The sequence below is a fragment of the Marinobacterium sp. xm-g-59 genome (assembly GCF_013283315.1).
In the GTDB taxonomy this organism is placed as follows: Bacteria; Pseudomonadota; Gammaproteobacteria; order Pseudomonadales; family Balneatricaceae; genus Marinobacterium_E.
In genome coordinates this window covers 1-57,671 of sequence record NZ_WBYR01000001.1, presented here as the reverse complement: position 1 = coordinate 57,671, position 57,671 = coordinate 1, and the positions used below count along the sequence as shown (strand labels likewise).

Annotated in this window: 53 protein-coding genes and 4 tRNA genes; 24 read left to right on the top strand and 33 right to left on the bottom strand. The window is 48.2% G+C overall.

Annotation, left to right across the window (positions count from 1 at the left end; translation table 11 throughout):
• Positions 1-40 precede the first annotated feature (40 nt).
• The 5 genes from XMG59_RS00285 to kdsA all read left to right on the top strand — a co-directional run bounded on the left by XMG59_RS00285 (position 41) and on the right by kdsA (position 4,564).
• Positions 41-499, top strand: coding sequence for an Lrp/AsnC family transcriptional regulator (locus XMG59_RS00285; protein ID WP_173481004.1), 459 nt, complete (start codon positions 41-43; stop codon positions 497-499).
• A gap of 47 nt (positions 500-546) precedes the next feature.
• Positions 547-1,509 carry an MBL fold metallo-hydrolase gene (locus XMG59_RS00280; RefSeq protein ID WP_173481005.1) on the top strand — a complete coding sequence of 321 codons (963 nt, stop codon included), beginning with the start codon at positions 547-549 and terminating at the stop codon, positions 1,507-1,509.
• Positions 1,506-3,239, top strand: coding sequence for a DEAD/DEAH box helicase (locus tag XMG59_RS00275; protein ID WP_173481006.1), 1,734 nt, complete (start codon positions 1,506-1,508; stop codon positions 3,237-3,239). The genes XMG59_RS00280 and XMG59_RS00275 overlap by 4 nt, the downstream gene beginning before the upstream one ends.
• Positions 3,240-3,314: 75 nt before the next feature.
• On the top strand, positions 3,315-3,521 hold the full coding sequence (locus XMG59_RS00270) for a DUF2788 domain-containing protein (protein WP_173481007.1): 207 nt from the start codon (positions 3,315-3,317) through the stop codon (positions 3,519-3,521).
• A 191-nt stretch (positions 3,522-3,712) separates the two neighbouring features.
• On the top strand, positions 3,713-4,564 hold the full coding sequence (gene kdsA, locus XMG59_RS00265; protein ID WP_169450712.1) for a 3-deoxy-8-phosphooctulonate synthase: 852 nt from the start codon (positions 3,713-3,715) through the stop codon (positions 4,562-4,564).
• A 208-nt stretch (positions 4,565-4,772) separates the two neighbouring features.
• On the opposite strand, the gene XMG59_RS00260 is transcribed toward kdsA, so the two are convergent.
• From XMG59_RS00260 to XMG59_RS00250, 3 genes are all read right to left on the bottom strand, one after another.
• Positions 4,773-5,240: a tetratricopeptide repeat protein gene (locus tag XMG59_RS00260; RefSeq protein WP_173483999.1), complete on the bottom strand. Its 468-nt coding sequence runs from the start codon at positions 5,238-5,240 to the stop codon at positions 4,773-4,775.
• The gene (locus XMG59_RS00255) at positions 5,240-6,145 is read right to left on the bottom strand and encodes a Dyp-type peroxidase (RefSeq protein WP_173498009.1); all 906 of its coding nucleotides are present in this window, start codon (positions 6,143-6,145) and stop codon (positions 5,240-5,242) included. The genes XMG59_RS00260 and XMG59_RS00255 overlap by 1 nt, the downstream gene beginning before the upstream one ends.
• 80 nt (positions 6,146-6,225) lie before the next feature.
• Positions 6,226-7,509, bottom strand: a complete 1,284-nt coding sequence (locus XMG59_RS00250) for a tryptophan--tRNA ligase (protein ID WP_173481011.1) — start codon at positions 7,507-7,509, stop codon at positions 6,226-6,228.
• Positions 7,510-7,645: 136 nt separating this feature from the next.
• On the opposite strand from XMG59_RS00250, the gene XMG59_RS00245 reads away from it, so the two are divergent.
• Both XMG59_RS00245 and yaaA read left to right on the top strand, forming a co-directional pair.
• A complete protein-coding gene (locus tag XMG59_RS00245) occupies positions 7,646-7,915 on the top strand; it encodes a hypothetical protein (protein WP_173498008.1) in 270 nt (89 codons plus the stop codon).
• 47 nt (positions 7,916-7,962) lie between these two features.
• Complete coding sequence (gene yaaA / locus XMG59_RS00240) at positions 7,963-8,739, top strand: peroxide stress protein YaaA (RefSeq protein WP_173498007.1); 777 nt, start codon at positions 7,963-7,965, stop codon at positions 8,737-8,739.
• A gap of 146 nt (positions 8,740-8,885) precedes the next feature.
• Here yaaA and clpX read toward each other — a convergent pair whose 3' ends face one another.
• The 10 genes from clpX to XMG59_RS00190 all read right to left on the bottom strand — a co-directional run bounded on the left by clpX (position 8,886) and on the right by XMG59_RS00190 (position 17,325).
• Positions 8,886-10,157 (bottom strand): ATP-dependent Clp protease ATP-binding subunit ClpX, encoded by a 1,272-nt coding sequence (clpX, locus tag XMG59_RS00235; protein ID WP_173481014.1) that lies wholly within the window; start codon positions 10,155-10,157, stop codon positions 8,886-8,888.
• Positions 10,158-10,176: 19 nt separating this feature from the next.
• Positions 10,177-10,842 carry an ATP-dependent Clp protease proteolytic subunit gene (locus XMG59_RS00230; protein WP_173498006.1) on the bottom strand — a complete coding sequence of 222 codons (666 nt, stop codon included), beginning with the start codon at positions 10,840-10,842 and terminating at the stop codon, positions 10,177-10,179.
• A 113-nt stretch (positions 10,843-10,955) separates the two neighbouring features.
• Complete coding sequence (gene tig, locus XMG59_RS00225) at positions 10,956-12,260, bottom strand: trigger factor (protein ID WP_173489224.1); 1,305 nt, start codon at positions 12,258-12,260, stop codon at positions 10,956-10,958.
• A gap of 221 nt (positions 12,261-12,481) precedes the next feature.
• Positions 12,482-12,566: transfer RNA gene (locus XMG59_RS00220), tRNA-Leu, on the bottom strand.
• Positions 12,567-12,620: 54 nt separating this feature from the next.
• Positions 12,621-12,705, bottom strand: a tRNA-Leu gene (locus XMG59_RS00215).
• Positions 12,706-12,730: 25 nt separating this feature from the next.
• A tRNA-His gene (locus XMG59_RS00210) sits at positions 12,731-12,806 on the bottom strand.
• A gap of 27 nt (positions 12,807-12,833) precedes the next feature.
• A tRNA-Arg gene (locus tag XMG59_RS00205) sits at positions 12,834-12,910 on the bottom strand.
• Positions 12,911-13,356: 446 nt separating this feature from the next.
• Positions 13,357-14,742, bottom strand: coding sequence for a cysteine--tRNA ligase (gene cysS / locus XMG59_RS00200; protein ID WP_173498005.1), 1,386 nt, complete (start codon positions 14,740-14,742; stop codon positions 13,357-13,359).
• A 12-nt stretch (positions 14,743-14,754) separates the two neighbouring features.
• The gene (locus XMG59_RS00195) at positions 14,755-15,648 is read right to left on the bottom strand and encodes a hypothetical protein (protein WP_173498004.1); all 894 of its coding nucleotides are present in this window, start codon (positions 15,646-15,648) and stop codon (positions 14,755-14,757) included.
• Complete coding sequence (locus XMG59_RS00190) at positions 15,649-17,325, bottom strand: glutamine--tRNA ligase/YqeY domain fusion protein (RefSeq protein WP_173498003.1); 1,677 nt, start codon at positions 17,323-17,325, stop codon at positions 15,649-15,651.
• Between the two features lie 130 nt (positions 17,326-17,455).
• Between XMG59_RS00190 and XMG59_RS00185 the strand changes: the two genes are divergently transcribed.
• Together XMG59_RS00185 and XMG59_RS00180 are read left to right on the top strand one after the other, a co-directional pair.
• Positions 17,456-17,950 (top strand): peptidylprolyl isomerase, encoded by a 495-nt coding sequence (locus XMG59_RS00185; protein WP_173483688.1) that lies wholly within the window; start codon positions 17,456-17,458, stop codon positions 17,948-17,950.
• A gap of 2 nt (positions 17,951-17,952) precedes the next feature.
• Positions 17,953-18,693 carry a UDP-2,3-diacylglucosamine diphosphatase gene (locus XMG59_RS00180; RefSeq protein WP_173498002.1) on the top strand — a complete coding sequence of 247 codons (741 nt, stop codon included), beginning with the start codon at positions 17,953-17,955 and terminating at the stop codon, positions 18,691-18,693.
• Here XMG59_RS00180 and XMG59_RS00175 read toward each other — a convergent pair.
• Positions 18,690-19,304, bottom strand: a complete 615-nt coding sequence (locus XMG59_RS00175) for a tRNA-(ms[2]io[6]A)-hydroxylase (RefSeq protein ID WP_371731762.1) — start codon at positions 19,302-19,304, stop codon at positions 18,690-18,692. The two genes, XMG59_RS00180 and XMG59_RS00175, sit on opposite strands and share 4 nt — an antisense overlap.
• A 301-nt stretch (positions 19,305-19,605) precedes the next feature.
• Here XMG59_RS00175 and acnB point away from each other — a divergent pair, with 301 nt between their 5' ends.
• A complete protein-coding gene (acnB, locus tag XMG59_RS00170; protein ID WP_173494466.1) occupies positions 19,606-22,203 on the top strand; it encodes a bifunctional aconitate hydratase 2/2-methylisocitrate dehydratase in 2,598 nt (865 codons plus the stop codon).
• A 296-nt stretch (positions 22,204-22,499) separates the two neighbouring features.
• On the opposite strand, the gene XMG59_RS00165 is transcribed toward acnB, so the two are convergent.
• From XMG59_RS00165 to XMG59_RS00105, 13 genes are all read right to left on the bottom strand, one after another.
• Complete coding sequence (locus XMG59_RS00165) at positions 22,500-23,045, bottom strand: DUF1415 domain-containing protein (protein WP_173498000.1); 546 nt, start codon at positions 23,043-23,045, stop codon at positions 22,500-22,502.
• A gap of 355 nt (positions 23,046-23,400) precedes the next feature.
• Positions 23,401-23,679 (bottom strand): class I ribonucleotide reductase maintenance protein YfaE, encoded by a 279-nt coding sequence (gene yfaE, locus XMG59_RS00160; RefSeq protein ID WP_173481025.1) that lies wholly within the window; start codon positions 23,677-23,679, stop codon positions 23,401-23,403.
• 15 nt (positions 23,680-23,694) lie between these two features.
• Positions 23,695-24,825, bottom strand: a complete 1,131-nt coding sequence (gene nrdB / locus XMG59_RS00155; RefSeq protein ID WP_173483685.1) for a class Ia ribonucleoside-diphosphate reductase subunit beta — start codon at positions 24,823-24,825, stop codon at positions 23,695-23,697.
• A 64-nt stretch (positions 24,826-24,889) separates the two neighbouring features.
• Complete coding sequence (gene nrdA / locus XMG59_RS00150; protein ID WP_173481027.1) at positions 24,890-27,157, bottom strand: class 1a ribonucleoside-diphosphate reductase subunit alpha; 2,268 nt, start codon at positions 27,155-27,157, stop codon at positions 24,890-24,892.
• 313 nt (positions 27,158-27,470) lie between these two features.
• Positions 27,471-28,424: a sensor histidine kinase gene (locus XMG59_RS00145; protein WP_173484009.1), complete on the bottom strand. Its 954-nt coding sequence runs from the start codon at positions 28,422-28,424 to the stop codon at positions 27,471-27,473.
• Positions 28,417-28,959 carry a heme NO-binding domain-containing protein gene (locus XMG59_RS00140; RefSeq protein ID WP_173484010.1) on the bottom strand — a complete coding sequence of 181 codons (543 nt, stop codon included), beginning with the start codon at positions 28,957-28,959 and terminating at the stop codon, positions 28,417-28,419. Before XMG59_RS00140 ends, XMG59_RS00145 begins: the two co-directional genes overlap by 8 nt.
• 91 nt (positions 28,960-29,050) lie before the next feature.
• Positions 29,051-30,400 (bottom strand): Do family serine endopeptidase, encoded by a 1,350-nt coding sequence (locus tag XMG59_RS00135; RefSeq protein ID WP_173497999.1) that lies wholly within the window; start codon positions 30,398-30,400, stop codon positions 29,051-29,053.
• Positions 30,401-30,571: 171 nt separating this feature from the next.
• Positions 30,572-31,789 (bottom strand): FAD-dependent monooxygenase, encoded by a 1,218-nt coding sequence (locus XMG59_RS00130; protein WP_173489216.1) that lies wholly within the window; start codon positions 31,787-31,789, stop codon positions 30,572-30,574.
• A gap of 20 nt (positions 31,790-31,809) precedes the next feature.
• Complete coding sequence (serS, locus tag XMG59_RS00125) at positions 31,810-33,090, bottom strand: serine--tRNA ligase (RefSeq protein WP_173481032.1); 1,281 nt, start codon at positions 33,088-33,090, stop codon at positions 31,810-31,812.
• A 22-nt stretch (positions 33,091-33,112) separates the two neighbouring features.
• Positions 33,113-33,484, bottom strand: a complete 372-nt coding sequence (gene crcB, locus XMG59_RS00120) for a fluoride efflux transporter CrcB (protein WP_173481033.1) — start codon at positions 33,482-33,484, stop codon at positions 33,113-33,115.
• Positions 33,484-34,836 carry a replication-associated recombination protein A gene (locus XMG59_RS00115; protein ID WP_173483681.1) on the bottom strand — a complete coding sequence of 451 codons (1,353 nt, stop codon included), beginning with the start codon at positions 34,834-34,836 and terminating at the stop codon, positions 33,484-33,486. The genes crcB and XMG59_RS00115 overlap by 1 nt, the downstream gene beginning before the upstream one ends.
• A complete protein-coding gene (gene lolA, locus XMG59_RS00110; RefSeq protein WP_173497998.1) occupies positions 34,833-35,468 on the bottom strand; it encodes an outer membrane lipoprotein chaperone LolA in 636 nt (211 codons plus the stop codon). Before lolA ends, XMG59_RS00115 begins: the two co-directional genes overlap by 4 nt.
• A 4-nt stretch (positions 35,469-35,472) precedes the next feature.
• Positions 35,473-37,986 carry a DNA translocase FtsK gene (locus tag XMG59_RS00105; RefSeq protein WP_173484015.1) on the bottom strand — a complete coding sequence of 838 codons (2,514 nt, stop codon included), beginning with the start codon at positions 37,984-37,986 and terminating at the stop codon, positions 35,473-35,475.
• A gap of 143 nt (positions 37,987-38,129) precedes the next feature.
• Here XMG59_RS00105 and trxB point away from each other — a divergent pair, with 143 nt between their 5' ends.
• The 4 genes from trxB (at position 38,130) to infA (ending at position 40,876) form a co-directional block, all read left to right on the top strand.
• Positions 38,130-39,086: a thioredoxin-disulfide reductase gene (gene trxB, locus XMG59_RS00100; protein ID WP_173481037.1), complete on the top strand. Its 957-nt coding sequence runs from the start codon at positions 38,130-38,132 to the stop codon at positions 39,084-39,086.
• 4 nt (positions 39,087-39,090) lie between these two features.
• Entirely contained in the window at positions 39,091-39,804 is a 714-nt protein-coding gene (aat, locus tag XMG59_RS00095) for a leucyl/phenylalanyl-tRNA--protein transferase (protein ID WP_173481038.1), read from the top strand.
• The gene (locus tag XMG59_RS00090; protein ID WP_173481039.1) at positions 39,782-40,507 is read left to right on the top strand and encodes an arginyltransferase; all 726 of its coding nucleotides are present in this window, start codon (positions 39,782-39,784) and stop codon (positions 40,505-40,507) included. The genes aat and XMG59_RS00090 overlap by 23 nt, the downstream gene beginning before the upstream one ends.
• 150 nt (positions 40,508-40,657) lie before the next feature.
• Entirely contained in the window at positions 40,658-40,876 is a 219-nt protein-coding gene (gene infA / locus XMG59_RS00085) for a translation initiation factor IF-1 (protein WP_169450742.1), read from the top strand.
• Positions 40,877-40,900: 24 nt separating this feature from the next.
• Here infA and clpA read toward each other — a convergent pair whose 3' ends face one another.
• Both clpA and clpS read right to left on the bottom strand, forming a co-directional pair.
• Complete coding sequence (clpA, locus tag XMG59_RS00080; RefSeq protein WP_173481040.1) at positions 40,901-43,165, bottom strand: ATP-dependent Clp protease ATP-binding subunit ClpA; 2,265 nt, start codon at positions 43,163-43,165, stop codon at positions 40,901-40,903.
• Positions 43,166-43,176: 11 nt separating this feature from the next.
• Positions 43,177-43,533: an ATP-dependent Clp protease adapter ClpS gene (gene clpS, locus XMG59_RS00075; RefSeq protein ID WP_217362057.1), complete on the bottom strand. Its 357-nt coding sequence runs from the start codon at positions 43,531-43,533 to the stop codon at positions 43,177-43,179.
• Between the two features lie 195 nt (positions 43,534-43,728).
• Between clpS and XMG59_RS00070 the strand changes: the two genes are divergently transcribed.
• Both XMG59_RS00070 and XMG59_RS00065 read left to right on the top strand, forming a co-directional pair.
• Positions 43,729-43,938 carry a cold shock domain-containing protein gene (locus XMG59_RS00070; protein WP_173481041.1) on the top strand — a complete coding sequence of 70 codons (210 nt, stop codon included), beginning with the start codon at positions 43,729-43,731 and terminating at the stop codon, positions 43,936-43,938.
• Positions 43,939-44,014: 76 nt separating this feature from the next.
• Positions 44,015-44,644 (top strand): pseudouridine synthase, encoded by a 630-nt coding sequence (locus XMG59_RS00065; RefSeq protein WP_173481042.1) that lies wholly within the window; start codon positions 44,015-44,017, stop codon positions 44,642-44,644.
• On the opposite strand, the gene XMG59_RS00060 is transcribed toward XMG59_RS00065, so the two are convergent.
• Positions 44,604-45,062, bottom strand: coding sequence for a molybdenum cofactor biosynthesis protein MoaE (locus XMG59_RS00060; protein WP_173483679.1), 459 nt, complete (start codon positions 45,060-45,062; stop codon positions 44,604-44,606). The two genes, XMG59_RS00065 and XMG59_RS00060, sit on opposite strands and share 41 nt — an antisense overlap.
• An 86-nt stretch (positions 45,063-45,148) precedes the next feature.
• Between XMG59_RS00060 and XMG59_RS00055 the strand changes: the two genes are divergently transcribed.
• The 5 genes from XMG59_RS00055 (at position 45,149) to XMG59_RS00035 (ending at position 49,879) form a co-directional block, all read left to right on the top strand.
• A complete protein-coding gene (locus XMG59_RS00055) occupies positions 45,149-45,619 on the top strand; it encodes an NUDIX hydrolase (RefSeq protein WP_173481044.1) in 471 nt (156 codons plus the stop codon).
• 4 nt (positions 45,620-45,623) lie between these two features.
• Entirely contained in the window at positions 45,624-46,745 is a 1,122-nt protein-coding gene (mnmA, locus tag XMG59_RS00050) for a tRNA 2-thiouridine(34) synthase MnmA (protein ID WP_173481045.1), read from the top strand.
• Positions 46,746-47,420 (top strand): high frequency lysogenization protein HflD, encoded by a 675-nt coding sequence (gene hflD, locus XMG59_RS00045; protein WP_173494478.1) that lies wholly within the window; start codon positions 46,746-46,748, stop codon positions 47,418-47,420.
• 296 nt (positions 47,421-47,716) lie between these two features.
• Complete coding sequence (purB, locus tag XMG59_RS00040) at positions 47,717-49,081, top strand: adenylosuccinate lyase (RefSeq protein ID WP_173489209.1); 1,365 nt, start codon at positions 47,717-47,719, stop codon at positions 49,079-49,081.
• Between the two features lie 69 nt (positions 49,082-49,150).
• A complete protein-coding gene (locus XMG59_RS00035; protein ID WP_173484018.1) occupies positions 49,151-49,879 on the top strand; it encodes an RNA methyltransferase in 729 nt (242 codons plus the stop codon).
• 81 nt (positions 49,880-49,960) lie between these two features.
• On the opposite strand, the gene XMG59_RS00030 is transcribed toward XMG59_RS00035, so the two are convergent.
• Genes XMG59_RS00030 through XMG59_RS00020 form a run of 3 tightly spaced genes read right to left on the bottom strand, consistent with a single transcriptional unit; the run spans position 49,961 to position 51,889 of the window.
• On the bottom strand, positions 49,961-50,383 hold the full coding sequence (locus XMG59_RS00030; RefSeq protein ID WP_173481049.1) for a heme-binding protein: 423 nt from the start codon (positions 50,381-50,383) through the stop codon (positions 49,961-49,963).
• A 16-nt stretch (positions 50,384-50,399) separates the two neighbouring features.
• Positions 50,400-51,383 carry a VTT domain-containing protein gene (locus XMG59_RS12230; RefSeq protein WP_173481050.1) on the bottom strand — a complete coding sequence of 328 codons (984 nt, stop codon included), beginning with the start codon at positions 51,381-51,383 and terminating at the stop codon, positions 50,400-50,402.
• The gene (locus XMG59_RS00020) at positions 51,380-51,889 is read right to left on the bottom strand and encodes a GNAT family N-acetyltransferase (protein WP_371731437.1); all 510 of its coding nucleotides are present in this window, start codon (positions 51,887-51,889) and stop codon (positions 51,380-51,382) included. Before XMG59_RS00020 ends, XMG59_RS12230 begins: the two co-directional genes overlap by 4 nt.
• Before the next feature lie 294 nt (positions 51,890-52,183).
• Here XMG59_RS00020 and XMG59_RS00015 point away from each other — a divergent pair, with 294 nt between their 5' ends.
• The 3 genes from XMG59_RS00015 (at position 52,184) to XMG59_RS00005 (ending at position 57,597) form a co-directional block, all read left to right on the top strand.
• The gene (locus tag XMG59_RS00015) at positions 52,184-53,314 is read left to right on the top strand and encodes a cupin domain-containing protein (protein WP_173484019.1); all 1,131 of its coding nucleotides are present in this window, start codon (positions 52,184-52,186) and stop codon (positions 53,312-53,314) included.
• Between the two features lie 451 nt (positions 53,315-53,765).
• Positions 53,766-55,370, top strand: coding sequence for an isocitrate lyase (locus tag XMG59_RS00010; protein ID WP_173483676.1), 1,605 nt, complete (start codon positions 53,766-53,768; stop codon positions 55,368-55,370).
• A gap of 379 nt (positions 55,371-55,749) precedes the next feature.
• The gene (locus XMG59_RS00005) at positions 55,750-57,597 is read left to right on the top strand and encodes a hypothetical protein (RefSeq protein WP_173497997.1); all 1,848 of its coding nucleotides are present in this window, start codon (positions 55,750-55,752) and stop codon (positions 57,595-57,597) included.
• Positions 57,598-57,671 lie beyond the last annotated feature (74 nt).

The window sequence follows — 57,671 nt, the reverse complement described above, 5'->3', positions numbered from 1 at the left end:
AATTAAGCAATTTTATTCTAATTTTTTGCGGATTGTAGAAATGGATCGTTACGATAAGGCTATTCTTCAGCAGCTTCAGCTAGATGGACGCATCTCAAACCAAGAGTTAGCGGATAAGGTCGGTCTCTCACCCTCCCCCTGCTTACGCCGTGTCAGAGCCCTTGAAGAGAGCGGCATCATTAGCGGCTATCGCGCCAACTTGGATGCCAAAAAATTGGGGTTAACGCTTACCGCAATCATTATGATTTCGATGGATCGCCACACCCCAGAGCGTTTCGCCAACTTTGATAAGGTCATTAATGATCTACCAGAGGTATTAGAGTGCTTGCTGATTACCGGTCAGGATGCTGACTACCAACTCAAAGTGGTGGTGCATGACATGGAAGATTTTCAACGCTTATTGCTCGAAAAGATCACCCGCATAGAGGGCGTGACCGGCGTGCATTCGAGTTTTGTCATGCGCAATGTTAAGAGTGAATCGGCACTACCCGTTCGATAAAAGCGTGTTATATTTCTGGTCTATAAAAACAGAACAAGGTGTGTGCTATGCCGTTAAAAGCCCTCTCTTTAAGTGTGTCAATTCTCACAAGCCTAGTGTCGACCTCAGCCTTTGCTGTGACGCCCGATGATAAGTACAAAGAGTCCCTACTCTACGATAAACCCGTCAAAGTCGCCGATGATGTCTACTCGGCCATCGGGCAGTTGAAGTTTTACACCTATGAGAATGCCGGCCACAACAATAACCTTAGCTTCGTGATTGGCGATGAGTCAGTCCTGGTGGTGAATGGTTCAAGTACTTACCTATTAGCCAAAGCCCTACATGATGAGATCAAACAACTGACCGACAAACCGGTTAAATACGTCGTTGATGAAAATGGCCAATCCCATGCCGCTCTAGGAAATAACTACTGGAAAGAGCAAGGGGCAACCATTATTGCCCACGTCGATGCCGAAGAGGAGATTCAAGAACAGGGATTTCGCGGTCTAGAGATGCTCAAAGAGACACTTAAAGAGCGCATCAATGGCACCGAATTGACCGAGATCGATCAAACCTTTGAAGAGAGCATGACGCTAGATCTTGGGGGCATCACGGCCGAACTTATGCACCTTGGCCCAGCCCACTCAAAAGGGGACATCAGTGTTGTGATTCCTGAGCGCAACGTCATGATTGCCGGCGATATCGCGTTTCACCAACGCATGCTGCCCGTCTTTCCAGAGACCAATACGGCTGAATGGATAGAGACTTGGGTGAATGAGTTTACACCGATAGCACAGGATATGATCATTGTTCCGGGTCACGGGGAACCCACTAACTTTGCCGAGGTCGATCGATATACTCGCGGTTACCTTGAGTACGTTCGGGGTAAGATCGGAGAGTTGATTGATGAGGGCGGCACACTCGATGACGCCTACAAAATTGACCAAACACCCTACCTTCATCTAGAGACAGCCGATGAGCTAGCGGGCAAAAACGCGGGGCGCATCTTTGAAGCGATGGAGTGGGAGTGACACAGCGCTTTACTCTTCGCCCCTATCAACAACAGGCGGTTGATGCGACGCTGACGCACTTCCGCCAAACCTCCGAGAGCGCCGTACTGGTGCTCCCTACCGGAGCCGGTAAAAGCCTAATCATTGCCGAGCTAGCCCGCCTAGCAAAGCGTAAAATATTGGTGGTCACTCACGTTCAAGAACTGGTCGAACAGAATGCTTCCAAATATGCGGCATTAGGGCTGACACCGGGTATCTACTCGGCGGGACTAAAGCAGCGTGACACTGAACATCAAGTGGTGTTTGCCTCGATCCAATCAATCGCCAGAAATCTCGATCAGTTTGATCATCAGTACTCATTGATCATTATTGATGAGTGCCACCGTGTCTCTGATAACGACGAATCGCTCTATCAACAACTGATCAGCCAGATTAAGAAGAGTAATCCATCGCTAAAGGTATTAGGACTCACTGCCACCCCCTATCGTTTAGGCCATGGCTGGATATACCATCGGGATTACCGTGGTTTTTTCCGCCAATCAGAGAGCACCATTTTCCAACACTGCATCTATGATCTGCCGATGCGCAACCTGATCAAACAGGGGTTCTTAACGGAGCCTAAGCTGATCAATGCAGCGACCGCACACTACGACTTCTCAGCACTGACACCCTCACCTAACGGACTGTTTGCAGAGCGGGAGGTCAATGAACTGCTGGCTAAATACCCCAGAGTCACTGAAGCCATTTGTGAGCAGGTCGTGGAACTTGCTAACGATCGGCAAGGCGTCATGTTGTTTGCGGCCAGTGTTAAGCACGCAAAAGAGATATTGGACTACCTCCCTAAAGGGGAAGCGGAGCTGGTGATAGCCGATACCGATGCTAAGCAACGTACAGAGATCATCAACCGCTTTAAACAGCGGCAGTTTAAATACCTCGTTAACGTTGCGGTACTGACCACCGGTTTTGATGCACCACATGTCGATCTAATTGCGATTCTTCGCCCCACTCAATCAGTCAGTCTGTTCCAACAGATGGTCGGTCGCGGCTTACGACTGAGTGAAGGTAAAAAAGAGTGTTTAGTCATCGACTACGCCAACAACGGAATCGATCTATTCGACCCTGAAGTCGGCGTACCCAAGCCAGCACCTGATACCGAGCCGGTACAGGTGTTCTGCCCTATCTGCGACTTTGCTAACCTCTTTTGGGGAAGAACCGATCAAGATGGAGCCGTCATTGAGCACTATGGACGCCGCTGCCAAGGTCTCTCTGATGACGGGGAGCAGTGTCAGTTTCGCTTTAAGTTCAAAAGCTGCCCTCATTGCGGCGCTGAAAATGATATCGCGGCACGAAACTGCCAAGGGTGTCATGAGGCTCTGATCGACCCTGATGATCTGATCAAAAAAGCTCTATCACTGAACAGCTGCAAAGTGATTCGCTGTGCGGGACTTAGAGTCAATCAAGAGGATATGGCGATACGAGTGACCTACTATGATGAAGATGCAAACACCCTATCGGAGAAGTTCAACCTCACCAACCCCAAACAAAGGGTGCTGTTTAATCAACTCTTTGGATCACGGGTGAATAGTGGTCAATCACCCACTCTTTTCAATAGCGTGGAATCAGTACTTGAGCTGAGCAGCGCTTTACCCGTACCGGACTTTGTCGTCTCCAGAAAATCGGGTAAGTATTGGCAAGTGACCGAGCGCATCTTTGACTACCAGGGGCGCTATCGTAAAGCGAACCAGCTGTAAAAAACCCTACCTTTTACAGGGTGTTAATTCTTCTCTATTTGCTATGATGCGCGCTCAAATTGAGAGGAGAGAACTATGCGTTTAGCCGAAATGGAAGCGATCATGTTTAACGTCGGTGTCACCGTCTTCGCTCTCTTCATCTTCTTTATCATCTACGATCTTGCTAAAAAATCGAACGCCGGCAAATTCGGTACTTTTATTCTTTTCTTTGCACTCGGCCTAGGCCTTGCTGCCTTTTTAGCAAAATCGATCATCGTAGAGTTTATCGGCGGCTCGATTTAAAGCAATTGCCGGATTCACCAGTGACTGGCTTTAGCCTGTCATCTGCTTTATCAGCGTTTTCCAGAAGATTGAATGTAATTCGAAAGCGGATGACAGGCTGAAAGCCAGTCACCGTTGCTAAAGTAGTTACCTTCTACAATATACCGGCTAGTTACTTTATAATCGCGGAATCATTTTCAGAAGGAACAACGATGGAACAGCGCAGTATCAAAGTCGGTCAAATCGATGTAAATAACGATAAGCCGATGGTGCTTTTTGGTGGTATGAACGTATTGGAATCGCGTGATTTAGCAATGACCATTGCTGAGCAGTACGTTGAAGTGACTAACAAGCTGAACATCCCTTATGTGTTTAAGGCGAGCTTTGATAAGGCAAACCGTTCCTCTATCAACTCTTTCCGCGGCCCTGGCCTGGATGAGGGTTTGAAGATCCTTCAGGAGGTCAAGTCGACCTTTAATGTACCGGTTATTACCGACGTGCACGAACCCTTCCAGTGTCAGCCTGCTGCTGAGGTGTGTGATGTGATTCAGCTCCCTGCATTCCTTTCTCGCCAGACTGACCTAGTTGTTGCTATGGCGAAAACCGGTGCGGTAATTAACATCAAGAAAGCGCAGTTCCTTGCACCACATGAGATGAAACACATTCTGACCAAGTGTGAAGAGGCCGGTAACGACCAGTTGATTCTATGTGAGCGTGGCAGCGCTTTTGGTTACAACAACCTCGTGGTCGATATGCTTGGCTTTAGCATCATGAAAGAGTTTGGTTACCCAGTCATCTTTGATGCTACCCACGCACTGCAGATGCCGGGCGGACGTTCAGATTCAGCCGATGGACGTCGTGCACTGGTAGCACAGCTGTCACGCGCGGGTCTTTCACAGGGTATTGCCGGCCTATTCTTGGAAGCACACCCTAATCCAAATGTTGCGAAGTGCGACGGCCCATGCGCCCTGCCGCTATCCAAGCTAGAGCCTTACCTAGCACAGATGAAAGCGGTGGATGAGTTGGTTAAGTCCTTCCCCGCGTTGGATACGTCGGCGGAGTAACGCGATCCTGTAGGAACGAATTGCCGAAGGCAAACCGTGAACAATTAATTTGGCGGGTTCGTCCATTCGCGGTTTTTCACTTCGTTCAAATTCGCTCCTACAGAGTGCCGGTGACTGGCTTTCAGCCTGTCATCCGCTTTATCAGCATCTTCCAGAATCTACAATGTAATTCGAAAGCAGCTGACAGGCTGAAAGCCAGTCACTGCTGTCAAACCCCGGCATTTTGCCCAAGCTTCGCTTCCCACTGCTGAGCTCTCTCTAAATCAATCTCCCTACCCAGCTCGCCCTTGGTGTAGATATCCACCATTCGCTGAATGGCAACTGGGTGGCCCTGTTCCGCCGCAGCTTTGTAGTGTTCATAGGCTTTATCAGCCAATTTGAAAATCACTGGCGGATACCCAGACTCATAGAGCTTAGCCATTTGGTATTGTGACTTTGCATCACCGCGCTCAGCAGCAGCCTGAATATACAAAGCCCCCTGCTCTTTGCTGGCAGCATCGGCACCGCGAAAGTGCAGAAGAAACCCATAAGTAGAGAGCGCTTTGACGCTACCGCGTTGGGCCCCTACCCTGAAGAGCTTCATCGTCTTATCGTGAATCCATTTAGAGCGACGTGCGAATGGGCTTCTAAATATGGCGTAGGCACTCCAAGCCGCAAGATCTCCTAGCATTGTCATTAAAGTTGCTCCAGCCAGTTAATAGACGGTGCGAAATAGGCACTTCCAGTGACCGCGCGCGTGAAAAGCAAAAGGTTGTCGGCATCTCCATGTTCATCCCCCATTACCATCGAGGTGAGCATTTTTGTGAAGGGAACTGGGGAGGCTCCAAAAGAGATAAAGACAAGCCCTTTACGATGTGCATCCCCATACGGCATAGAGTGACGCAGTATCTCGATAGACTGTCCATTCTCATCTTTTAGTGAGGTGCGTTTAGTGTGAGCGTGTGGTGATTTATCAGCACTGGCAAACTCAACATTATCTTGCTTTGTGCGACCGTAGGTCTTCTCTTGCTCAGAAACAGGTAAACTTCCCCACGATTCGAGATCATGTTCATATCTCTGAACATGCAGGTAGGAACCTCCGGCAAATTCACCTTCAGCCACCAGTGCCACTTCGGCTCGATGATCCCCTTCTGGATTTTCAGTGCCATCGACAAATCCGGTAAGATCTCGCATATCATGATATCTAAAACCACGAATCTCCTCGATCAACGTTACGTTAGAGCCCAACGTATTTTGAACCTCAGCCATTAAATCCATATTGATATCAACAGAATCTGAACGAATAGAAACATATAGATCAGTGGGTGTTGAAGGTGCCACCCGAATGCCGTTTTCCAATGCAGGAAAAGCGGTCAGCTCTGCTGGTTGAGTGGTCGATATTTGATGCCAATAAACAGAACCTACTGCGACGGTCAAAAAAGCACCATTACCCAATGAATCCAAACGAGATTGAATCACCGGAACATTTTTTAAAAAGGCCTTAACTGAGCTAAGAGCTTCGCTATTACGCTTAACGTTATAACTTAAATAAATGGCATGTTGACTAGACTCAGCAATAATACCGGGCTGTGGAATGGACATAAAAAAAGGACCTATTCAATTAGATCCTTTCATTTAAAAGCGCCGACTCAGATAGATCAAGCGACTAAATCAATTTTTGATTAATTGAGTAGCGACGCCCACTCAGCTTTAAGCGCTTCGAGCTCGTTTTCAGCTTTCTGCTTCGCTTTTTTCTTAAGGCCTGCAACCTCTTCTGTTTTCGCTGCAACAATCGCTTTAGCTTCTGCGGCAGGATATTCTGCATTGGCTACCTGATCCAATAGAGGCTGTGCACCACGGAGAATGGCACGACGGCGCCCCTCTTCAATGCGCGCTAACTCTTCTGCTGTAAGCTCTTTCTGCTTGGCTTTCTGCTTTTCAGCCTTAGGTGCTACATAGGTCAACGGACGAATACCGGCCGCGATACGAACCTTTTCAAGCAGTGGAGCCGCTTCTGCACGTGCCTTTTCAGCCCCTTTGTGAAGCTCAGCTTCAACGGCATCAAGATTGTTCATCAGTTCATTGTAACGTGCACGTGGCGCTGACAATTTGGCATCCAGAAACTCAAACAGCTCTCGCTTTGCTTCACCCCAAGCGATGCCATTTTCAAACGCTGATCGCATTGTTGCACTTTCGTCCTTATTGGCGAACAGATTGTAGAGTTGGAAGATGGTGCTGTTATCGGCATCCTTTGGCTCACCGGGCTCACGCAGGTCGGTTTTAATCTGATTGATGAGCTTGCGTAGCTGATCAGTTGGCGCAAACAGAGGAATCGTATTGTCGTAACTCTTCGACATCTTACGACCATCCAAACCGGGGATCAGTTGAGTCTCCTCATCCACCTGAGCTTCTGGAAGTGCGAACAACTCTTCATAGGTATGGTTGAACTTACCAGCGATATCACGCGCCATTTCGATGTGTTGAATCTGATCTTTACCCACCGGAATCTTATGCGCGTTGAACATCAGAATGTCTGCCGCCATTAGAATTGGGTAGCTAAACAGGCCCATGGTGATGCCATCGTCCAGATCCTCTGACCCAGCATCACGGTTAGCATCGACTGAGGCTTTGTAAGCGTGAGCACGGTTCATCAAACCCTTAGAGCACATACAGGTAAGAATCCAAGTGAGTTCTGGAATTTCTGGTATATCGGTCTGACGATAGAAGGTCGCTTTATCGGTATCCAATCCAAGTGCCAACCAGGTCGCAGCAATTTCGCGTGTTGATTGCGCCACTCGTTCTGGATCGTGACATTTGATCAGTGCGTGGTAATCCGCCAAAAAGAAGAACGAGTTGGTGTTTGGATTAAGGGTCGCTTCAATCGCAGGTTTAATCGCACCTAGGTAGTTACCAATGTGAGGAGTACCGGTGGTTGTGATACCTGTTAAAACGCGTGTATTGCTCATGGAACACTCAAGAGTCTGTGTGAAAATTAAGGTGCAGATTCTACACAGTTGTGGCTGTAACGCCCACCCCAATCCATTTGCACTTGCCGGTTATTGCAGGTTTAATTTAGGCACTGTTAATTTAAGGAATCATTTGATGGATAGCCAACTTCCGTCCTACATCACTCTGTTAGGCTTTGTAGTGCCTGCCCTGGTTTTTATCATTCGTTTAGATCGCTACCAAGCGGCGACTATCGTACACGCGCTGTTGATGGCTCTGCTCTGTCTATTTGTTGGCTTCCTGTTCTCTGGGGCCGCCATTAAGTTAATGAGCCTTAGCAACCCCCTACTCACCTCAGGCATGGTGGTTGTTGGATCTGGGGTTGCTACACTGGCGAGATTGATCTGGATAAAGCGCTTCGCGTAATAACTACCAAATTATCTTTTCAAACAATTTAACTGAAGACTTTTTCGATGCTACTACTGATATCACCTGCCAAGACCCTCGATTATGAGACACCGGTCACCACGCAACTGAAAAGTGAACCGGAGTTTACCGACCGGGCTGAGACGCTGATCAACAACTTGCGTGACTACGCGCCGCAAGATATTGCTGAACTGATGAAGCTCAGCGACAAACTGGCCTCTTTGAACGTGGCGCGTTACCAGAGCTGGGTAAAAGAGCATAACGAGACGAATGCTAAACAGGCGATGTTAGCCTTTAAAGGCGATGTCTACACCGGCTTGGATGCTGATTCGTTCGACGAAGCGGACTACCAATTTGCACAGAACCACCTAAGAATTCTGTCCGGCCTCTATGGTCTCCTAAAACCGATGGATTTGATGCAGCCTTACCGCTTAGAGATGGGCACAAAACTTGAAAACGAAGCTGGTAAAAACCTCTACAGCTACTGGGGTTCAACGATTACCGATCGCCTCAATGACGAGTTAGACAGTGATAAAACACCGGTCGTTGTGAATCTTGCGTCGAACGAGTACTTCAAGTCGGTGCAAGCTAAAGCACTTAATGCTCGCCTTATCAGCCCAGAGTTTAAAGATCTGAAAAACGGCCAATATAAGATTATTAGCTTCTACGCGAAAAAGGCACGCGGCCTAATGACCCGCTACGCCATAAAGAACCGCATTGAGAATCCAGAGGATCTGAAACAGTTTGATCTAGAGGGTTATGCATTTAATGCGTCGATGAGTGAAGGAGATAAGTGGGTGTTTACGCGGGATCATGCGGAGTAACGGAACAACTTGGTGACTGGCTTTAGCCTGTCATCCGCCTGATCCGCCTCTACAATTTAGTTCGAAAGCGGGTGACAGGCTGAAGCCAGTCACCTAACACGGAGTAAAAAAAGACCGCCAATAGGCGGTCTTTTTTATTGCTTAGATCAAGCGTCCGGTGACGCTTTATCGAGCTGTTGTGTCTCGTACATCAGGATCGGATCATTCTTATCTTTAATCACACCCTGATCGATCACCACTTTCGATACACCCTCTAGAGACGGTAGTTCGTACATGATCTCGAGCAGTTTAGACTCTAGGATTGAACGTAGACCACGCGCACCGGTTTTACGCTCAAGGGCCAACTCAGCCACAGCGAACAGTGCATCTTCACGGAACTCTAGATCAGCACCTTCCATCTCAAACAGTGCTTGGTACTGCTTAGTCAGGCTGTTTTTAGGCTCAGTCAAAATCTGAATCAATGCCTCTTGATCCAATTCAGAGAGCGTCGCGATCATCGGTAGACGACCAATAAACTCTGGAATCAGACCAAACTTCACTAGATCTTCCGCTTCAACGTCGTGAATGCGATCGACACCCTTCTCGTCATCTTTACTACGAACGGTAGCACTGAAGCCGATTGAGCTTCGCTCACTGCGATCGGCAATGATCTTCTCTAGCCCAGCAAAGGCACCACCGACGATGAACAGGATGTTAGAGGTGTCTACCTGCAAAAACTCCTGCTGAGGGTGTTTACGGCCACCCTGTGGCGGTACAGAGGCAACGGTACCTTCAATCAGTTTCAGAAGCGCCTGCTGTACGCCCTCACCCGACACATCACGCGTGATTGATGGGTTGTCGGACTTACGCGAGATCTTATCGATCTCATCAATGTAGATAATGCCCTGTTGTGCTTTCTCTACATCGTAGTCACATTTCTGCAGCAACTTCTGAACAATGTTCTCAACGTCTTCACCGACGTAACCTGCTTCAGTCAGCGTCGTTGCATCAGCCATAGTGAAGGGTACATTCAACATACGCGCTAGCGTCTGCGCCAACAGAGTTTTGCCGCTACCCGTAGGGCCGATCAGCAGAATGTTGGACTTGCTCAGCTCAACGTCACTGTTTTTACCTGTAGCTCGTAGGCGTTTGTAATGGTTATAAACCGCTACAGCCAACACTTTCTTGGCACGCTCTTGACCGATCACATACTCATCAAGATTGTCTTTAATCTGACTCGGCGTAGGGAGCGTTTCGTCATCCTGTGACTCTTCGATCTCCGCCATCTCCTCAGTGATGATGTCGTTACACAGATCGACACACTCATCACAGATGAAGACTGAAGGACCAGCAATCAGCTTGCGTACTTCATCCTGGCTTTTGCCACAGAATGAACAAAATAGCTTGCTGTCGTTCTGATCGTTGTTCTCTTCAGACATGTTAATTCCTCTAAAAAGATCAGCCTTCGCGACTGGTTAGTACTTTATCGGCTAGACCAAATTCCACCGCCTGCTCGGCTGATAGGAAGGTGTCGTGCTTCATGATTTCGTACAGTTCTTCATACGATTTACCCGCAGTATTGCGTTCAGCGTAGATCTCAGTCAAACGATCGTTAAGGCGTTTAGCCTCTTCCATGTGACGACGGGCATCTTCAAACTCAAGCTCTTGTACATGTACAGAGCCACGTGTACCTGGTGTACCTGAGCTGACACGGTGAATCATTGTACGTGATTCAGGTAGCAAGAAACGCTTACCTTTAGCGCCGGCCATCGCAAGGAATGAGCCCATGCTAGCCGCTTGACCCAATACCATGGTGCTGACATCCGGTTTAATGAACTGCATGGTATCGTAGATCGCCATACCAGCAGTGACCGATCCACCAGGTGAATTGATGTATAAGTGGATATCTTTTTCTGGATTTTCCGCTTCCAAAAAGAGCATCTGTGCGACGATCAGGTTCGCCATGTGATCTTCGACAGGACCGACCATAAAGATTACTCGCTCTTTTAATAGGCGAGAGTAAATATCGTAAGCACGCTCACCACGTGAACTCTGCTCGACAACCATTGGCACCAAGCCACTGTCTGTTACATCAAATGGGCGGCCTGAGTAGATATCTGACATCAATAGTTTTCCTTATTCACGGCACTAATAACCAAAAAACGACAGCCAGCTTTCGCTAACTGCCGTTTTTTATAGGGATCTAAACGAGGTTTAGATCCATTACTCAACAATAATTACTGCTGAGCCGGCTTAAGAGCTTCTTCGTAGCTGACTTTAACTTCCTTCACCTTAGCAGATGCAAGAAGGTGGTCAACAACTTCGTCTTCTAGAGCAAGGCTACGGATCTGATTTAGCATCTGTTCGTTGCCTTTGTAGTAGCTGATCACTTCATCAGCATCGTCGTAGCTCTCTGCGATGTCTGCAAGAATCGCATCAACACGCTCGTCAGTCGCTTCAAGGTTACCCGCTTTGATCACTTCTTGTACTAGAAGACCGATCTTAACGCGACGGATTGCCTGCTCTTCGAACAGCTCTTTAGGTAGAGTGTTTGGATCGATTTGAGCCTGGCCACCAAACTGCTGAACCGCTTGCTGACGAAGTACGTTCACTTCATCATCGATCATTGCTGCTGGTGCTTCGATTTCGTTCTGAGCGATCAGTGCATCGAATACAGCGGTTTTAGTCTTAGTTTTAAGCGCGTGGTTCATTTCACGAGCCATGTTCTTTTCAACTTCTGCTTTGAATTCAGCTTCGTCTGCAGAAGAGACACCGAACTTAGCGAAGAACTCTTCGTTTAGTTCAGGAAGTTCTGGTTTAGACACTTCGTTAAGTTTCATTTTGAAGGTTGCAGCTTTACCCGCTAGCGCTTCAGACTGGTACTCTTCAGGGAAAGTGACTTCTACGTCGAACTCTTCGCCTTTCTTCTTACCGATGATGCCATCTTCGAAACCAGGGATCATGCTACCAGAGCCGATGACTAGGTCTTGACCTTCTGCTTTACCGCCTTCGAACGCTTCGCCATCTACGAAACCTTCAAAGTCGATGTTAACTTGGAAGCCTTCTTTAACCATGCCGCGAGTCGCTTTAAACGTGCTCTGCTGCTTGCGAAGTGTGTCGATCATGTTCTTAACGTCAGCCGCTTTGATCGATGCTGTTGCTTTCTCAACTTCAACGCCCGCTAGATCTTTTAGTTCGATCTCTGGGTAAACGTCGAATGTCGCAACGTATGCAAAGTCTTCACCTTCTTTATCGGTTTTGAACTCGATAGAAGGAGCGCCTGCTGGCATTAGTGATTCCTGCTGAACAGCTTCGTAGAAAGTCTCTTGTACGACGCGGTTTAGTACTTCGTAACGAATCGCGTCACCGTACATACGCTTAATTACTTTTGCAGGTACTTTACCTGGACGGAAACCGTCCATACGGCGAGTGCGAGCCTGCTGTACAACCTGCTTCTCAACGTCAGTATCGATACGTTCGGCCGGAACAGTCACGGTTAGTTGGCGCTGAAGGCCTGAAGTAGTCTCTACAGAAACTTGCATGGAATTCCTCATTAATTCTTTTGAGAGTGTCAAACTCTTCTGTCATCAAAAATGACGCAGTCCGAGTCATTAAAATCAAGCGCGAAATTTTCCGGTAACTGAGCCCATTAGTCAAGTAAACATGCCAACAGAACTGAAAAAGTTACAAGGTATAGAAAACGAAGATGAGCTTGATAATGTGAGCGATAAAAAAGAGGGAACTTCTAAGGGGTGTTTCCAGATGGTGCGGTCGGAGAGACTCGAACTCTCACACCTTGCGGCACCAGAACCTAAATCTGGCGTGTCTACCAATTCCACCACGACCGCATCTGGATTGTTGCGATTCGGCTGAGCCGAATAGTGTTGCTCGTTATAAAAGTATGGTGCGGTCGGAGAGACTCGAACTCTCACACCTTGCGGCACCAGAACCTAAATCTGGCGTGTCTACCAATTCCACCACGACCGCATACTTTTATGATGTACCCAAAAATTGGGGTGGATGATGGGGCTCGAACCCACGACCACCGGAATCACAATCCGGGGCTCTACCAACTGAGCTACACCCACCATTGTGGTACATCTGGACAGGTTGCTTGGCGCGCCCAGCAGGGCTCGAACCTGCAACCTACGGCTTAGAAGGCCGTTGCTCTATCCAATTGAGCTATGGGCGCCTAACGTGCTGCCCGACCTCACAAGTGACTGGATGGAAGTCGTCATCTGCGAGGAGGTGCGTATCCTACGACCTGACCTGCAGAGGGTCAATACCCTGTTTTACTTTTTTAAAGATTTTTTTTGGTTTTGATTAATAGTTGATCAGAAACCGGGGATTTCGGTGCTTTAGCAGGGGTTTCTGGAAGACGGTGAGGTGGCGGATGACAGGCTGAAGGCCTGTCACCGGTGAATTAACTAAGCTACGGAGTGGCGGTGACTGGCTTTCAGCCTGTCACCGGAGAATTACGTTCGCGGTTTGTCGCTTCGCGCCAATTCGCTCCTACAGTCGAGCTAAGCAAAAAGAGCGTTGCGAAGTCTTACTGTAGGAGCGCTCTGCCTCTAAGGCAGACCGCGATCAGGAGTGGCGGTGACTGGCTTTCAGCCTGTCATCCGCTCTCAAAGGCAACTACCCTTCCCGATACCAAGTCGTTCCTTCTGGCCCATCTTTAAGGATGACTCCCGCAGCAGCCAACTGATCACGAATTTCATCAGAGCGGGCAAAGTCTTTGTTCGCTCTCGCCTCTTTACGCTCAACGATCAACGCTTCCACTTCATCGCCACTGATCTCTCCGGCACCGCCCTGCTGTAGAAAATCTTTAGGGTTTTGCTGCAATAGACCGACAACTCCGGCAAGCGCCTTAATCTGACCTGCCAATTGTGAAGCCGCTGCCTCATCTTTACCTTTCAGGCGGTTTAGCTCACTGGCCATCTCAAACAGCACGGCAAACGCCATTGGGGTATTAAAGTCATCATCCATCGCGGCAAAGAATCGATCGCTGTAGTCGTTTGAGGCGATCTCGACTTCAGGTATCTCTACCCCGTCGAGTGCTTGATAGAAACGATCCAGTGCCGAACGGGCCTCTTTAAGGCTATCCAGCGAGTAATCGATCGAAGAGCGGTAATGCACACTCGATAAGAAGTAGCGAACCACCTCTGGGTTATGCTCTTTAAGCACTTCACGAATCGTAAAGAAGTTACCCAACGACTTGGACATCTTCTCTTTGTTCACTCGCACAGGGCCAGCATGCATCCAATAGTTAACATAGGTCTTGCCATTGGCGGCTTCCGACTGAGCAATCTCGTTTTCATGGTGTGGGAACGGAAGATCAGGTCCGCCACCGTGAATATCAAAGGTTTCACCTAGACAGCATTTAGACATTGCTGAACACTCAATGTGCCAACCTGGACGGCCAGCTCCCCAAGGCGACTCCCAACTGGTCTCACCTGGTTTAGCCGCTTTCCAAAGTACAAAGTCGAGTGGACTCTCTTTTGCTGCCTCAACCTCGACACGAGCACCTGAACGAAGCTCGTCAATCACCTTATTGGTTAGGCGTCCATAACTCTCGAACTTCTCGACACGATAGTAGACATCACCGTTGGCCGCTGCATAGGCAAAACCCTTGTCGATAAGGGCTTGGACCATGTCGATAATGTCTTGAATGTGATGGGTTGCACGCGGCTCTTGATCCGGACGCAGTACGCTTAACGACGCCTCATCTTCATGCATCGCCTCAATCATACGCTGAGTCAGCTGATCAGGTGTCTCACCATTCTCTGCTGCGCGCTTTAGAATCTTGTCATCGACATCGGTGATGTTTCGAACATACTCAACCTCCCATCCACGCGCCCGCAGGTAACGAGTGATCACATCAAACGAGACCATGACTCGCGCATGACCTATATGACACAGATCGTAGACGGTCACCCCGCAGACATACATGCGGATTTTACCCGCTTCAATCGGAGTGAAGGGCTGCTTTGATTTTGAAAGTGTGTTGTATAGTTGAAACATACTCTATCCGTATTAATGCATTTGAGTTGGCAGCTTAACCTCTGCCAACAACGCGCCACCCAGCGGACTGGTTTCGCGTGAAATCAATAAATGACCTTGGTACCAGTGAATCGCTTCCCACTGCCCCATCTTCGCCAGTGAGTAGCGCACCGCCTGATCAAACTCTGCCTCTCCCTGATACACTGGAACTATCCAGATGAAGGGCTGGGTGACGGCAAAGCCACTGCCATAACCTATAAGCGCTAAACGACGACTCTTTGCGTCATAATCAGCACCGGTAATTAAACCGGCCACATCAAAACTCTGGTGCGAACTTACCGACTGTTGATCAGAGTTTGGATCGACTATATAGAGCCGACTCTTTTGATCTCGCCAATTCTTAGTAAAGAGCCAGTAGTTACCGTCAACCTCTGTGACTGCTTCACAGTCACGATTGTGATCCTGGCGCTCTACCGCTGGCGTGACATCAGCCAATTTCACATTAATGGTATTGGCATCCACCAAGCCTTGGCTCTCCTCTAGCTGATCCCAACTGATTGAGTGGAACTGAAACCAGATACGATCACCGCGATTATTTCCGCAATCAGCAATGACCAGCGCCTCACTGGTGGTAATCAGTGACTCCCAATCAAGATTAGCCGCATTCCTTAGGGTAACCTTTTCCACCTTTGTGGCTGAGTCATCCGTTAAATCAAACCCATAAAGGATGGGATCATTACCGCCATCATTAATGGACCATAGGGTCTGATTGTGAAGCGCCAAACCAGAGCCTTCTGGCAAATTTTCGCCTAAGGAGCGAATCGATGTTGGCATCAATCTCAGCTCTGACCACTGCGCTCGATTCACCGGTGACGATGAACAACCGATCAAGATCAGCAGTGGAAGAGCCAGAGAGATCCAGCGCATCTATTTCGCCATTTTCGCCCAAGAGTCACGAAGACCCACAGTGCGGTTAAAGACTAAGCGATCTGAGTTACTGTCTGGATCAACCGCAAAGAAACCCTGTCGCTCAAACTGATAACGGCTCTCGATTGCCGCATTAGCCATACCAACCTCTACACGTGCATTGGGGAATACCGATAGAGACTCTGGATTGATGAACTCCAAGAAATCGCGCTCTTTATCCCCATCTGGATTCGCTTCAGTAAATAGTCGATCGTAGAGACGCACTTCACAAGGAATTGAGTTGTCTGCACTGACCCAATGAATGACACCCTTGGGTTTGTAGTCGATTGGGTTTTCACCTTTAGTCGCCGGATCATAGGTCACTAATAATTCGGTTACTTCACCCTGCTCATTGGTGATCACCTCTTCACAGGTGACACAGAAAGCGCCACGCAGACGTACGGCAAACCCTGGTGCCAAACGTTTCCACTTCTTAGGCGCTTCCATCGCAAAATCTTCGCGCTCAATCAGAAGGTTCTTAGTAAACGGAATACGACGTACACCCATCGACTCATCTTTAGGGTGTACAGGCACCTCAAACCACTCCTCTTTACCCTCTTCGTAGTTGGTAATGGTCAGTTTTATAGGATCGGTCACACACATAGCACGAGGCGATTTAGCGTCCAGATCTTCACGAATAGCCGCTTCCAGCATACCCATGTCGACCGTTGAGTTAGAGCGTGTCACGCCGATCATGTCACAGAAATTACGAATTGAATCGGGTGTATAACCGCGACGACGCAAACCAGAGATGGTTGGCATACGCGGATCATCCCAGCCTGAAACGTGCTGCTCATCGACAAGCTGTTTCAGCTTGCGCTTAGAGGTGATGGTGTAGTTCAGATTGAGACGTGCAAATTCATACTGACGTGGTGTTGCCGGTACGGGCAGATTGGCAACAAACCAGTTGTAGAGTGGACGATGATCTTCAAACTCGAGCGTACAGATCGAGTGTGTAATCTCTTCAATCGCATCCGATTGACCATGTGCGAAGTCGTAGCTCGGATAGATACACCACTTATCACCCGTCTGGTGGTGATGTGCTTTGCGGATACGGTAGATAACCGGATCACGCATGTTCATGTTAGGCGATGCCATATCAATTTTGGCACGCAACGCCGCTTCACCCTCTTCGAAGCCACCATCACGCATCTTTTCAAACAGTGCTAGGTTCTCTTCAGGTGAGCGATCACGAAAGGGGCTGTTTTTGCCCGGCTCGGTCAAATTACCGCGGTACTGACGCATCTCTTCGCCATTCAGCTCACAGACAAAGGCTTTGCCCTCTTGAATCAGGTGAACCGCCCAAGCATAGAGTTGATCGAAGTAGTTTGAGGTGTAGCGGATGTCACCATTCCATTTGTAACCCAACCACTCAACATCGCGCGTGATTGCATCGATGTACTCTTGTGACTCTTTCTCTGGGTTGGTGTCATCAAAACGAAGGTTACAGACACCTTGGTACTTCTCAGCCGTACCAAAGTTCAGACAGATCGATTTGGCATGACCAATGTGAAGAAAACCATTGGGCTCTGGTGGGAAACGGGTAACAACCTTACCCTGATGCGTGCCCTGCTCTAGATCCTTTTCAACGATCTGATGAATGAAATTGGTAACGCTAACCGCTTCGTTTTTACTCATAATTCAACTTTGACGTGACTGTAAAATAATAAGCGCGGAATTATATGCCATCCGAACACGTCAATACAGGGCGAAACCCCTATTTGATCTGATATACTTCGCACAAATTTCAACTTAAAGGGAAAAACTGATGATCGTTCTAACGACCAACTTCGGCGAAATCAAAATCGAACTCGATTTTGACAAGGCTCCAAAAACTGCGGCGAACTTCGAACAGTACGTTAAAGAGGGTTTTTACGACGGTGTGATTTTCCACCGCGTCATCAGCAACTTCATGATTCAAGGCGGTGGTTTTGAGCCAGGCATGCACCAGAAAAAAACTCGCGAACCGATTGAGAACGAAGCCGATAACGGTCTAAGCAACGAGATGTACACCGTTGCAATGGCACGCACAATGGACCCACACTCAGCCTCTGCTCAGTTCTTCATCAACGTAGCGGATAACGCCTTCCTTGATCACTCTGGCAAGAACACGCAAGGCTGGGGCTACGCGGTATTTGGTAAAGTTGTTGAGGGCCAAGAGGTAGTCGACAAAATCAAACTGGTACCTACTACTATGAAAGTGGGTCACCAAGACGTACCGGTTGACGATGTCATCATTGAGAAGGCTGAAGTTCAGGCTTAATCTTGAAACGTCTATTCATTTCAGACCTTCACCTGCAAGCGGAGCGACCCGAGATCACTCGGGCGCTTCGTTACTTCCTCTCACATATCGCACCTTCTAGCGATGAACTCTACCTACTGGGTGATATTTTTGAAGCCTGGATTGGTGACGATTTTGCCGACCCTGTTCTCAAAGAGATTCAACCCTACTTCGAAGCCTTAAGCCGAACGGGTACGAGCATCTATCTCATGCACGGCAACCGTGACTTCCTGTTAGGCAAGAAAAGTGCAAGTAAACTGTCAGCCGAACTACTACCTGAACAGATCAAGATTGAGCTACCCAAACTCGGCACCGCCCTACTGATGCACGGCGATGAACTCTGCATTGATGATGCCGCCTACCAGGCCTTTCGAAACCAGGTGAGAGACCCAAACTGGCAGCAAGGCTTTCTAGCGAAAAGTATTGAGGAACGCCTCGCCATTGCACGCCAAATTCGCGATGAAAGCCAACAGCAAAACAGCAACAAAGAAGATTACATCATGGATGTAAATTTTGGATTTTGCGAAGAATTACTTACAAAAGAAGAGTGTCAGATACTGATCCATGGACACACTCATAGACCCAGCATTCATACCAATATCAATGGTAATGATTCGCTAACCAGAGTTGTTTTGGGTGACTGGAGCTCAAGCGGGTATTATCTTCTGAGTCACAAAAAGGAGTTCACACTCTCTAAGTTTGAACCCCCAGAAGATTTCACTTAATTGAGTGTAGGCTTACCCGAATGAAAGCGGAACATATCATCTTCTGACTCCACTAACTCTTGCTCTCTCTGGCGGAAAAGTTCAATCCGATCGGTAATCGGCTCACCCGCATAATCTTCAGCCAGTTTTAGATAGTCCTGATAGTGACGGCCCTCAGAGCGCAGCAGTGAGCGATAGAACTTAGCCAACTCTTCATCAAGGTATGGGGCCAATGCGGCGAATCGCTCACAGGAGCGTGCCTCAATAAACGCACCGACAATCAACGTATCGATCAATCGACCCGGCTCTTCACGTCGAACCAACTCATGCAGACCACTGGCGTAACGCGACGCAGAAAGGTTGCCATATTTAAAACCACGCCTGTCCATCAGACCCAACACCTGTTCGAAATGGATCAACTCCTCTCGTGCGAGTCGTGACATCTTATTGAGAAGCTCTGGACGATCGACGTATCGAAACATCAGTGTCATGGCCGTAGAGGCCGCTTTCTTCTCACAGTGAGCGTGGTCGGTCAGTAGCAGAGATTGATGCTTAGGATCTTTGGCCACCTGGATCCACTGATCCGGTGTTTGGCATCCTAAAAAGCTTTGAATCTCGGTTAACGCGTCCACGTCTCTCTCCATATGATTGTTGGGTGGGGCGAATTATAACGATCAGCGCACCCGTCCGGTACCCTCTTAGATATGTTGCGCTGCAGCGATATACTTTTTCTTTTTAAAACAATAAGAAAAGGTTCTATAAACAGCCGGTTACAAGCCCAAAGTATAAAGGCCTTTTAGCCTTTGGGTGATTAACAGAGAATGGCGACTCCTGTAGAATAACGGCGTTTTTTTAATAACCATTGATATCGGGAAGATATCCTCCTTTCGCCTCACAAGGGTGTTAGGTGTAGCCATTAATGAGGGCCATATCGTGCTTGAAGCTTACCGTAAACACGTTGAAGAACGTGCCGCAGAAGGCGTACCGCCAAAGCCACTAGACGCTGATCAAACCAGCGCACTGGTTGAGCTACTTAAAAACCCACCAGCAGGCGAAGAAGAGTTTCTTCTAGACCTTTTAACTAACCGTGTTCCTGCCGGTGTTGACCAAGCTGCTTACGTGAAAGCAGGTTTCTTGGCGGCGATCGCTAACGGTGAAGCTTCATCTCCTCTAATCAGCAAAGTTGCTGCGGTTGAGCTTCTTGGCACAATGCTAGGTGGTTACAACATCGAGCCAATGATCAAGAGCCTAGATGACGCTGAACTAGCACCTGCTGCTGTTAAAGGTCTATCGCACACACTTCTTATGTTCGATGCGTTCCACGACGTAAAAGAGAAGATGGATGCAGGTAACGCATCAGCTAAACAGGTGATGGAGTCTTGGGCTAACGCTGAGTGGTTCACTAGCAAGCCTGAAGTTGCTGAAAAAATCACAGTGACTGTATTCAAAGTACCTGGCGAAACAAACACTGACGACCTATCACCTGCTCCAGATGCATGGTCACGCCCTGATATTCCACTGCACGCTAACGCGATGCTTAAGATGGAACGTGAAGGCATTAACCCAGAAGTACCTGGTGTTAAAGGTCCTCTAGCTCAGATCGAAGAAGTTAAAGCAAAAGGCTTCCCAGTTGCTTACGTGGGTGACGTTGTTGGTACTGGCTCTTCTCGTAAGTCTGCAACGAACTCAGTTCTATGGTTCTTCGGTGATGATATCCCGAACGTGCCTAACAAACGTGCTGGCGGCTACTGTTTCGGCGGCAAAATCGCTCCTATCTTCTACAACACAATGGAAGATGCTGGCGCACTACCGATCGAGATGCCAGTTGACGACCTAAACATGGGCGACGTGATCGACGTTTACCCATACGAAGGTAAAGTATGTAAGCACGGCACTGATGAAGTGATCTGTGAATTCGGTCTGAAAACTCAGGTTCTTCTAGACGAAGTTCGTGCAGGCGGTCGTATCCCACTGATCATCGGTCGTGGTCTAACGGATAAAGCACGTGAAGCACTCGGTCTAGGTCAAACGGATCTGTTCCGTAAGCCACAACAACCTGCTGACTCTGGCAAAGGTTACACTCTAGCTCAGAAGATGGTTGGTAAAGCATGCGGCATGGACGGTGTTCGTCCAGGCATGTACTGCGAGCCTAAGATGACAACGGTTGGTTCACAGGATACCACTGGTCCAATGACGCGTGACGAGCTTAAGGATCTTGCCTGTCTTGGTTTCTCTGCTGATCTTACTATGCAGTCATTCTGTCACACAGCGGCTTACCCTAAACCAGTAGACGTTAACACTCACCACACGCTTCCTGACTTCATCATGAACCGTGGCGGTGTATCGCTTCGCCCAGGTGACGGTGTTATCCACTCTTGGTTGAACCGCATGCTTCTTCCTGACACTGTGGGTACTGGTGGCGACTCGCACACTCGTTTCCCACTCGGTATCTCTTTCCCTGCAGGTTCTGGTCTAGTTGCATTCGCTGCGGCTACAGGCGTTATGCCTCTGGATATGCCTGAGTCAGTATTGGTTCGTTTCAAAGGCAAACGTAACCCTGGCATCACGCTACGTGACCTTGTACACGCGATCCCTTACTACGCAATCAAAGAGGGTCACCTAACGGTTGCTAAAGCGGGTAAGAAGAACATCTTCTCTGGTCGCGTTCTTGAGATCGAAGGTCTTGAAGAGCTAACAGTTGAACAGGCATTCGAACTATCTGACGCATCTGCAGAGCGTTCTGCAGCAGGCTGTACAATCACTCTAGGTGAAGATTCAGTCGCAGAATACTTGAAGTCGAACATCGTCATGCTTAAGTGGATGATCGCTGAAGGCTACGGTGATGCGCGTACTATCGAACGTCGTATCAAAGGCATGGAAGAGTGGCTAGCTAACCCAAGCCTAATGCGTGCTGATTCTGACGCAGAATACGCTTGTGTGATCGAAATCGATCTAGCGGACATCAAAGAGCCAATCCTTTGTGCTCCAAACGATCCAGACGATGCTCGCCTACTTTCAACAGTACAGGGCGAGAAGATCGATGAAGTATTCATCGGTTCTTGTATGACTAACATCGGTCACTTCCGTGCTGCAGGTAAACTGCTTGAAGCATCAGGTGCCTCAATCCCAACGCGTATGTGGATCGCTCCACCAACGAAGATGGATGCGGCTCAGCTAAGTGACGAAGGTTACTACAACATCTTCGGTAAAGCCGGTGCTCGCATGGAGATGCCTGGATGTTCACTCTGTATGGGTAACCAAGCACGTGTTGCTGCGAAATCGACTGTAGTCTCTACTTCGACTCGTAACTTCCCTAACCGTCTAGGTGATGGCGCCGATGTCTTCCTAGCCTCTGCTGAACTAGCGTCAGTTGCTGCTCTAGAGGGCAAGCTGCCAACGGTTGAAGAGTACATGAGCTACGCTCAGAAGATCGACAGCATGGCAGGTGACATCTACCGTTACCTAAACTTCGATCAGATGGAAAACTACGTAGAGAAAGCCTCTTCTGTGATTCCAACGGTTCAAGCGTAATCGGTTGATTAACGCTTAAAAAACCCGGCTTTTGCCGGGTTTTTTGTTTAACAACGAACCGCTCTGCGGTTGTTTCGCGGTTTACCACTTCGTGGTAATTCGCTCCTACAAACGGAGCATTAAATTGTAGGAGCGAATTGGCGCGCAGCGACAAACCGCGAAATTGTAGGAGCGAATTGGCGCACAGCGACAAACCGCGAAATTAAGATAGCGGATGAGAGGCTGAAAGCCAGTCACCGTCACTCCGTAGCTTGGTTAATTCTCCGGTGTCTGGCTTCAGCCTGACATCCGCCCTATCAGCGTTTTCCAGAGATCAACTCTTGAATCCCCTTCTCTCCCATCTCCCGCAACAGCTCCACATTACGTTCCGGCACCGAGTCGATGTCAGGGTGTGTCTCGACGGCCCAGGCGACGCTCGCTTCGCGAAGCAGATGCATCATGGGATAAGGGGATCGATTGGTATGGTTTGCAGGGTCGATCTCTGCGACACCGTCAAACTGATAATCTGGGTGGAAGCCAGCCACTTGGAAAACGCCCGAATAACCCAGTGCGTCGATCAGTTCATCGACACCGGCCAGATAATCTAAGTAGGCATCAAAGTCTTTCGTAAAGTTGGGGTGGATCAATAGGGTCGTTTCGATACTCTTATCGTTCACTAGTCGCTCTAGCTCTTCGACCAGCAGCTGAGTAATCGACTCAATGTCGTCACCGGTGTAGACAAGATAGCGTAACTGATTTTGATCGATACTTTTCTTGGCAAAGGGGCAGAGATTAAGCCCGACGACTATTTTATCCACCCAATGCTGGGTCGATTTGATTACTTCATTTTCAAAATCAGTCATTTACCAATACTCGTCGAAAATTAGTGGTTAGTTAATTATACCCAAGGGCGAAGTAAGACAGTATTTTGATCTCTCCCTGTCAAGACCAAAAAGTGTTTTTTTCACCGTTTTTATTACTCACAGAATCTGTGGATAACTTGGTGAATAATGTTTGGAAGAAGTGCGCTATTACCGATGAACTGGGGCGTTCAGCAAATTGGTTCAATTTTGAACCGGTAAAAATAAATCCTTAAAATTCAATAACTTAAATTATTCAACAGGATTTTATAATTTTTTTTAAATATTTTTGTACTTTTTTCTTATAAAAAACTTGCACTGTGAACAAAAATTATTTTTGTCTCATTTTGGTGCGGATTTAGAGGGGCTGTTCGGCGTCTGGAATTTCGATCTCTATGTGCCCTTTGGGACGACAACAGCAGGTTAAAACCTCTCCTTCTGCACAGTCCACCAGTGCATCCTGAACAGGTTCAACTTCGCCATCTAACAGACGCACCTTACAACATCCACAGTATCCACCGCGGCAGTTGTAAGGTGCAGGTATTTGTTGAGCTTCCAATGCATCAAGCAGTGAAAACTCATACTGGTAGTAGAAGGTGTGATGGTTGCTGACTTTGATGCGTGGGATACCCGACATCGTCAAACCCTCAAATTAAAGGTCAAAGCCTTCGAAATCCTCATCCCCTACTTCGTTGTCGATTTGACCGACCAGGTAGGAGCTGATTTCTGACTCTTGAGGAGCCACTTGGACGTTATCGCTGACCAACCATGAGTTCATCCAAGGCAATGGGTTAGCGCGGTTCTCGAAGATCTCTTCTAGACCCAAAGCTTTCATTCGAACGTTGGTAATGTACTCAACGTAATCACCCAGAATTCGCGCGTTTAGACCGATCATTGAGCCCTGACTAAAGAGATACTCTGCCCAAGATTTCTCTTGTTCTGCCGCATCACGGAAGAGTTTGATCACTTCCTCTTTCTGCTCAATAGCGATCTGTTTGAAATCAGGATCATCAGCACCCGAGGCCATGATGTTGATCATGTGCTGTGTGCCGGTGAGGTGCAGCGCTTCATCACGTGCAATCAGACGGATAATCTTCGCATTACCCTCCATAACTGCACGCTCTGCAAATGCAAATGAACAGGCGAAGCTAACGTAGAAACGGATCGCTTCCAAAACGTTAACAGATACCAGCGTTAAGTAGAGTTTCGTTTTGATGTTGTAGAGCGTTGCATCGACCAGATTACCGTCGATTGTGTGCTTACCTTCACCATGAATGGTGAAGACATTCACTAGCTCTATCAACTCATCGTAAAGACGCGTCACCGCTTCAGCTCGCTCAACGATCTCTGGGTTGGTCACGATGGTATCAAACACCTTAGACGGTTCAGTCACAATGTTGCGAATGATGTGCGTGTACGAACGGCTGTGAATGGTCTCACTGAACGCCCAAGTTTCAAACCAGGTCTCAAGCTCAGGGATAGAGACGATCGGCAAAAACGCGACGTTTGGCGACCGACCCTGCACTGAATCCAGCAGGGTTTGGTATTTAAGATTGCTCAAGAAGATGTGCTGTTCATGCTCTGGAAGTGCCATGAAGTCTTTACGGTCAGTACTTAGATCAACCTCTTCTGGGCGCCAGAAGAAAGAGAGCTGCTTCTCGATCAGCTTTTCAAAGATTGGATATTTCTGTTTGTCGTAACGCGCAACGTTAACACTGCGACCTAGAAACATCGGTTCGCGAGTTGCATCGTGATTACTGGTACTGAATGTAGAGTAAGACATCTGCCCTAACCTCTTCGTAAAAGTTTAAACGGCCGCCCGAAGTACTGGGCGGCGAACTACAGATTTAAAGTTTACAAGCGCCGCCTTCACAGCCACCCATGTCATCGTGCTGATCTTTAGCACCGTCACGAGTGTTGTGGTAGTAAAGTGTCTTAACACCGTACTTGTAGGCAGTTAGAAGATCTTTCAACAACTGCTTCATTGGTACCTTCTCACCAGGGAACTTAGCCGGGTCATAGTTGGTGTTTGCAGAGATTGATTGGTCTACGAATTTCTGCATGATGCCGACCAACTGTAGGTAGCCTTCGTTGTCTGGGATTGACCACAAGAGTTCGTAGTTATCTTTCAGCTCTAAGTACTCAGGTACGATCTGTTTCATCACACCATCTTTACTCGACTTAACCGAAACATAACCACGTGGTGGTTCAATGCCGTTGGTTGAGTTAGTTATCTGCGAAGAGGTCTCACAGGGCATCAACGCCGTAAGGGTGCTGTTACGCAGACCAAATTCACGGATATCTTCGCGAAGTGTCTCCCAGAAGTAGTTCAATGGCTCTTCGCAGAAGGTATCAACTTCACGCTTGTAGGTGTCGATTGGCAGAATACCCTGAGCGTAGGTGGTCTCGTTGAATTTAGGACAGGCACCCAGCTCTTTTGCCAAGTTGTTTGATGCCTTCAACAGGAAGTACTGAATCGCTTCAAAGGTACGGTGTACTAGGCCATTAGCACTGCCATCGGAGTAACGAACAGAGTTCTTCGCTAGGTAGTAAGCCATGTTGGTGACACCGACACCCAGAGTACGACGACCCATGGTTGCAGTGTATGCAGCTGGAACAGGGTAATCCTGGTAGTCCAACAGACTGTCTAGTGCACGAACAATCAACTCTGATAGCTCTTCTAGCTCATCTAAGTTCTCTAGTGCGCCAAGGTTGAACGCTGACAGTGTACAGAGAGCAATTTCACCGTCCGGATCATTCACCTCTTTCAAAGGCTTAGTTGGCAGCGCAATCTCAAGGCAGAGGTTGGACTGCTTAACCGGAGCCACAGTAGGATCGAACGGACTGTGCGTATTACAGTGGTCCACGTTCTGAATGTAGATACGGCCAGTCGATGCACGCTCGGATGCAAGAATACCAAACAACTCAACCGCTTTGATCGTCTGTTTGCGGATATTTGGATCCTGTTCGTACTGCTCGTAGAGACGCTCAAACTCATCTTGGTCAGCAAAGAACGCATCGTACAAACCAGGTACTTCGTGTGGGCTGAACAAGGTGATATTGCCGCCTTTGATCAAACGCTGGTACATCATTCGGTTGATCTGGACACCGTAATCTAGGTGACGGACACGATTCTCTTCGACACCACGGTTGTTCTTAAGAACCAACAGTGACTCCACTTCCAAGTGCCAGATTGGGTAGAACAGAGTCGCAGCACCCCCTCGCACACCCCCTTGTGAACAGCTTTTAACCGCTGTTTGGAAGTGTTTGTAGAAAGGAATACATCCAGTGTGGAAAGCTTCACCCTGACGGATTGGGCTACCTAGGGCACGGATGCTACCGGCATTGATACCGATACCCGCACGCTGTGATACGTATTTAACGATCGAAGAGGCTGTCGCGTTGATTGAATCCAGACTGTCACCCGTTTCAATCAATACACAAGAGCTGAACTGACGGGTCGGTGTACGAACGCCCGCCATAATCGGCGTCGGTAGCGACAGTTTAAACAGAGAACAGGCATCGTAGAAACGTTTTACATAGCCCAAACGCGTCTCTTGTGGGTATTTAGAGAAGAGACAAGCGGCTACCAACATGTAGAGCTGCTGTGGGCTCTCGTAAATCTTACCCGTAACACGGTTTTGTAGAAGGTATTTACCCTCTAGCTGCTTAACGGCCGCGTAGCTGAAGTTCATGTCGCGATCATGAGCAAGGTAGTCATTCAGCTCATTGAATTCCGCTTCAGTGTAGTCTTCTAAAAGGTGCTTATCGTAACGACCGTCATTCACCATGGCTTGGACATGGGCAAATAGGTGGGGTGGTTCGAATTCACCGAACGCTTTCTTGCGTAAGTGGAAGATCGCAAGGCGCGCAGCAAGGTATTGGTAATCAGGCGCCTCTTCTGAAATAAGATCGGCAGCCGCTTTGATTAGGGTCTCATGGATGTCTGATGTTGAGATACCCTCAAAGAATTGCATGTTGGCACTCAGCTCTACTTGAGAGACAGACACAGTCTTTAGACCGGTTGCAGCCCAAGTCACAACTTTGTGGATCTTCTCTAGATCCAGTGACTCTTGGCTACCATCGCGTTTTGTGACCTTTAAACCCTGTTGCATAACGACATTCCACTTCTTAGTCGGTGTTATTATTCGTGCTGCCTGAGGGTGCTGATCGCTACTTCACACAACACTATATCTTGTGGTTGTCTATCCAACATAAATCACTATATATAGTTATTCGACAAACAACAGACACTAAATATAGTGATCTAGACGAACTTTGCAATAGCAAATATGCGTCAAAAATTTCTTGACTTATTGGGCAAGGGGCGAAGATTCAGCTGTGGTGCGGGCTAGAAGAAAATAGATAATTTCGTCACATTTATATGACATTTTTATGTAAAGAAATGGGTTGTTATATAAGCGGTGATTAGCGGGTTTGAATTGGCACTCTTAGCGTGAAAGTTGTGCCCTTATTTGGTGCGGAATCAACCAAAAGCTCACCCTGATGATGGCTAATAATGCCATAGGAGATGGATAGACCCAGCCCCGTACCTTTACCAATATCCTTTGTTGTGTAGAAGGGTTCAAAAATACGTTGCTGTATCTCTTTGGTCATCCCTTTACCGTTATCGGCTATCGATATCTCAACCCAGCCTTGGTTCTCTTTGGACGTGATCTCTAAGGTTGGTTCACGCTGACCCTCAAGCGCTTGTGCTGCATTAACAAGAATATTTAAAAGGACCTGATTGATCTCACCGGGGTTACAGAGCACTGGAGGAATCTCTTCAAGAGAGAGGTTGACCCGCGTGTTGGCACTGATCTGGTTGTTAATCAATTTAAGGGTACTTCGAATTCCCTCATTAAGATCGGCTTCTGTTCTAACCTGAGCATCCATTCGAGCAAAGCTTCTTAAGTTGCGAACGATCTCCTTCACCCTCTGGACACCGTCATTGGTATCAGAAACCAACTCATCTAATTCATCGGTGAAATATTCAAGATCTTCCTCTTCAAGGAACTTGAACACACGCTCAGCAAACGCAGGTCGTTCAGATTCATCTACCGCTAGAGATTCGATCAATAGAGGATAGAGTTTAGCGATGGCGTCACTGTGCTGACCCAAGGTGTCTACATTAGAGTGAACAAACGACAGCGGGTTGTTAATCTCGTGTGCCACGCCAGAGACAAGCGTACCAAGCGTAGCCAACTTTTCAGATCGAATCAGTGCATCTTGCTGCGCTTTTAACTGAACCAAAGAGGCTTCGAGCTCCTGGTTTTTTAGAAACAGCTCACGCGAACGAGTCTCCAGCACATCTTCTGCTGCAAGACGCGCTTTACGTTCTCGTTCATACGCTTGTTTGTACAGCTCTAACTCTTCAGACATTCACTTTACTTATGCTGAGTTCGCAGTGGTCAGACTCTCTGTGCATACAGATATCGTGCTCAATATTGATAGGGGTTTGATAGTAAGTGGCCGCCCCCTGGATTAACCCCTCTGCCAAAATACAGAGTTTTCGCGGCGAACGATAGTTCATTACCAGTCGATTGTTGTCACCATTGGCGCAATCAATTGTCGGAAGGTTAGCCTCTGTGTAGAGTTTTTGTACCTCTAAGTGAATCACCGGCTCGATACTTTTCAAGAAACCAAAAAGATCGCCCTCAGCTTCAACAAACATAGGGTAACGTTCCGCCAGCTTAGCAAACATGAAATCACCAAAACTGCGAATCACATCCTCTAGGGGAATATCGAGCGCCTGTTGGACTTCATGAACAATCTTAAAGAGTTCGGCATCTTCATAGGTATCCACTGAAATATAGCTACCCTCAACGCCGGCCCTATTAAGAAGCTGTTGCCAGAGAACAACACCGCCCTTTTCCACTACCATATCCTCAAGGATATTAAACACTACACCTTTCATTAATGATTTCTCTTTAAGCCCTATATGACAATTAGGTAATTAATGTGTTCAGTGTAGAACAGTTTTGAAAAGTTGCTAGGTAATCTCAGATTTATCTTAAGACCAGATAAAACATTGAGCGGCCACGCTGAAGTTGAATCAATAACTGATTGGCACTGCCAGAGAGTTCACGCTGGAGATCCTCTAGGGTTCGAACCGAACGTCGATTGATAGAGACAACAAGATCACCAGCGACCAACCCTGCCCGAGCGGCCCGACTTCCCTCTTCAACACCTTTGACCTGAACCCCTCTGCCACTGATCACTGGCTCAAAGACGGCACCGGACAGTAACGGATGAAGAGCCCCCTGTTCTGGATCAGATTTAGGTTGTTGATAGGCGACGATCAGCTTGGCGGATCGCGGCTCAGCATTGCGCAGTAGCTCCAGCTTTAGTTGATCCCCTTCGGCTGCAAATGCTACGGCGTTAAGAATGGTAGCCGCTGAGATCAGTGCTCTACCATCCAGTGCGGTAATGATGTCGCCGACTTGAAGACCGGCACGATCAGCAGGAGAGCCCATAATCACCTCTGAAACGATCACACCGTTTTGCTGATTATCAAGCCCAAACGCCTGACGTAAATCAGCGGTTAGCGGTTGCACCGAAAGCCCTGCCCAGCCACGTGTCACGCGACCCTCTTCAATCAATTGATCAGCAACACGTCGTGCCATATTACTGGGGATTGCAAAGCCTATTCCGACATTTCCTCCGCTTGGCGCAATAATGGCAGTATTAACACCCACCAGGTCTCCACTCAAATCGACTAGAGCACCACCGGAGTTGCCGGGGTTGATAGAGGCGTCGGTCTGAATGAAGTTTTCATAACCCTCAATACCCAAACCTGAACGCCCTAACGCACTGACAACACCCGTTGTGATGGTCTGCCCAAGCCCAAAGGGGTTACCGATCGCCACAACAAAATCACCGACTCTGAGTGACGAGGAGTCGCGGATCGATAATTCACTCAATCCCGTGGCATCGATATCCAATACCGCAATGTCCACTTCAGGGTCGGCCCCAATCAAACGGGCTTTAAAACTGCGCCCATCGGTAAGACCAATCTGTACCTCGTCAGCCCCTTTAATGACGTGATAGTTGGTAATGATCGTACCCTGCTCGGCATCGACAATCACACCAGAACCGGCACTGCTCTGACTGCGGCGCTGTTGCGGAAAGGCATCTCTGGGAATGTTGAAAAAGCGTTGAAAAAAGGGATCGTTCAACAGTGGGTTGATGATTTGTCGGGTCGAGAAGGTCGAGATGTTGACGACTGCTGGATTCACCCTCTCCAACATAGGGGCAATAGAGGGCAAAGATTGCCCCTGCGAGTCACTGACCGGCAAGCCAGCCTGACTCACTGAGCTTATCAATAGAGAAAAAAACCAAACAACCGCAATCCGCATAACAGACACCTTTAATCGATATAGTTAATTAATAGGAGCAGATCGTTGTTAATTCAAGCTGAAGGTGACGGATTAAAGGGGTCAGACCCCGTTTTAGCTCACTGTTGGAGCGGTCTTGAAAAGGCCGCGATCGGAAGAAAATCGCCTCATCTTCGATAAGGCTCCAACCGTTTAAAACCGATCAATCCCTGAAGCGATTCTTAGCGCTTTTACGCGTGCGGGTTTGGCAGCACCTGCAATACCTAGCATTAGATTGCGTACCAATTTGAGGGGCTTTTTCTGATTACTGAAGAGGCGATAGAAGAGATCCATCGATTGCATCATCAATAGATTAGCGTTGCGGCGTTTCTGTTCGTAGCGTTTAAGTACATCAACTGAGCTGATCGACTCATTTCGAGACAGCGCATCATGAATTACCTCTGAAAACGCAACGACATCCTGAAATCCTAAATTAACCCCCTGACCGGCTAATGGATTGATCTGGTGTGCAGCATCCCCCAGAAGAGCAACGCCCTCGTCCACATAGCGCTGGGCATGCAGACGGCGCAGCGGAAAACTGGCTCTTGCTTGAATCGATTTGATGCCACCCAATCGATTTGGGAAATTGGCTTCGATGGTCGTTTTAAGTTGATCGAACTCCATCGACATCAACTGCTGTACCCGCTCAGGCGCGTCGTACCAAACCAAGGATGCATTCGATCCTGGCAGAGGCAGTAGCGCTCTTGGGCCCGATGGGTAGAACTGCTGCCAAGTGATATCCTGTTGCGGCAACAGCGTCTCAACGTTAATGACCATGGCCATCTGCTCGTAGTCCCACTGATGTGCGCCTAATGCAGCCGCATCACGCACCATTGACTGCCCACCATCCGCGGCTATCACCAGAGGGGTCATTAACGACTTACCCGAATCGAGTTCTATGATGGTCGATGCCGCCGAGTAGTCGATCCGCTCAACCCCGTCAGTGATTAAACTGATATTACTCTGGCCACTCAATTGATCTAGTAGCGCCCGTTGAACCAGACGGTTCTCAACTATGTAGCCCAGCTCGGACATTGAGATCTCTTGGGCAGAGAATTCTGTTGCTAAATTACGTGCTGCTTGACCTGCTAGACCTGGCGCATCTTCATCCATCTCCCAAACGCGCATGCGTTGATAGGGACAAGCTCGCCAAGAGAGAATGGGCTGCCAAGCACCTAATTGATCCAACAGATCGATAGAGGCAGGACTTAAAGCAGAGACGCGCAAGTCCATAGGTTGATCAGCGCTGAAGGCCTCAGGCAGAGAGCGCTCTAGTAGAGCGATATTAAGTTGGGTATCGGCTAGAGACAGAGCCACCGCAGCACCGACCATGCCGCCGCCAACGATGACTAGATCAAATCTACCTTCCATCTCTAACCTACCCGATTCGATTAGGCGCTGAGCACCTCAGTACCACCCATGTAAGGTTTCAGTACTTCAGGAACAACTACGGAGCCATCGGCTTGTTGGTAGTTCTCAAGCACAGCGACCAGTGTACGACCGACAGCCAAACCCGAACCGTTGAGTGTGTGAAGCAGTTCTGGTTTACCTGTCTCAGGATTTCTCCAACGAGCTTGCATACGACGCGCTTGGTAGTCGGTCATATTTGAGACAGATGAGATCTCACGATACTTAGCCTGACCCGGTAACCAAACCTCGATGTCATAGGTCTTAGCGGCAGAGAAACCTAGATCACCGCCACACAGATTTACCACACGATATGGCAGGTTCAGTGCTTGCAGAATACCCTCGGCATGCCCACACATTTCTTCTAATGCGTTCCACGAAGTATCTGGCTTAACCATTTGAACCATTTCAACTTTTTCGAACTGGTGTTGGCGAATCATACCGCGTGTATCACGACCTGCTGAACCCGCTTCAGAACGGAAACATGGACTGTGACAGGCGTAAGCCATCGGCAGTGTTTCAGCGTCGACAATCTCATCACGAACTAGGTTAGTCACCGGCACTTCGGCGGTTGGAATCAGGTAGTAGTGACGTTCACCGAACGGCACTTTAAATAGATCTTCCTCAAACTTAGGCAGTTGACCGGTACCTTGCAGAGACTCACTGTTGACCATGAAAGGAACATTGATCTCGGTGTATCCGTTCTTCTCAATATGAGTGTCCAGCATAAACTGCGCCAGCGCTCGGTGCAGACGTGCTAGAGGCCCTTTGATCACCGCAAAACGAGAGCCCGTTAACTTAGCAGCTACTTCAAAATCCAGACCGCCTAAGCCCTCACCTAGAGAGACATGATCTTGAACATCAAAATCGAATGAACCAGGCTCACCCCATACACGCACTTCAACGTTATCATCTTCGCTCTCACCCGCCGGTACAGAGTCATCGGGCAGGTTCGGTGTGCTCAGCAGGATATCATCCAACTTAGCTTGTACTTCGTTTAGTTTCTCTTTGGATTGATCAAGCTTAGCGCCAAGCTCGCCGACTTCAGCCAACAGCGGTGCGATATCTTGCCCCTGTGCTTTTGCTTGGCCGATCGACTTGGAACGGGTGTTACGCTCCTGCTGAAGGTTCTCTGTCTCAACTTGGATCTGTTTACGCTCCTGCTCTAGGGCATTAAATGCCGCTAGCGGAAACTCGTAACCTTTCTTTTTAAGCTGTTCAGCAATAGCCTCTGCGTTCTCACGAACCTGGCGTGGATCTAACATCGATCAAATATCCTTACAAAATTTAAAGCAGTCGAGTAAACCAAATGGCAGCAGAAAGTGCTGCGACTGATAATACGACGGACAATAGTACATAAAAGATGGCTGCCGTTACATGACCTTCGTTAATCAAGGTAACAGTTTCCAGCGAAAATGTAGAAAAAGTGGTGAAAGCTCCCAAAAAACCGGTCATTAACAGCGGGCGCATCTCAGGTGGCAACTTAGCTCGCTCCATCACCAAAACAAACAGCACCCCCATTAACAACGAACCAACAACGTTAGCCGTTAGGGTACCTACCGGTAACTTTTGATCAGCACTGTTGAGCCAACCACTCAACCAATAACGAGCCATCGCCCCCAGAGCACCCCCTAAAGCAACACTTAATAGATGGACCATCAACTACTCTCCTTAGGGTAACGCTTAGTCGGACTGGCTTGATCAGCCGCTTGTAAGCGGCGCATCTTCTCACTCAGTTTAATCTCTAAACCACGCTCTTCAGGATGATAGTAGGAGCGATCTGCTATCTCCTGTGGCAGGTAGGATTCACCAGCTGCATAGGCGTTGGGTTCATTGTGAGCGTAGCGATACCCTTCACCAAATCCCTGCTCTTTCATTAATCGGGTCGGCGCGTTACGCAAGTGCTCTGGAACCTCGTAACTTGGATCTTTAGCCACATCAGCCAAGCACTGATTAAACGCCTGATAGACAGCATTACTCTTTGGCGCCAACGCACAGTAAATAGTGGCCTGAGCAATGGCTCGCTCACCCTCGGCAGGGCCGACACGCTCAAAGGCATCCCAAGCACTCAACACCACCTGCATCGCCCTGGGATCTGCATTACCAATATCCTCCGAGGCGATGGCAACTAAGCGGCGCGCAATGTAGAGAGGATCGCAACCCGCATCCAACATACGACAGTACCAGTAGAGCGCACCATCTGAACTGGAGCCCCTCACCGATTTGTGAAAGGCTGAAATCTGGTCATAGAAGAGATCACCGTCCTTATCATAGCGGCGCACCCCTGCAGCGAGCACATCAGATAGCGCGGCGATCGACACGTACTCTTTACCCTCGACGGGTTCAGAGAGGTCCGCAGCGATTTCAAGCAGATTTAACGCGCGACGTGCATCACCATCAGCCGCCTGAGCCAGCGCTGTCAAAGCCCCTTCCTCAAAAATTAGATCACGATCTGCAAGGCCTCTTGGGCTACTGAGGGTCTGTTCTAGTAACGCCTCTAAAGTCTCTGCCGTTAACGCTTTTAACGGATAGACACGGGCGCGCGACAGCAAGGCATTATTCAATTCAAACGAGGGGTTTTCAGTTGTGGCGCCAATAAAGATCAGCGTCCCCTCCTCAACATAGGGGAGGAAAGCATCCTGCTGAGATTTATTGAAACGATGAACCTCATCAACAAAGAGGATCGACTGACGACCACTCTGCTGACGTAACATCTTGGCCCGTTCAACCGCTGCACGGACCTCTTTGACGCCATCCATAACAGCAGAGATAGAGATAAACTCAGCGTCTACATAGTATGCAATCAGTCTGGCTAACGTCGTTTTGCCAACACCTGGCGGCCCCCACAGAATCAGCGAGTGGATTGACCCCTGTTCGAGTTGGCGACGCAACGCCTTGCCCTCAGAAAAGAGGTGCTCTTGCCCTCGATACTCTTCTAAGGACCTTGGGCGCATGCGAGACGCTAACGGCTCATAAGCCGTTACTGGAGCGTCTTCGAATAGATCACTCATCCGTTTTGATCCATCAGGATCACATCAACCGATGTGGGGGGCACAAAACGAAACATCGTCTGATCAAAAGCAGCCGGAAAACTCTGTTCACTCAACATAATGAGGGAACGCTGACCTAGCCCATCTTGTATCAACAGTTCGGCAAGTAGATCACCACTAAAGAGTAGGCGCAGGGATTGGAACTCCGCACTCCCTTCCTCTTTTGGCGTTAACTCGAACAGACTGTTTCCGGCGCCGGCCTCAATCTGCTGAACATTAAAATAGCGATTCAACTGTTCAACATCACCACCCAATACGCGAGCCGGGGTCATCACTTCGCCCTCGCCCAATGGGCGTTGAGTCGCCTGTTCTAAATCCGGATCATAGACCCACAACCATTGGCCATCACTGATGATGGTTTGTGGAAAGGGGCTCTCTGTCTCCCAACGAAAACGATCAACCCCTTCAATCCACAAGCGGCCAGAAGCATTTTCAGACTTTAAATTATCATCACCTAGGGTGTACTGCTGAAACGCAGCAGAGAGCCTAGCGTGGGACTGAAGCAGTGCTGATAACTGATCAGCCGTTTCGGCCCAGGCCATCATCGGCAGCGACAATAGAAGGAGCAGTGCGGTTTTAGTGAATCTCAACATCTCGTTAATCCCTTGGACCTGCCGGTGCCATAACCTCTCGCTGACCGTTCGATCCTGGTGGCGAGACAACACCGGCCGCCTCCATCGTTTCGATCATTCTAGCTGCACGGTTGTAACCAATTTTTAGCTTGCGCTGTACGGACGATATAGACGCTTTACGAGTTTCTAAGACAAACGCGACCGCCTCGTCATAGAGTGGGTCGGCTTCATCATCAAATAGGCCACCGCCACCGCCAGCTGCAGCGCCACCCTCTGCCTCACCGTTTAGGATAGCATCGATAAAATCAGGTTCACCCAGAGCCTTCCAAGCTTCAACCACACGGTGTACCTCATCATCACTTACAAACGCACCGTGAACACGATTTGGCACACTGGTACCGGCAGGCAGGTAGAGCATATCGCCGTTACCCAACAGGTTCTCAGCACCCGACTGATCGAGAATGGTTCTAGAGTCAATTTTAGAGGAGACCTGAAAACCTATGCGAGTCGGGACGTTGGCTTTAATCAAGCCGGTAATAACATCAACCGATGGACGCTGGGTTGCAAGAATCAAGTGAATACCAGCAGCACGGGCTTTTTGTGCAATACGTGCAATCAACTCTTCCACTTTTTTACCGACAATCATCATCATGTCGGCGAACTCATCGATCACCACCACAATGTAAGGGAGTGTCTGCAGTTCCGGCGCAGGGTCTGTCGGTGAAAGCCCCTGCTCCATCGGATTCCATAGCGGATCCCTCAAAGGCTGACCGGCAGCGGCCGCTTCACGAACCTTATCATTGAACCCGGCTATGTTTCGCACACCCACTTTCGCCATTAGACGGTAACGATCTTCCATCTCTGCCACACACCAACGTAGACCACCGGCCGCCTCTTTCATATCGGTAATCACCGGTGTTAACAGATGTGGAATGCCATCATAGATAGAGAGTTCAAGCATCTTAGGATCGACCAGCATTAAACGCAGCTCTTCGGGTGTCGCCTTATAGAGCAGACTCAGAAGCATAGCGTTTACGCCGACCGACTTACCGGAACCGGTTGTACCTGCTACGAGCAAGTGAGGCATTTTGGCAAGGTTGGCTACAACAGGATTGCCGGCGATGTCATTACCCAGCGCCAGCGTCAATTTAGAGGCTGCACCCAGATAGGGTTTAGAGTTAAGCACCTCAGAGAGACGCACCATCTGACGAGAGTGATTAGGTATCTCAATACCCATCACCGACTTACCGGGAATCACTTCAACGACACGCACGGCACTGACGGCCATTGAACGTGCCAAATCTTTGGCCAGATTTGAAATTTTGCTGGCTTTAACACCAGGAGCTGGTTGAATCTCAAAGCGAGTGATCACTGGCCCGGGATTGACCTCAACCACTTCAGCGACGACACCAAAGTCATTCAACTTCTGCTCAAGAAGACGAGAGAGATGCTCCACCTCCTCTTCCGTATAGCCCTGATCGGTCTGTATCTCTGGTGGATCGAGCAGATCAAGACTCGGAATTTTCACCTTAGGCTTCACAGCGGCTTTGGGTTTCACCGGCTCAGCATCATCATCGCTATCTAAGGGTTTATGAGTCTCAGAGAGGGGCACGATTTTCGGTGTTCGCTTCTCAGCATCCTCGCGGTTAGCATCGTCAAAAACCGATTTCGACGCAGGCTTAACCTCCGCACCGTCTGACTTAGCCTCAGAACCCACAGTCAGATCATCCATGGTCTTGATCTCAAGCGGTTTAGAACGCGAAGAGTCAAACGAAGGCTCTCCGAAATCGACCACCGGAAGTGACTCCATGCTACCCGGCTCAACTTCAAAATCAGGCTCTACCCGTTGCATCGCTGCTCTTTTTGCAACACGAACTTCCATAGGGCGCTCAGAGACTGTCGCTTTTTGAGTCTCCTCTTCGCTCTTCGCAAAAAGACTCTGCCAGAGCGTCTCTAACCCACCACCGATAGAATCCAATACCTGACGCCAGCTTGAGTCAACATAGAGTGTTAGGCCGATTAACAGAGCAATCCACAATACGACGGTGGCACCGGCTACATTCAACCAACGAACCGCAAAATCACCCAGCGCTTGACCGGAAATCCCACCAGCGGAGAAAGGCAACCCAAGATCCGCATTGCTAATGTGAATTGAGGCTAGACAAGAGGCCGAAAGAACAAATAACAGCGCACCTAGGGTTCGCATTACCACAAAGGGCAACATATCTAGGGTGCCAATGTAGCGACGACGCAACCAACGGTAAGCAGGGACAACCAAAATAAAGGGAATAACAAACGCAACTACCCCAAACCAAGAGACCGAGTAGTCTGCAATCCATGCACCGAACCAGCCGGCCCAGTTGCTAATTTCTGATTGATACCCTTGATGTGACCAACCCGAATCACGCGTGTCGTAACTGATCAAACTCAGCATAAACAGCAGGTTTAAACCGATCAGTAACACCAGCAAGGTTTCGCGAACCACACGGTTCAACTGGGTGGTTAGCGTCAATGTTGACAGCGATTGATTACTACTCAAAAAAATACCCTTAATTCAATCAACTTTATGCTGTGGGAAAATACCATAAAGTGGTAGGTTAGGTCTTGTGATTGAAAAAAAGGGATTCACCCCCATAAACCCTTTAGACCCATTTTTATGACATCTTATTTGGAAACATTTCTATGAGTGACGTTAAACACCACAGTCTTATCATTCTTGGTTCTGGCCCTGCCGGATACACTGCTGCTGTCTACGCAGCTCGCGCCAACCTAAATCCGGTTGTTATCACGGGTATGCAAGCGGGCGGTCAGCTAACCACAACCACCGATGTCGACAACTGGCCAGGTGATGCTGAGGGTGTTCAAGGTCCTGAATTGATGCAGCGCATGCAAGCGCACGCCGAACGCTTCAACACCGAAATCATCTACGACCACATCAATAAAGCTGAATTGACGGAGCGTCCATTCCGTCTAACCGGTGATACTGGCGTCTACACTTGTGATGCTCTGATCATTGCAACCGGCGCCTCCGCTCAATACCTCGGTTTGGACTCTGAAGAGGCGTTTAAAGGCAAAGGGGTAAGCGCCTGTGCAACCTGTGACGGTTTCTTCTACCGCAATCAAAAGGTAGTGGTTGTGGGTGGTGGTAACACGGCCGTGGAAGAGGCACTCTATCTCTCGAACATTGCGAAAGAGGTGGTCCTTGTTCACCGTCGCGATACCTTGCGCTCTGAAAAGATCCTGCAAGATAAGATTTTTGAACGTGCCGAGAATGGCAACATCACTCTGATGTGGAACAATCAACTCGATGAAGTGCTGGGCGACGATATGGGTGTAACCGGAATTCGCGTGAAAAGTACCGAAACTGGTGAGACTCAAGAGATTGACGCTCAAGGTGTCTTCATTGCAATCGGCCACAAACCCAACACTGAACTCTTTGACGGCCAGCTGGATATGCAACATGGCTACCTTAAAATCAAAACAGGTCTTGAAGGTAACGCCACTCAAACCAGTATTGAAGGGGTATTCGCAGCCGGTGACGTCGCTGACCACTCATACCGTCAAGCGATCACCTCAGCTGGTTTTGGCTGTATGGCAGCCCTAGATGCAGAACGCTACCTTGACGATCTAGCTAAGTAATCCAATGATCCCCTGGCTCACTCCGGGAGAGCCCTATTTCCCAGACACCCGCCTCGCACTCGATGACCCAAACGGGTTGTTGGCTGCCGGCGGGGAGCTGAATGCAGCCTGGTTAGCTGCCGCCTACCCACAGGGGATATTCCCTTGGTTTAGCGAAGACGACCCGATTCTATGGTGGTCACCCTCCCCCCGCTGCGTGCTCTACCCAACACAATTCCATGAATCAAAATCGCTTAAAAAACGCCTCAGAAAAGAGCAATTCGCTGTCAGAATCGACTCTCAGTTCGAAGAGATTATTAGGCAGTGTGCTGCGCCCAGAGGTGAAGATGGCACCTGGATAAGCGAGCAGATTATTTCCGCCTACACCGAGCTACATCATCAAGGGATCGCCCACTCTGTAGAGGTCTACCAAGATGATCAACTTGTCGGTGGTTTATACGGCATTGCGATCGGGCGACTCTTTTTTGGCGAGTCGATGTTTTCGCGTGTACCAGACGCGTCTAAAGTGGCCACTAAAATTCTTTGTGCAGAATTAGAAAAAGCGAACTATGCTGTAATTGATTGCCAGATCTACAATCCACATCTGGCCTCACTGGGTGCAGTTGAGATCGAACGGACCGAGTTTGAGCAGCTGTTAACACATTGCAAAAGGACGCCTAGCCATAATCCTTGGGCAAAGCGAAATTGGTATCCCGATGTCGAATCTGCAAACGCTTAAGTTTTTTGTCACGCCTGATCATGACTGCAGCTATATAGAGCGAGCGACAGCCAAAACTCTGTTCGTTGACCCACAAGCCCCCCTAGATAAACCGACCTACTCGCAACTGACTCAATATGGCTTCCGACGCAGTGGCACCCACGTTTACCGCCCCCATTGCGATGGCTGTGCTGCCTGTATCTCAGCGCGCATTCCGGTCGATCGTTTTAAACGCTCAAAATCTCAACGTCGCATTTGGAATAAAAACCAAGACATCTTAGTTGAGACGATCGAACCTCGTTTCGATGAAGAGATTTACGATCTCTACGCCCGTTACATCAACGCACGCCATGATGACGGTGATATGTACCCTCCCTCACAAGATCAGTTCATCAGCTTTTTAGTGGAGAGCAACCAAAGCACGCAGTTTCACCTGTACCGTGATAGTGAGGGTGAACTGCTCGCAGTCGCTGTGACTGATCAGCTCGTTGATGGTCTATCAGCGGTCTACAGCTTTTTTAGTCCTGATCATGATCAACGCAGTCTTGGCGTGTTTGCTGTTCTCTGGCAGGTGGATTACCTGAAACAGATTAACCTTCCCTACAACTACTTAGGTTACTGGGTGAAAAACTGTAAAAAGATGGCCTACAAAACACAGTATCAACCCATTGAGATCTTGCTGGATGATGTTTGGGTTGATGCCACGGACGATATGATCAAGTGATTGTCTAGCCGACCAGAGTCTACGACCTAAACTATTTCACTTTTTTAGCAATTTAGTGCAGAATACGCGACCTTCAGGTCAAGTAACGCACAAAAGCGATCAATTCCACGCTAAGCGATACTTGGTAAAGAATTCCAAAGGTAGGTATTAATGGCTAAAGAAGACGCTTTTGAAATGGAAGGAACGGTAATCGATACCCTTCCCAACACGATGTTCCGTGTAGAACTAGAGAATGGTCACGTAGTAATCGCGCACATCTCTGGCAAAATGCGTAAAAACTACATCCGTATCCTTACGGGTGACAAGGTTAAAGTTGAATTGACTCCTTACGATTTGAACAAGGGTCGTATCACTTACCGCGCTCGTTAATCGAGACCTACAAAAAAATGGCCACTATACAGTGGCCATTTTTGTTTCTGTGCTGGTTTCAAGATCGAGTTCACCTTCAGGGTTCACTACAATCTCAACGGATCCGCCCTCTTCCGACAGTTCACCAAACAGGATCTTCTCGGCCAACGGCTTTTTGATCTTCTCTTGAATTAGGCGACGCATTGGACGCGCACCCATCTTCTCATCATAGCCATGCTCGGCCAGCCAATCGCAGGCTTCATCACTGGCATGAATACTGACCTTTTTATCGTCTAGCTGAACCTGTAGCTCCATAAGGAACTTATCAACCACACCACGCACGATCTCTCTCGTCAGCGCTTTGAACTGAACGATAGAGTCCAAACGGTTACGGAATTCAGGTGTAAAGAGTCGTTTAATCGCCTCCATACCGTCACTGCTGTGGTCTTGTTTAGCAAAACCAAAGCTGGCACGTCCCATATCCTCAGCACCGGCATTGGTGGTCATGATCAGAATCACGTTACGGAAATCAGCTTTACGACCGTTGTTGTCGGTCAAGGTACCGTTGTCCATCACCTGCAACAGTAGGTTAAAGACTTCGGGGTGAGCTTTCTCTATCTCATCAAGCAGCACAACAGCGTGCGGTGATTTAGTCACCGCCTCGGTCAACAGACCCCCCTGGTCAAAACCAACGTACCCTGGTGGCGCACCGATCAATCGGGAGACAGTATGACGCTCCATGTATTCCGACATATCAAAACGAATCAGCTCAATACCTAAAATACGAGCCAGTTGCGATGTCACCTCGGTTTTACCCACACCTGTTGGCCCGGCAAATAAGAAGCTACCGACCGGCTTGTTGGGCTCTTTAAGTCCAGCACGTGATAGCTTGATTGCCGCCGACAGGTTATCGATCGCTTCATCCTGACCCAAAACAACCATTTTCAAATTGGTATCAAGCTTAGCCAGTTGTTGCTTGTCAGAAGCTGAAACCGACTTAGGCGGGATTCGAGCGATCTTAGCGACAATCGTCTCGATTTCGGGCACATCAATCGCTTCAACTCGATCCTCTTCAGGAATGAGTCGCTGATAAGCACCCGCCTCATCGATGACATCGATCGCCTTGTCTGGAAGATGCTTCTCATTGATGTAACGATCCGCCATTTCAGCCGCCGACTTCAGGGCAGCATCGGTGTAACGTATCTCGTGATGCTCTTCAAAGCGTGATCGAAGACCTTTCAAAATTTGGTAGGTATCTTCGACACTAGGCTCTAACACGTCCACTTTTTGGAAACGGCGTGCCAAGGCGCGATCTTTCTCAAAAATGCCGCGGAACTCTTGGAAAGTCGTTGATCCAATACAGCGCAACTGACCTGAGCTTAATAGAGGCTTGAGCAGATTACTGGCATCCATAGAGCCACCCGAAGTGGCGCCGGCGCCAATAATGGTGTGAATCTCATCAATGAACAGAATCGCTTCGCGCTGATCTTTGATCTCGTTTAGCAGTGACTTAAGGCGTTTTTCAAAGTCGCCACGATACTTCGTCCCAGCAACCAGCGCACCCAAATCTAAGGAGTAGACAACTGAATTGGCAATCACATCAGGCACTTGCTCTTCAATGATTAGCTTCGCCAAACCCTCTGCAATGGCTGTCTTACCGACACCGGCCTCACCCACTAACAGCGGATTATTCTTGCGACGACGAGACAGAATCTGAACAACACGCTCAACCTCTGAGTCACGCCCCACCAGCGGGTCGATCTGACCAACCGCTGCCTGTTTGTTTAAATTGATCGCATACTTAGAGAGCGCACTCTCCTGTTTCTGCTCATCTTTCGCATCCGCTGCAGCAGACTGCTGCTCATTGTCTGACTCACTGTCCGAAACGCCATGCGATAAAAAGTTCACGACGTCCAACCGCTCTATCCCTTGCATCTTAAGGAAGTAAACAGCTTGGCTCTCTTGCTCACTGAAAATAGCAACCAGAACATTGGCGCCGGTGACCTCGGTCTTGCCCGACGACTGGACATGAAATACCGCGCGCTGAAGGACACGCTGAAAACCAAGTGTTGGCTGGGTTTCGGACGCTTCGACATTATCGGGAAGCTGAGGCGTTGTCTCTTTAAGGAAGTTGTGCAGCTGATTGACCAGTGCATCAAAGTCAGCCCCGCAGGCAGCCAGTACTTCAAACGCATGACGATTATCGATCAAGGCCAATAACAGATGTTCAACGGTCAAAAACTCGTGACGAGACGTACTGGCTGATTGAAAAGCCTGACTTAGAGTATCTTCTAACTCTCGATTCAACATAGCGAATCTCCTTATGCCTGCTCTACTTCACAGAGTAGCGGATGTTTATTGTCACGTGAATACTGATTAACTTGTGCCGCTTTTGTCTCAGCAACATCTTTAGTATAGACGCCACAGACGCCTTTGCCTTGGGTATGAACGGCCAACATCACTTGAGTGGCTTTCTCTTCGCTCATGTTAAAGAAGCCCATTAACACTTGAACCACAAACTCCATCGGCGTGTAGTCATCGTTCATGAGCAGCACTCGATAGAGCGAGGGTTGCTTCAATTCAGGTTTCGCCTCAGCCGTGGCCAATCCCGGTGGATGCTGTTGATCGTCGTCTTGATCGGACATTTCAGGCTGTGCATGACGCTTTGTAATACTCATTTTCACCAAATTAATCTAAATATAAAAAATTACCGCTTTAGAGTTTATGCATTTTTCGAAAAGCGCTTCATTACCCAGCGCCCGCTAAATACTCTTTAAGTGTAACAAACAGTCAGTGTGTTGAACCCATTACGGATCGTTCATTTAACCAGTTTACGCACTCATGTTACAGATCAGATTGCATAGGAGGATGTCATGCATAGAGGTCAGGTGAAGTGGTTCAACAACGTCAAAGGTTTTGGATTTATTCTGTGTGATCAGTTTGATCAGGAGCTTTTCGTACACTTCAGTGCTATTCAGAAAGAGGGCTATAAAACCCTTAAAGCGGGTCAAGAGGTCGTCTTTGACGCTAAACCCGTCGAGAGCGGCTACCACGCTATCAATATTCAGTTCGACGTAGCCTAAAAGGGCTCATTCTGGGACTTGGGGCTGGCAGACTTATCGCGTACACTGCGCGATACGTTTTGAGTACTCCTACCCTATGTCTACCCTCTATCTACTGAACAAACCCTTTAATGTCCTACCCACCTTTACCGATGATCAGGGTAGAGACACGCTTGCACAGTTCATTGATATCCCCAAAATCTACGCCGCAGGCCGTTTAGATTACGATTCCGAAGGACTACTGGTCTTAACCAGTGACGGCGAACTGCAGCACCGGCTCGCACATCCTAAGTTCAAACTCCCCAAAACCTACTGGGTTCAAGTAGAGGGCAGTATCACTGAACAGGCTTTGGATCAGCTAAGACAAGGGGTAGAGTTAAAAGATGGCTTAACCCGCCCCGCCAAAGCAAACATCATCCAGATCGATGAACCCTGGCCAAGAACACCACCGATTCGTGAGCGCAAAAACATACCAACCAGCTGGATTGAGCTGGTCATCAGTGAAGGGAAAAACCGCCAAGTCAGACGAATGACGGCGGCCGTCGGATTTCCAACCTTACGTTTGATTCGCTATGCCGTGGGTGAGTGGACAATCGATGATTTAGCACCAGGCGAGTGGCGAAAGTTGGACGTTAACCTAGCACCACTGCCTAAAAAGAGAACTCAACCTGCGAATAACAGGCGGACTAGCGGTCGCCCCAGCTCTTCGCGGCCTCGACGTCGCTAGCTTTCTGCTCGACCCAAACCGATCCTTTATCACTCACCTCACGCTTCCAAAACGGCGCGTCACGTTTTAGATAATCCATAATAAAGCTGGCCGCTTCAAATGCAGCATTGCGATGCGCCGAACTCACAGCCACTTGCACAACCTCTTCGGACAGCCCCATAGGACCGACTCGGTGCACAATATAGATACGTTTTAGCGGCCAACGTTCTCGTGCTTGAGTCGCTATATTGGCTAAGGCCTTTTCAGTCATGCCTGGGTAGTGCTCTAGCTCCATGAACTCTAAATCGGCATCCGGCAATTCACGCACCATGCCTGTGAATGAGACCAGTGCCCCCACCCCTTCTGGTGACTCTTTCAACCAAGTCAAACCATCTGAACTGTCAATCGGTTGCGTAACGACTTCAATGCGATCTTGCATTCTGACCTCAAAATTAAGAAACACCGCCTAGAAACGGCTTAAAATCTGATATGATAATCAGCTATTTTATTGCAGATAGTTAAACGATGCACGACTCCAAACCAAACCGCTGGTTTCCACATGCGACCGTCGCAACAATTGTTGAGAAAGAGAATCGCTTTTTACTGGTAGAAGAGATCATCAACGGCGATCAAAAGGTGCTTAACCAGCCAGCTGGCCATGTTGAAAATGGAGAAACTCTGTTTCAAGCAGCACTGCGTGAAACCGAAGAGGAGACCGCATGGAGCGTTGAACTGGATGCCCTACTGGGACTCTATGTCTACCGCGTGCCTGAATTAGATCTCACCTTCCATAGGGTGACTTTTATCGCGAATGCGCTGTCGCATAACCCTGAACAGGCATTGGATGAGGGGATTCTCCAAGCGGTCTGGATGACGCGCGATGAGGTAGCAGAGAACAAGCACCGTTTACGCAGCCACCTGGTACTGGACTGCATCGATGACTATTTGGCAGGCAAACGCTACCCACTTAATTTAATACACGATCAATTAGACTGACTTCATGAGCACAAAATCGATCACCGAGACAAAAGTTATTGTCGGCATGTCTGGCGGCGTGGACTCCTCTGTCTCTGCATACCTTTTAAAAGAACAGGGCTACCAAGTTGAAGGTCTGTTCATGAAAAACTGGGAAGAGGACGACGGTACTGAGTACTGTACCGCTCTTGAGGATCTTGCCGATGCACAAGCAGTGTGCGACAAACTTGAGATCAAGCTTCATACGGCTAACTTTGCTGCAGAGTATTGGGACAACGTCTTCGAACACTTTTTAGAAGAGTACAAAGCGGGTCGCACCCCCAACCCAGATATCCTCTGCAACCGTGAAATCAAATTCAAAGCCTTTCTTGAGTATGCCCAACTACTGGGTGCCGACATGATCGCAACCGGTCACTACACACGTCGTCGCCTGCAGGGTGAGAAGGGCGAGCTGTTAAAAGGTCTAGATCCCAACAAGGATCAGAGCTATTTCTTACACCAGGTGGGCCACCAAGAGCTGGCCATGACGCTATTCCCTGTTGGTGAGTTGGAGAAACCTAAGGTTCGTGAGATTGCAGAACAGCTCGATTTAATTACCGCCAAAAAGAAGGACAGCACGGGTATCTGTTTCATCGGTGAACGTCGCTTTACCGATTTCTTAAAACAGTACATCCCCGCTCAACCAGGCAATATCGTCACACCCACTGGGGATGTCATCGGAAAACACCAGGGCTTGATGTACTACACCCTTGGGCAGCGTCAGGGCCTCGGCATTGGCGGCCTGGCCAACTACTCCGAAGATCCATGGTTCGTGGCGGGTAAAGACTTGAACGCTAATGAACTGATCGCAGTGCAAGGCATCGATAATGAGCTGCTCTACAGTGATTGGCTCTATGCGTCCGAGATTTTTTGGATCAACGGTGAAGAGCCTCAGCTACCGATGAGTTGCACCGCAAAAGTCCGTTACCGACAAGCGGATCAAGCCTGCCGCATCGAAAAGCATGAAAAGGGCTACAAGGTCTATTTCGACCAACCTCAACGAGCAGTTACACCGGGACAATCACTAGTTCTCTATCAAGGCGATCTCTGCTTAGGCGGCGGTGTCATTGAACAGAGTTCACGAGATCTGACTTGGGGGGATAGATAGATGTCGAGGGCAAAACAGGAGCAGGCGATCGCAATGGCTGCCATCTTTCAAGCAGCCCACCTCGTCGATCAGATTGCGCGCCAAGGGAGCTGTTCAAGCAGCAGTTTCGAAGTCTCTATCGCGTCACTGTTCGAGATGAACCCAGCTACGACTGAGGATATCTTCGGCGGCCGGCAGCAACTTAAAATCAATCTTAATGACGGCTTTAATTCAATACAGCAAATTATTGATAAAAAAGAGAATGCTTACTCACCAATGGTGATGCGCTACGCACTAAGCCTGATCACATTGGAGCGCAAACTGGCCAAGAACAGCGACTACCTGAATACCATTTCAGAGCGTCTGGATGAGCTTGCAAAAAAAGCGGACTACTTCTGGCTGAACAATCACCGTGATGACGAACCGACCGATGCCAGTCGATTTACTCACAGTTCAGTACTAGCTGGTATTGACGCTCTCTATCAAGAGACGATCAGCAACTTTAATTTCAGAATTCAGGTACAGGGTGACCCACGCAATCTGCAGAACAATGAAAATGCAGCCCGCATACGCGCCCTTCTACTGGCAGGCATTCGAGCGGCTATTCTTTGGAGACAGGTTGGCGGCCAACGCTGGCATCTGATCTTCTTTAGATCGCGCGTCGGTGACGCTCTTCAAGAGCTGAAGCGGAATTAATTAAGGATCGTTGCGAGGTTCTTTTGCGGTTTCAGCTTCGCTGAATTCGCTACTACAATTGTGCTTCGTAGAAATATAGTACGGAACTCGGATGTGGGAGCGAATTAGCGCGAAGTTGCGGTGACTGGCTTTTAGCCTGTCATCCACTGACGGGCTTCCAATGGAGGCGCTGGAAATTGCTGATAGAGCGGATGACAGGCTAAAGCCTGTCACCACAACCTTAGACACTCCCCAACCTCTGCTTTTTTCTATATAATCTCGACCCTTAAATTCACGCTATTCAAGAGACCCCATTCATGGAACTCACTGCTCTAACAGCCGTATCGCCCGTTGATGGCCGCTACGGAAGCAAAACCTCTGCCCTTCGTACTATTTTTAGCGAATTCGGATTGATCCGCTTCCGTGTTGAAGTTGAGATCCGTTGGTTGCAGCAATTAGCTTCACATCCGCAGATCACTGAAGTCCCTGCATTAAGCAGCGAAGCCAATGCACTGTTAGATACACTGGTTGCAGAATTCTCTTTAGAACAGGCTGAGCGCATCAAAGAGATCGAGCGCACCACCAACCACGATGTAAAAGCGGTTGAGTATTTCATTAAAGAGCAGATCTCTGGCAATGCCGAACTCAACGCGATCAGCGAATTTGTTCACTTCGCTTGTACCAGCGAAGATATTAACAACCTGTCTCACGCACTGATGCTGAAAAACGGCGTCGCCGTAATGCGCACAGAGATGGAAGCGATTGAACAGGCCATTGCAAAGATCGGACAAGATTTTGCCACTCAGCCAATGCTATCGCGCACCCACGGCCAGACAGCTTCACCATCGACCTTAGGTAAAGAGATGGCTAACGTAGCTTACCGTCTGCGTCGTCAAATCAAGCAGCTAGACAGCATCGAGTACCTTGGCAAGATTAACGGTGCCGTTGGTAACTACAATGCCCACCTAAGCGCATACCCAGAGATCGACTGGGAAGCGAATGCCAAGAGCTTTATTGAAGGTCTAGGATTGAACTTCAACCCCTACACGACGCAGATTGAACCTCACGACTACATTGCTGAGTTGTTCGACCTAGTCTGTCGTTACAACACCATCCTGATCGACTTTGATCGTGACGTTTGGGGCTACATCGCCTGGGGTTACTTCAAGCAGAAAACGATTGCTGGCGAAGTGGGTTCATCAACCATGCCACATAAAGTTAACCCAATTGATTTTGAAAACTCAGAGGGCAACTTGGGCATCGCGAACGCAGTAATGGGCCACCTGACCATGAAACTGCCAATCTCTCGCTGGCAGCGCGATCTAACAGACTCAACCGTACTGCGTAACCTAGGTGTCGGGTTTGGCCACAGTCTGATTGCCTATGCATCGACACTGAAAGGCATTAGCAAACTTGAAGTGAACGCGGCACGCCTAGATGAAGATCTAGACAACAGCTGGGAAGTGCTAGCTGAGCCTATTCAGACAGTGATGCGCCGTTATGCGATTGAAGAGCCGTATGAGAAGCTAAAAGCACTGACTCGCGGTAAAGGGATGACTAAAGAGGTGATGCTCGATTTCATCGAAACACTTGAGATCCCAGAGTCCGCTAAAGCAGAGCTTCGCACACTGACACCGGGTACTTACGTCGGTAATGCAGCAGAACAAGCGTCTCGCATCTAATCGATGAAGCGCTGAATAAAACGCTCCTTATGGGGCGTTTTTATTGTTTAACACAACAGATCACCCATCATGCTGAACAACATTCGAATTGTTTTAGTCGAGACCTTCCACCCTGGAAACATTGGAGCGGCGGCTCGCGCACTGAAGAACATGGGACTGGGCCAACTCTGGCTAGTCAACCCTCGTGAGTTTCCAAGTGAAGAGGCCACTTCGCGTGCCGCTGGCGCTAAAGATTTATTGGAGAGTGCGAAGGTGGTTGCAACCCTCGAAGAGGCGATTGCAGACTGTCAGCTGGTGGTCGGCACCAGTGCTCGTGAAAGAACCTTCGACCTCCCCTTGCAAGACTTAGAGAGCGCTGCACAACAGATTCATACTGAATCACACTCCGGCGAAGTCGCGATCATCTTTGGGCGCGAGACCATGGGTTTAAACAATAAAGAGATGCTGATGTGTAATCGACACCTGTTTATTGATGCCAACCCAGACTACCCGGTTTTGAATGTTTCACAGGCGATTCAACTGGTTTGCTATGAGTTACGCCGTGCCAGTCGCCTAGCACCTGAAAAAGTTGAAGAGGCACCCTACCCGCGCCAACATGAGATGGTTCTATTCTTTGAACACCTAGAGCGCGTGCTACGTCGAGTCAGCTTTATCATCCCTCAACACGAAGGACGCGTATTGGATAAACTGAAACGCTACTTCAATCGCACCCGTCCAGAGAAAACCGAGATGGGTATGTTACGAGGCATTCTCAACGCCGTCGAAGAGACCCTGGATCGCGAAAACAAGGGAAGCTAACGCGCGAAACCGGACATCGCCTCATCTTCGATAAGGCTCCAACAACAATCTATTGAACTCGTCTTCCCTTTCACACACGCATTAAGGCTTTTCCAAAAACGCCTCTAAACCCGCAGCAGCAACCGCATGATCCTCTGGCGCTTTAGCACCTGCTACCCCTAGCCCCCCGATGGTTTCATCGCCCAGCTTAACGGGTAGACCACCAGCGATCAGAGAGACTTTAGGATTTTGCGCTAGCCCCTGCATCACCAATGGACGCTCACCCACAATCTCCTGCCACTTAGCGGTTGGCCAGCCATAGCTCGCAGCGGTGTAAGCTTTACGCTCCGCAAACTCCAAAGAGGCATCCGGCGCCTTAGGGTTTCTGAGTACCACTAAAGGCAGACCTGAGCGATCGACGACAACCACATTCATGGCGAACCCTTGAGTATCCGCTTCAGCTTGAACGGTTTTAGCCAATTCAAGTGCCGCTTCCATTGTTAAAGAACGAACCGATTCAAACATAGCTTCCCTGGTTACCTCATACCACTCTATGACTTTGCTTGTGGTACTGATCAAAGAGCACAATGATCAGTAACAGCCCCAACAAACTTAAACTCAGGTATCCCAAGAAGCTACCTGCCATTGCAAGATTATCCCCAACGAAATACCCAAAACCAAAATAGATTAACAACCAACCAAGCCGACCTATTAGACAGTTTAGCCAGTATTTTGTTCGACCTAATGAAGAGGCACCTGCCATCAGGCTGACAACTGCACTGATGTGCGCCACCAAAGATCTCGACAGTATTAGTGTCAAAGAGCCCCAACGGTGAAAAAGATGCTCTACCCTGTGACGACTCTTCTTATTGAAACCAAATTTTGCGCCGTGCTTATCGAACCAAGCGGTATCCATTCGTCGACCCAACTCAAACAACAGAACATCACCTAAAAACGCTGCAACCACTATCCCAACAGCCGCAAAAAAAGCATCGAACAGACCTGAGAAGGCCATTAGCCCCACTATTCCGGTCATTGGACCCGCTGGTACAGGCAAACCTAAAGCACCAAGTAATACAACCGCTAGCACGATAGGAAGACCATAAAGAGCCAACCCCTCATACAAGAGCTCATTGAGCGACGCTGACCAAGAGCCATCATCACTCTGCTGCAAATCACCTGACTGGGGAACTAAAGACTGAACCTTAGCAATCAGAGTCAGTTCACTCATACCTCGACTCTCCGCAATCGATTTTAACGTTGAGCTCTTCTCTGGCAACGGCGCACCTAGCACCCCTACCAATCCCTCTAATGAAACCTGATAATGGTCAATTAAATCACTCAGTGTATCTTTAGCACGGATATCTGCAGCGGTCTCAGAACCCAACAACCTCGCATTGTTAAGCACCGTATAGGTTTTATAACTCTTATTCACATTGAACAGAGTAAATGCCGTCAATATTATGAAAACAACCAAAAAGCTCTTTTTAGAGAGCTTGGGGAGGATGATAAGAGGGATTTTCACGACAGTTTTTTCTGCCAAAAGAGGGCTTCACCCCCTAGTTCACCAAGATCGTAGCCTTTATAGCCCAACCGTTTGTAAGCAGACTGAGCAACGCCATTCTCCTCTAATACTTCCAAGGTAATTTTGCAGCAGTTCAACTCCTTAGCCACCGCTTCGATAGCAGCAAAGAGTGCATCGACAACACCCTTACCTCTCGCTTGGGGTGCCACATAAACGTCGTGAATATTGATCAATGGAGCGGCATTAAAGGTGCTAAAGCCCATAAAGGCATTAAGCAGCCCCACTGGCTGATCATTCACATAGGCAATAAAGCTATTTGCACCGTCTACCTCAGCTAATTTAGCAGGAAGAGCCTGCTTCACTTCATCACTAAGCGGAGTGTCACCCCCCAAGGGATCCAATGCATAGGCATTTAATAGAGTGACAAGATCTTTACCCTGTTGCGGGTCTAGGTAATCGACTCGTGTAATCTGTAATTCATTCATCACTGAATAATAGTAGCTCACCCAGGATCGGTCTATCTAATTCATCTATTGGTGACTGGCCTTCAGCCTGTCATCCGCAGTTAGGTTGTTGGAGCGATCTCGAAGAGGTCGCGATTAATTTTCGTATGCATCTAGCTAGTAGCGACGGTGACTGGCCTTCAGCCTGTCATCCGCAGTTAGAATTTAATACCTATCTGGAAAACACCGATAAAGCAGATGACAGGCTAAAGCCAGTCACTGGAATTCTTAACAAAGTAGATATCACCCACCGGCCCTTTAATTTAAAATGAAGCCATCATTTTTAAAGGATTGGCTATGTACACAATTAACTGGGGTGATTTAACGGTTGAGACGTTTCTGCGTGACTATTGGCAACAGAAACCAGTGCTAATTCGCAATGCATTTCCCGACCTTGAACCCGTTGTCAGCTCTGATGAATTGGCAGGCTTATCCCTCGAAGAGGAAGTCGAATCGAGACTGATTCAATTCAAACCGGACAGCTCAGAATACCAGTTGGAATGTGGTCCTCTAAATGAGGAGACCTTCGCACATCTTCCAGAATCGCACTGGACGCTTCTAGTGCAAGCCGTAGACCACTACTCCCCCGAAGCAAAAGCATTGCTAGATGCCTTCAACTTTGTCCCTAACTGGCGCATCGATGATCTGATGATCAGCTATGCAACGCCGGGTGGTGGTGTTGGACCACACTATGACAACTACGATGTCTTTTTAATTCAGGCTAAAGGGACACGTCGCTGGGAGTTGGGTGCTATCGAATCCAGCCAATCACCCCGTTTACCGGATGCGCCGGTTATGATTCTGAGTGAATTCCAATGCCTAGAGAGCTTTGATCTGGAGCCGGGCGATATGCTCTACCTCCCTCCACAAGTCGCTCATAACGGCATAGCAACCAGTGAAGATTGCGTCACCTACTCTGCAGGATTCAGAGCACCATCCGATGCCGAGATACTGCGAACCGTATCAGACAGCATCGGTGAAGCCCTGACTAGCGAACACCGGTTTAGTGATCCTAAACGAACTCTTTGCCAATCGCCGGGGGAGATCGATCAAGCGTCCATCACTCAAATCGAACAGCGCCTAAAAGCACTTTTATCCAATCGGGAACAGCTTGAAAGCGCTTTAGGGTCCTTGTTTTCAGAACCTAAGTATCCTGATCAAACTGAACAGCTTGACCCAGAGGATTACGATGATTGGATACTGGGCGCCACCGAGGACGGTATCGAGCTTCTCCCAAACAACCGCCTGCTCTATTCTGATGGTGAACAGTTCAAACTCTTCTGTAACGGCGTTCAGCTAGAGGTCGATGACGCAGAGATAGAACTTGCTAAACAGCTAGCCAATCAAGGTTACCTATCAGCTAATCAGTACAAGATTGGCGAGTCATCGCTCATCAAACAGCTCTTTACTCAGGGAGCCATTCAGTAGGTAATCGTGCCTTCACATTAAACCAGCGGTTCGCCAAAGGACAGCTTATGTCGCTTTTATACTATTTTCCACCTACAACTTCTTGCCATGCACCAAAGGTCTTATAGAAGAAATTGGTATATAAAAAGAGTATTTAATCGCTGTAAAAACAGACAATTTACGACCATTTACTATTAAACTTAAGTCGCTAAACCATAGTCTATATTAAAGTAAGTTATTGTTTTATATAAATTAAAACAAATATCACCACATTGACTGCTTGTAGTTTAACTACAAGAAATACGACCACCCCCTAACTGACACCCTCCATTCTATGCAGCTATGCACAAAAGCACTTTGACAGCAGGTGCAGCAATCCTCATGATGTCGCCATCGGTCAGGTTTGATTTTTTTGAACCGACAGAGATTTAACACATTCGGGTGCACAGGTACCCATTATTGAGGATGAGATATGTCTACATACAAACAAGAGATTGAAGCTCAACAAGCGACTTGTAACCAGTACGGCGGCACTTGGTCAGCAATCAATGCTGAATCTGCTGCACGCATGAAACTTCAGAACCGTTTCCACTCGGGTCTAGATATCGCTAAATACACTGCAGCGATCATGCGCAAAGATATGGCTGATTACGATGCTGATACATCTAAATACACTCAGTCTCTAGGTTGCTGGCACGGTTTCATCGGTCAACAGAAACTAATCTCTATCAAGAAGCACTTCGGTTCTACTGACAAGCGCTACCTTTACCTATCTGGCTGGATGGTTGCGGCTCTACGTTCAGAGTTCGGTCCACTTCCTGACCAATCAATGCACGAGAAAACGTCTGTGCCAATGCTTATCGAAGAGCTTTACACCTTCCTTAAGCAAGCGGATGCGTGGGAACTTAACCACCTTTACCGTGAGCTAGACGCTGCACGTGACGCTGGCAACAACACTAAAGAGCAAGAGATCATCGCTAAGATCGATAGCTTCGAGACTCACATCGTTCCAATCATTGCTGATATCGATGCTGGTTTCGGTAACGCTGAAGCAACTTACCTGCTAGCTAAGAAAATGATCGAAGCCGGTGCATGTTGTATCCAGCTAGAGAACCAGGTTTCTGATGAGAAACAGTGTGGTCACCAGGACGGTAAAGTTACTGTACCTCACTCTGACTTCCTAGCTAAGATCAACGCTGTACGTTACGCATTCCTTGAACTTGGTGTAGATGACGGTGTAATCGTTGCACGTACTGACTCTCTAGGTGCTGGCCTAACTAAGCAGATCGCTGTGACTAACGAGCCAGGCGACCTAGGTGACCTTTACAACAGCTTCCTAGATGGCGACGTAATCAACGGTCCTGAAGACATCAACAACGGTGATGTAGTCGTTAAAGCGAACGGCCAACTAATGAAGCCTAAGCGTCTTCAGTCTGGCCTATTCCAGTTCAAAGCGGGTTCAGGCGAAGACCGTGTTGTTCTTGACTGTATCACGTCACTACAAAACGGTGCTGACCTTCTATGGATCGAAACTGAAAAACCACACGTTCAGCAGATCGCTGGCATGGTTAACCGCATCCGTGAAGTGATTCCAAATGCGAAACTTGTTTACAACAACTCACCTTCGTTCAACTGGACTCTAAACTTCCGTCAGCAAGTGTTTGATGCTTGGACTGCTGAAGGTAAAGATGTTTCAGCCTACGATCGCGCTAAACTAATGAGTGCTGATTACGATGAAACAGATCTAGGTAAAGAAGCGGACGCTAAAATCCAGAGCTTCCAGGCTGATGCATCACGTGAAGCGGGTATTTTCCACCACCTCATCACGCTACCGACTTACCACACGGCTGCTCTATCAACTGATAACCTAGCGAAAGGTTACTTCGGTGACGAAGGCATGCTTGCATACGCAGGCGGCGTTCAGCGTAAAGAGATCCGTCAGGGTATCGCGACTGTTAAGCACCAGGACATGGCTGGTTCTAACATCGGCGACGACCACAAAGAGTACTTCGCAGGTGATGCGGCTCTTAAAGCGGGCGGTAAAGACAACACAATGAACCAGTTCGCTAACGTTTAATCGTTAGACACTGCTCACAAAAAACGCGCCTTCGGGCGCGTTTTTTTTCTTATAAAAACCTAGATAAGACCAAATTGGTATAAATTCAGAGGGCCTCACTTCTTAAACTCCAACTATAATGAGTTTATAACAAACCGAAAAAGCCGAAGAGACACAGATTAGATGGCACAAAATTTGCTAAGAATAGTGTTCTTATTAACGCTTAATTACTCATAAGTATGCAGTCTATGAATTCACATCTAAGCAATCTGTTACGCCACCCAATCTACTCACTGGCTTTAGCGTTATTCGTCGGATTGGCCAGTGCTGGTTTGACCCCATACTTTTCTTCGACGCTTCTCATCGTGTTACTTGGTTCGATATTGGACTGTTTTCACCCGTGGTGCTTGTCGCGGCCTCGGCAAAAGCGTCTAAAAGCCTAATCCTGCGTAATCGCCAAATTGGGCTCTACCTTTTGGGGTATCTCCCACTCCTTTGGCATCTGACAGCTGAATCACTAGAGCAAACACTTATCAAAGGGGTCATTGTTGCCATTGTGGTTACCGTCGTTGTGCACACTAGCACCCCCATTTTTGATGACTGGAAGAGAGAGATTCTAAGCAAGCGTTTACTGGGTGTACTTTCGGTGATCATCGGATCGCTTTTCATAGCTTATCTTGATGGAAAACTGAGTTACATTAGCTTTGCTGAACAGTTCTTACCGGCCTTTATCGCGATCTTAAGTGCGCGAATCTTCATCACTTGGCTAAACATCGATAAAACAGAGAGAGAGCCTTTTCAGATCTCTCATCTCATTCCGGTTGCACTCTTCATTGGACAATTACTCTTTGTAAACTTAGCACCCGACGCGTTTTTGAGGCCGGGCATTGTCATATCCCTTGCCCTACTCGCTGCTGCCATCACTCTACCCTACAGGCTATTCTGTCTCTTTTTGCCCATTGCCTTGATACTGAACGCAGTAGAGTTCTCTATCAGCCCCTATACCCAGACAATCGTAACCGATCGAGTTCTGCTTACATTAGCCATGGTTGCCTTCGTCGCTAGCTTTATTGCACTTAAAATTAGACAGCTAAATTTTGCTAAACTGAAACTTATCCAAAACCGCTCTGAATTAGAACAAGCCGTTAACCGCTTTGAGAAAGTATCCGCTGTTTCAGAGATCGCTCTTTTCGAGCAGATGGATGCGCAAGGTTCTTTATGGAGTAACCAACAACTTAAGAGTTTGTTGGGCATTGATCAACAGACCAAGCTGACATTACAGGGACTTTTAGGAAAAATATCTTTAAACGATCAACCGGCACGACTTGAAGATCTAACACCTCTGGATGATCAACCCTTCAGATCAATGGTCAGCATTAATGACAATTCAACCACTGCCAAAAAAGTATTATTGACGGTTAATGCCGATAAACAAGGTTTTCTATTTGGTTCACTGATTGATCAAACTGATACGCTTGAACGTGGACTGATAGCTCTAAAGGCTAAGCGTCAAGCAGAGCAATTTGAGAAGATCAATACAGCATTAATGCAGACATTGGAACAGGCGGCTGAAAAGTCAGGTTTCGATCTGGCCACAGTGCACCAAGAGTCAGAGACTATCCACTTCGCTTTCAAGGGTCATAGCGTTAATTTTCCCTCTACCGATTTTGCAGTTCATCAATTAGTAGAGAGAGTAAAACCATCGCACAAAGAGGCAATTAACTATCTCTTACAGGGCAAAATTGACAGCTGCGAAATTCCATTAAACCTTTCGAAAACTGAAACCATTTGGTGGAAAATCGACCGTATTGGCGTTGACCCTGAGAACAATGACAACCTGTTTATTCAAGATATAAGCTTGGAGAAACGAAACCAAGATAGAGTTTTGAAGTCTCGATCTGATGCAGATCTGGCCATTCGAAAACTCAACATCACGACAGATACATCGGGCATTGGTCTCTTTGAGATAGACCCAATCAATGAAAAAGTGCGTCCATCTGCAACCTTGCGAGAGATACTAGATTTACCGGTTAGTGAATTTATCTCTATTAAGGGATTTTTAGGCCTCTTCGACGAAGAAAATGATAGTGAATTTAAATCGACACTTTTGAATTTGTATACCTTCAAAGGACCTGAACATTTTAACGTCACAATAGATAGTCAAAATGGTAAACGCTATTTTGATATTACAATGAGAGATATTGTCAAATCTGGTGTACGGCATCAGGCGGCATTCCTGTCTGATTGATCCTGTACTTGCTCACCGTCCTTGAACGGTACGTTGTTGACCACCAAGGTCAGCAGATTAAATCCTCTTATCCG

Coding starts and splice junctions, on each gene's coding strand:
- XMG59_RS00285 (WP_173481004.1), top strand. CDS start 41: ATGGATCGTTACGATAAGGCTATTCTTCAGCAGCTTCAGCTAGATGGA.
- XMG59_RS00280 (WP_173481005.1), top strand. CDS start 547: ATGCCGTTAAAAGCCCTCTCTTTAAGTGTGTCAATTCTCACAAGCCTA.
- XMG59_RS00270 (WP_173481007.1), top strand. CDS start 3,315: ATGCGTTTAGCCGAAATGGAAGCGATCATGTTTAACGTCGGTGTCACC.
- kdsA (WP_169450712.1), top strand. CDS start 3,713: ATGGAACAGCGCAGTATCAAAGTCGGTCAAATCGATGTAAATAACGAT.
- XMG59_RS00260 (WP_173483999.1), bottom strand. CDS start 5,240: ATGACAATGCTAGGAGATCTTGCGGCTTGGAGTGCCTACGCCATATTT.
- XMG59_RS00255 (WP_173498009.1), bottom strand. CDS start 6,145: ATGTCCATTCCACAGCCCGGTATTATTGCTGAGTCTAGTCAACATGCC.
- XMG59_RS00250 (WP_173481011.1), bottom strand. CDS start 7,509: ATGAGCAATACACGCGTTTTAACAGGTATCACAACCACCGGTACTCCT.
- XMG59_RS00245 (WP_173498008.1), top strand. CDS start 7,646: ATGGATAGCCAACTTCCGTCCTACATCACTCTGTTAGGCTTTGTAGTG.
- yaaA (WP_173498007.1), top strand. CDS start 7,963: ATGCTACTACTGATATCACCTGCCAAGACCCTCGATTATGAGACACCG.
- clpX (WP_173481014.1), bottom strand. CDS start 10,157: ATGTCTGAAGAGAACAACGATCAGAACGACAGCAAGCTATTTTGTTCA.
- XMG59_RS00230 (WP_173498006.1), bottom strand. CDS start 10,842: ATGTCAGATATCTACTCAGGCCGCCCATTTGATGTAACAGACAGTGGC.
- tig (WP_173489224.1), bottom strand. CDS start 12,260: ATGCAAGTTTCTGTAGAGACTACTTCAGGCCTTCAGCGCCAACTAACC.
- cysS (WP_173498005.1), bottom strand. CDS start 14,742: ATGTTTCAACTATACAACACACTTTCAAAATCAAAGCAGCCCTTCACT.
- XMG59_RS00195 (WP_173498004.1), bottom strand. CDS start 15,648: ATGCGCTGGATCTCTCTGGCTCTTCCACTGCTGATCTTGATCGGTTGT.
- XMG59_RS00190 (WP_173498003.1), bottom strand. CDS start 17,325: ATGAGTAAAAACGAAGCGGTTAGCGTTACCAATTTCATTCATCAGATC.
- XMG59_RS00185 (WP_173483688.1), top strand. CDS start 17,456: ATGATCGTTCTAACGACCAACTTCGGCGAAATCAAAATCGAACTCGAT.
- XMG59_RS00165 (WP_173498000.1), bottom strand. CDS start 23,045: ATGACTGATTTTGAAAATGAAGTAATCAAATCGACCCAGCATTGGGTG.
- yfaE (WP_173481025.1), bottom strand. CDS start 23,679: ATGTCGGGTATCCCACGCATCAAAGTCAGCAACCATCACACCTTCTAC.
- nrdB (WP_173483685.1), bottom strand. CDS start 24,825: ATGTCTTACTCTACATTCAGTACCAGTAATCACGATGCAACTCGCGAA.
- nrdA (WP_173481027.1), bottom strand. CDS start 27,157: ATGCAACAGGGTTTAAAGGTCACAAAACGCGATGGTAGCCAAGAGTCA.
- XMG59_RS00145 (WP_173484009.1), bottom strand. CDS start 28,424: ATGTCTGAAGAGTTAGAGCTGTACAAACAAGCGTATGAACGAGAACGT.
- XMG59_RS00140 (WP_173484010.1), bottom strand. CDS start 28,959: ATGAAAGGTGTAGTGTTTAATATCCTTGAGGATATGGTAGTGGAAAAG.
- XMG59_RS00135 (WP_173497999.1), bottom strand. CDS start 30,400: ATGCGGATTGCGGTTGTTTGGTTTTTTTCTCTATTGATAAGCTCAGTG.
- XMG59_RS00130 (WP_173489216.1), bottom strand. CDS start 31,789: ATGGAAGGTAGATTTGATCTAGTCATCGTTGGCGGCGGCATGGTCGGT.
- serS (WP_173481032.1), bottom strand. CDS start 33,090: ATGTTAGATCCACGCCAGGTTCGTGAGAACGCAGAGGCTATTGCTGAA.
- crcB (WP_173481033.1), bottom strand. CDS start 33,484: ATGGTCCATCTATTAAGTGTTGCTTTAGGGGGTGCTCTGGGGGCGATG.
- XMG59_RS00115 (WP_173483681.1), bottom strand. CDS start 34,836: ATGAGTGATCTATTCGAAGACGCTCCAGTAACGGCTTATGAGCCGTTA.
- lolA (WP_173497998.1), bottom strand. CDS start 35,468: ATGTTGAGATTCACTAAAACCGCACTGCTCCTTCTATTGTCGCTGCCG.
- trxB (WP_173481037.1), top strand. CDS start 38,130: ATGAGTGACGTTAAACACCACAGTCTTATCATTCTTGGTTCTGGCCCT.
- aat (WP_173481038.1), top strand. CDS start 39,091: ATGATCCCCTGGCTCACTCCGGGAGAGCCCTATTTCCCAGACACCCGC.
- XMG59_RS00090 (WP_173481039.1), top strand. CDS start 39,782: ATGTCGAATCTGCAAACGCTTAAGTTTTTTGTCACGCCTGATCATGAC.
- infA (WP_169450742.1), top strand. CDS start 40,658: ATGGCTAAAGAAGACGCTTTTGAAATGGAAGGAACGGTAATCGATACC.
- clpA (WP_173481040.1), bottom strand. CDS start 43,165: ATGTTGAATCGAGAGTTAGAAGATACTCTAAGTCAGGCTTTTCAATCA.
- clpS (WP_217362057.1), bottom strand. CDS start 43,533: ATGAGTATTACAAAGCGTCATGCACAGCCTGAAATGTCCGATCAAGAC.
- XMG59_RS00070 (WP_173481041.1), top strand. CDS start 43,729: ATGCATAGAGGTCAGGTGAAGTGGTTCAACAACGTCAAAGGTTTTGGA.
- XMG59_RS00065 (WP_173481042.1), top strand. CDS start 44,015: ATGTCTACCCTCTATCTACTGAACAAACCCTTTAATGTCCTACCCACC.
- XMG59_RS00060 (WP_173483679.1), bottom strand. CDS start 45,062: ATGCAAGATCGCATTGAAGTCGTTACGCAACCGATTGACAGTTCAGAT.
- XMG59_RS00055 (WP_173481044.1), top strand. CDS start 45,149: ATGCACGACTCCAAACCAAACCGCTGGTTTCCACATGCGACCGTCGCA.
- mnmA (WP_173481045.1), top strand. CDS start 45,624: ATGAGCACAAAATCGATCACCGAGACAAAAGTTATTGTCGGCATGTCT.
- hflD (WP_173494478.1), top strand. CDS start 46,746: ATGTCGAGGGCAAAACAGGAGCAGGCGATCGCAATGGCTGCCATCTTT.
- purB (WP_173489209.1), top strand. CDS start 47,717: ATGGAACTCACTGCTCTAACAGCCGTATCGCCCGTTGATGGCCGCTAC.
- XMG59_RS00035 (WP_173484018.1), top strand. CDS start 49,151: ATGCTGAACAACATTCGAATTGTTTTAGTCGAGACCTTCCACCCTGGA.
- XMG59_RS00030 (WP_173481049.1), bottom strand. CDS start 50,383: ATGTTTGAATCGGTTCGTTCTTTAACAATGGAAGCGGCACTTGAATTG.
- XMG59_RS00015 (WP_173484019.1), top strand. CDS start 52,184: ATGTACACAATTAACTGGGGTGATTTAACGGTTGAGACGTTTCTGCGT.
- XMG59_RS00010 (WP_173483676.1), top strand. CDS start 53,766: ATGTCTACATACAAACAAGAGATTGAAGCTCAACAAGCGACTTGTAAC.